The organism is Gordonia hongkongensis (genome assembly GCF_023078355.1).
In the GTDB taxonomy this organism is placed as follows: domain Bacteria; phylum Actinomycetota; class Actinomycetes; order Mycobacteriales; family Mycobacteriaceae; genus Gordonia; species Gordonia hongkongensis.
On sequence record NZ_CP095552.1, the window covers coordinates 4,658,856 to 4,716,526 of the forward strand.

A 57,671-nucleotide genomic window follows, 5' to 3' on the forward strand; every position below is an offset into this window, starting at 1 on the left:
GTCGAGCACATGACCAAGAAGTACGAAGCCGAACTGGGACGGGTGTGACATGGCGAGCATCGAAGTGACCAAGGACTTCCCGCTGTCCGCCGGGGACGTGTGGTCGTGGATCGGTGACACCGGCGCTGTGGCGGCGTGGATTCCGGCCATCGACGCATCGCGGATGGACGGCGACGTCCGTCACGTGGTCTTCACCGACGGCGCACCGGCGCGCGAGCGCATCGTCGCCTTCGACGAGGAGGCGCGCACGTACTCCTACGAGTACATCGACGGACCGCTTCCGCTCGAGCACTACCGCTAGACCATCTCGGTCACCGCAGTCGGCGACGACACCTGCTCAGTTCACTGGTCAGCGAAGTTCGGCGCCGAATCCGCAACGGTGGAAGCCGAACTCGCCACCGCGATCGAAGGTATCTACGCGGCCGCCCTCGACGAGTTGGCCACCAAGGCCGTCCCGGCCTGATCCCGGTTGCCCGGCGGGTGTGTGCGTCCTTGACCCCGCACCCGCCGCGGCCGCATCGGAAGGACTTCCATGAACACCAGTCACATCGCCGACGACGTCGCGTCCGTGTACGCCGACGACCAGGCGTCGGTCCGCGACCGGTTCCGTGAAGTGCTCGCGCACTTCGGTTCCGGCGTCGTGGTCATCACGTCGGCCGGCCCGGACGGTTCGCCCGTGGGCATGACCGTCGGCTCCTTCACCTCGATCTCGATGGAGCCGCCGCTGGTCGGCTTCTTCGCCGGCATCACCTCGACGACGCTGCCGTCGGTCGTGGCGAACGGCTCCTTCTGCGCGAACGTGCTGTCCGAGGATCAGCATGTCCTGGCGCGCACCTTCGCCCGGAGCGGCGCCGACAAGTTCGCGGGCGTGGAATGGACCCCGTCCGGCAACGGCTCCCTCGGCTGGCAGGTGCACATGCGTGGATCGAGTGCACCATCGACGAGCACCGCCCGATCGGCGATCACGAGCTCGTCGTGGGACGGGTCGACGCCCTCTCCGTTCCCGCCGCCAGCGAACCGTTGATCTTCCATCGCTCGCTGTTCCACGGACTGCGGGCACACCGATGAGCCACGAGGACCGTGTGCCCACGGACAGCACCGCCGCCGTCGAACGGTGTCTCGACCAGCTCCGCCTCGGGCGACCGGTGATCGTCGTCGACGACGCCGACCGCGAGAACGAGGCGGATCTCGTGATGCCGGCACAATTCGCCGACGTCGACGACATCGCCTTCTTCCTGGAGTTCACCTCCGGCTTCCTGTGCGTCGCGATCACCGCGGATCATGTTGCCGCACTGGAACTGCCCCCGATGGTCGACGACCCGACCGACCCCCTCGGCACCGCGTTCACCGTCAGCGTCGATGCCGCGGTCGGTGTCACGACCGGGATCAGCGCGGCCGACCGGGCCCGGACCATCCGCGCCCTTGCCGACCGCGAGGTGGGTCCGGCAGACCTCACCCGGCCGGGCCACGTGATGCCACTGCGCGCCAGGCCGGGCGGGGTCCTGGAGCGTCGCGGACACACCGAGGCAGCCGTGGACCTCTGCGCCGCAGCCGGTCTCGAACCTGCCGGTCTCATCTGCGAACTCGTCAGCCCCGACCGGCGCGCGATGCTCGGCGGGGCAGACGTCCGGGACTTCGCCGCGCGGCACGGACTCGAGATGGTCTCCATCGCCGATCTCGTGGCCCACCGCCGCGCAGGCTGCTCGGTGGAACGTGGCGCGACCTGCGCGCTGCCGACCGATCACGGGATCTTCGAGGCCACCGTGTACCGATCATTCAGTGGCGCAGAACATCTCGCACTCGTGTACGGCGAGCCCGCGCAGGGCGAACCGCTCGTGCGCATCCACAGCGAATGCCTCACCGGGGACACGCTCGGCTCGCGCCGATGCGACTGTGGCGCCCAGCTGCGAGCCGCACTCCAGCACGTCGCGGACGCCGGAGCCGGGGTCGTGGTGTACGTCGGCGGACACGAGAGACGCGGCATCGGTCTCGCAGCCAAGATCGCCGCCTACCGACTCCAGGACCTCGACGGCGTCGACACCGTCGACGCGAACCTGCGTCTCGGTCAGCCCGTCGACAGCCGGGACTATCGGGACGCGGTGGCGGTGCTGGCAGATCTCGGCGTCAGACGGGTCCGGTTGCTGACCAACAACCCGGCCAAGGTCGACGGGCTGGCCTCCAACGGCATCGAGGTCGTCGAGACGGTCGGACTCGAGATCGAGGCCACCGCGGACAACGCCGGATACCTCGCCACCAAGCGCGACCGGCTCGGCCACCGGCTGACGCCGTCCGTGGCAGCGACATCGACGGCGGTGGTCTGAATGTCCGACGACAAGAGCACGGAGAGAGCCGGATTCGGCTCACTGTTCGAGCGGGTGACGGTGATGCACGCGACCGACCGGTGGGCCGGCGTCGCCGGTGACGTCGAAGCCGTCATGGGATCACCCAGGTTCTCCGACGGGTCCGCCTGGGCGGCCTGGGATGCGCTGAGCGTCTCCGACGAGACGGACGGGCCGGCCTGGTCACTCCTCGCGCGGACTGCCGATCTGGCAGCCACGATCGACGTCGCGCGCTCACTGGGCTGGCATGTCGGCCAGAAGTCGGTGGGAGGCCACGAGACTCGCGTGCCCCTGCGTTCGCCTAGCGGGCTGACCGTCATCGCGTACACACCGACGCCTGCCCCGTGACCGCGCCGGGAGTCGTCTCGGGAGCAGCCCGTTCAGCGAGCGCGGCGGCGAGAACGCAGCACCGCGGTCGCGAGCTCGGCCCGGTTGCGCAGTCCCGCGGCGTCGAAGATGCGACTCACGTACTTCTTCACCGACAGCTCCGACAGCGACAGGCGCTGGGCGATCTCGGCGTTGCTCAGGCCGTCGCTGGCGAGCTCGGCGACCTCCAGCTGTCGCGGTGTGAGCGCGGCCAACGGGTCGACGGGCTCGTGCGCCGCGGACACCGTCGTGGATCGAGCCCGCAGCTGACGCGCGAGGATGCGCATCGCGAGCAGGTCGGATTCGTCCCACTTCCGGACGCGGTCGAACATGCCGACGAGGGCCTCACCGTCGGAGAGCGGCAGGTGCAGGGCCGACGCGGTCTCCATGTCGTTGGGGTGCAGATAGTCCACGACATAGGAGCGCTGCGGGACCGGCAGGCGCGACAGTTCTTCGAGGGTCGCGAATCCCTCGGCCGTGAGGACCCGCCGGGCACGCGGCAGCGCGAAGATGTCCTTGTCGCGCCATCGTTCGCGGTAGTCCCGCAGCAGCGGGGCCGCGGCGCCGGTCAGCAGCGGTGCCGGGTCGTCGAAGATCTCGCTGTAGGTGCGGCCGTGGAAGAACGTCACGTCACGAACCCCGAAGTATGTGGAGATGGCCTCGACCAGGCCCTCTTTGAAGTCCTGACCGCCGGCCGCGTGTTCGCACTGCTCGAGCACCGCCAGGACCCCGAGCATCTGCCGACGCGACAGCAGGTCCTGCCATCCACCGCGACACCTGCCTGACCTTCCGGGAGTTCGACGACGCGGTCGACCGGGTCGCCGCCGCGTTGCACGCCGCCGGCCTGCGGCAGGGGCAGACCCTCGGCATCCTGTCGCACAACTGCTGGCAATTTCCCGTGGTCATCTTCGCCGCCGCGCGAATCGGGGTCATCTCGGTCCCGATCAACTTCATGCTCACCGCGGCGGAGATCGCGTACATCCTCGACGATTGCGGCGCGTCCGGCCTGATCGTCGAAGACGCGCTCGTGCCCACCGCCGACGAGGCGATCGCCGCATCGACCGCACCGGTGACCGTGCGTCGGTCGATCCCGCTCGGTCCCGACAGTTTCGGTTCCCGATGGCCGTCCGTCGACGACTGGGTACGCGAACCGGCCGGGCCGCTGCCCGCTGTCCGCGTCGCCGACGACGACGTCATCCGCATCATGTACACCTCCGGCACCGAATCCCGACCGAAGGGCGCGATGCACACGAGCCGGACGCTCATGTGGCAGTACATGAGTTGCGTTGTCGCGGGCGGGATGAGCGACGACGACATCGAGGTGCACTCGCTTCCGCTCTACCACTGCGCGCAACTGGAAAACTTCCTCATCACCGACATCATGCTGGGCGCGACCAGCATCATCCTCGATCGCCCGGACGCCGCAACGCTTCTCCGCACTGTGGCGCAGGAGGGTGCGACCAAACTCTTCTGCCCGCCGACGGTGTGGATCTCGTTGCTGAGTTCCCCCGACTTCGACCCGGATGCGCTGTCGTCGCTGCGGAAGGGCTACTACGGGGCCTCCGCGCTCCCCGTCGAGGTGCTGGGCGAACTGACCGCAGCCCTCCCCGGCCTTCGTCTCCGGAACTTTTATGGCCAGACCGAGATGGGCTCGCTCGCCACGGTTCTGGCGCCCGACGACCAGGCCACGCGCGGCGGGTCCGCCGGCCGCCCCGCACTGAACGTCGAGACCAGGATCGTCGACTCCGACGGCCGGACCGTCCCTGCGGGCACCGTCGGCGAGATCGTGCATCGCAGCCCGCAGGTGACCGTCGGCTACCTCAACCTGCCCGAGAAGACGGCCGAGTCGTTCCGCGGGGGCTGGTTCCACAGCGGCGATCTCGGCTACTTCGACGGCGACGGATACCTGTGGGTGGTCGATCGGCAGAAGGACATGATCAAGACCGGCGGCGAGAACGTGTCGAGCCGTGAGGTCGAGGAAGTGTTGTTCGAACACCCTGCCGTGCAGGAAGCGGCGGTCATCGGCGTTCCGCATCCCTACTGGGTGGAAGCCGTTGCGGCGGTGGTGGTACCGGCCCCCGGTTACACGATCGACACGGGGTCGATCACACAGCACTGTCGAGACCGGCTCGCGCCGTACAAGATCCCGAAGATCGTGATCGCGAGCGAGTCCCTGCCCACGAACCCCAGCGGCAAGATCCTCAAGCGCGACCTCCGTGACCACTACGCCGACATCGCCTCGGGTGAAGGCTGAACCCGCTGGTTCTCAACCGGTTCAGCTCGCCTCGAGCCGTTCGACGATCCCGCGATCTCCATCGACCCGCACGCGGTCTCCCGTCCGCAACACCTGGGTGCCCACCAGGGTGTTCACGACGCACGGCAGTCCGTACTCGCGGGCGACCACCGCACCGTGCGAGACCGAACTGCCGATGTCGGTGACCAGTGCACCGATGACGGTGAAGTACGGCGTCCAGCCGACGTCGGTGACAGGTGCCACGAGGATCTCACCGCGCTGGACATCACGCGCCTCCACGATCGACTTCGCCACGCGCACCACGCCTTCGACGGTTCCCCGGCCCGCCGGTCGACCCACGATCCGGCCATCGCCGACATTCCGCTCAGGAGCCACGACGCGCGGGGACGGGCGGCCGACCGACACATCGTCGAACTCGAGCCGATCCTGGTACGACAACGCTTCTCGACGCTTCCGCGCACTCTCGACGAGGTCGGTGACGTCGCCGGCGCCGACGATCCGTTGCAGCTCCGCACGGTCGAAGAAGAAGACGAGATCGGCGTCGGGAAGCCGCCCGGTCTCGACCAACACCTCGCCGAGGTGCCGGTAACCGCGCTTGAGCCGATGGGCCATCAGCGCCATCCGCGACTTCGTCTCCTCGCGTCCCCGCGCACCGCCCTGCGCCAACCGGGCCAGGACTCGGATCGCCCGAGCGGGGTGCGGGTCGGCGGGCGCACGGTCAGGTCGCGCGACGGTCCGGGTCCCGACCGACCGCAGCATCACCTGCATCATCGCCCCCAGACCACCGGGGTCATCGGCCCAGGACGGGTCGCGCATGCACAGTTCGCGGTACCCGCGATGTCCGTGGCGCTCGAGGAATCTCCGCAGGGCCGAGCCGGCACTTCCGTCGGACGACTGCAACGTCGTGACCGCATCGTCGGGCGGTGCATCGAGGAACGCGTCGGCGACCGCGGGGTCCGTGGCGATGGCCCGAACCACCGCGTCGAGTTCGGCGAGCATCATGGCGCTCTCGACTTCCGACGCGCCGGCCATGAGCCGGGCGGCCTCGGCCTTGCCGTCGTCCTCGGTGCGGCCGTCCTTCTCCGCGCGCCGGACCAGCACGCTCTCGAGCACATTCGCCGCGACGGCAGCGCGTGAGGACGACCGCACATGGATGAGGGTGACGTCGCAGTACTGGGCGACCCCGGCTTCCAGCTCCTGCCATACGATCCGGGGGTCGCGGCTCGTCGGCACCGCGAACCCGGCGATCTCACCGGGCAGTCGACGGATGGCGGGACCGACCGACAGCGCATGCGAGGTCAGCCGGACGGTGTTCCCGAGCTTGCGCCGGAACGGTTGTGGCGGCTTGGGTTCGAGCTCGTCGATGACCCGCCCGCAGATCGAGGTCGAGAACTGTTCCAGCGAGTTCCCGAGGATGCCGGAACTCAGTGCCGTGCCCTCGGTCAGGTTCAGGAACATGTGCCCGTAGAAGTAACCCACCTGCAGCCAGGGTTTCTCGTATCGCTCCTGTGCCCGGGCGACCACCTGCACCATCTGCATCGCGTAGTCGATCGCGAACCCGGAGACCGATGCGGTCAGCGGGCAGAACGCGCCCGGCATCATCTCGCCGATGTTGCATCGTGTGTACACATGGTCGGCGCCGGCCACCGGCGAGTCCATCTCGTTCAGGTCACCGGGCAGCGTGGTGATCGGCCGAGCCTGCAACCACCAGAGCTCGCCAGACCTGTCGATCGCCCATTCGAGATCCATCGGCCGGCCCCACTCCTGCTCGGCCCGGCGGGCGCCGGACTGGATCGCCGCGATCTCGACCGGCGACAGAACCGGCGCCGCAACAGTTTCGTTGACCACCGCGGTTCCGTCGGCATCGAGCACGACGTGATCGGGAGCAACCGTCCCGTCAACGAGCGATTCGCCGAGTCCGGAAACGACGTCGATCACCGTCAGGTCCCGCCGACCTGAGACCGGGTCCGCGGTGAACACCACGCCCGCGGCGCGCGCATCGACCATCCGCTGGACCACCACATTCATGGTGGCCGAGGCATTCCCGCTGTACGACGACGCGCGGCGCGAGTGCACGGAGTCGGCACAGGCGCGAACCGCGTCGACGAAGCGGTCGACGGTGTCGACCCCCAGCACGGTGTCGTACTGACCGGCGAAGGACTGGTCGTCCCCGTCCTCCCCCACGGCCGAGGACCGGACCGCGACCGGTGTCCATCCGGCGGCGGCCATCTCGTCGAATCGTGCTGTCGCAGCGTCGGACACCCCCGACACGCCGGCAATCACATACCCGGGCGGCACCGGGAGACCCAGGCGCCGCAGACGTGCGAGTCCGGCCGCCTTGCCGCCGTACCGGTCGTCGGCGATCTCCTCGAATTCGACTGTCTTCGCGCTCATCTCGCGTCACCGGCGAGGGAGTCGACGATCTCGGCCAGCGGTTCCACACCGATGGGTCCCGGTTGATAGAGGCAGATGCGGTCGGACACACCGTCGACGCGGTCGCGGATGTGTGCGGCGATCTCGGCCGGAGTGCCGCAGGCGGCGATGGTGTGGAGGATCTCGTCGTCGATGAGTCCGGCCATCTCCTGCCAGCGGCCCTGCTTGGACATCGCGTTGAGTTCCGGCTGCAGGTCTCCCCATCCGTGCGCATCGAGCACGGGCCGGTATGCGGGAGTGGAACCGTAGAACGCCAACAGCATTCGCGTCGAGGCATGGTCGTCCGTCACATTCGGCCCGCTCGCTCCGCTCCCGGCGCCGGACGCGTCCGAACCGACCGAGACGATGATCTCGGGCACCACCTCGAAGTCGTCCTCGCTCCGACCGGCTGCCGCGAGACCGTCGCGGACCGCGGGCAGCGTCGTGCCGTGCAGGAACCGCTTCGATCCGAACGGCATCACCAGCAGGCCGTCCGCGACCTCCGCGGTGGCACGGGTCAGGCGGGGCCCCAGCGCGCCCAGGTAGATCGGTGGCGGCCCGTACGGGTTGGGGCCGGGCACGAAGGTCGGCGTCATCAGGGTGTGCCGGTGGTACTGACCCCGGAAGTCCAGACGCTCACCGTCGTTCCACGTCGCGAAGATCGCGCGCAGGGCGCCGACCATCTCCTTCATCCGCTCCACGGGTCGGTCGAACTCGGCGCCGTACCGCTTCTCGATCTGCGCGCGCACCTGGGTACCGAGTCCGAGAATGAACCTGCCCTCACTGAGCAACTGCAGGTCGTTCGCCTGATGAGCCAGTTGAATCGGGTTGCGCGGGAGCGCAATCGCCACATTCGACATGATGTCGAGCCCGTCCACCGCCGTCGCCAGCGCGAGCGGCGTGAACACGTCGTGCGGACCTTCGAAGGTGAACACACCGGACGCGCCAGCCTCCTGCAGCGCCCGCGCGCGATCGACCGCTCCGACCGGATCGAACAACGCCGTCATGATCTTCATGTCGATGTCCTAGCCGATCACATCGGTCCAGTCGGAGAATCCCGACGGGTGATGAGGACCGATGACGCCGTGCTCGAACAGACCGGCACCATGCCGGACGGTGCCGTCCGGTTCGGTACAGACGGCCGACCCGACGTGGTCGATCAGACTGAAGGGCGCCCGCGCCATCACCTCCGGGTCGGTGAGGTCGAAGCTGACGCGTTCGGCGAACGGTCCGTCTTTCCATGTGCCGTGTCCCCACGACGAGTCGCCGCCGTACCCCGATCCGAACGCGATGGGAGCGAACAGTTTTGATTCCACATCGAGGACCACCCGGTCACCGGCCCGGGTCAGGAACTCGACGTGCGCGCCCCGGGGAATCCGTGTGCCCGACGTGTAGTCGATGGCGACGCGCACACCGTCGAGTTGCTCGACGCGACCGTCCCGCCAGCGCCGCGTGCAGTCGTAGAGACTGCGATGACCGTCGGGATCCTCCTGCAGGATCAGGAACAACTGGAAGTCGTCGAAGGCCAACGGCAGGTACAGCCACCACATACCGCGGAAGGCGGTGTCGGGCCGGCCCGCGGGTTCGGACTCACCGACGGGGCGGATGCCCCACGACCGGTCACGACTCGCCACGCTGGTGTCGTGCTCGACCGTCAACCGCTCCCCGTCGACATCGATCCATCCCTGCCAGCTGCCCACTTGCGCAAACCGGCACGCCTGCAGGGTGACCCGCCGTTCGGTGAGCATGTCGTGCGGCTTCTCCAGCGCCGCGGGGAAGAGACCGCGCCAGGTCAGGTCGGCGGAGATCCCCTCGGTCTCGGCCAGCGTCAGATGTAGTTCTTGCAACGGCTCCAGCACATCCAGGCGGTAGCCGTTGACGTTCTGCCGCAGGCGGTCGTCGTCGATGGCGTCGCTCAGGTGCACCGCGGTCTGGGTGTCGCCGCGCCGGACGACGAAGTAGGCGTCCTTGACCCCGAGCCGCGGGTAGTAGCCGATGCCGGTCAGCGCCATGAACCGGCCCTCGCGGTCGAGGACGTTGAAGTACGAACGGTCGTAGAAGTTCCGGTCGGAGGTCGCCGGCCAGGTGATCGGCGCCGGGGCCTGATGGATCGGATATTCGTCGAGTGGACTGAGTTCCACGGACCCTCCCATAAATACGATGCACACCGTATTGCAACTATGCTGGGACTCATGACAGCAGATGGCCGAAGGGAACACAAGAGGTCGAACCCTGCGTCGCCCGGACGGCCCCGCGACGGGCGGATCGATTCCGCGATCATCGCGGCCACCCGCGAACTCATCCTCGAGACGGGCTACCCGGCGCTGTCCCTCTCGGCGATCGCGGCCCGCGCGGGCACCACCACCGCGGCCATCTACCGGCGCTGGTCCGGCAAGGCCCAACTCGTCCACGAAGCGGTGCTGGCAGCCGAAACCCTGGAACCGCCAACGGGTTCAGGTGACGCCCGACAGGACATCCGGGCCCTTGTCGAGATCGTGCGTGCCATGTTCAACCGACCCGAGGTGCGCGTGGCGCTTCCGGGTCTCATCGCCGACACCGTGGCCTCACCCGAGCTGCACAGTCAGATGATCGCCCGGCTCGCCGGCGACCTCACCGCCTTCGAATCCCGGTTCGGTCAGGAACGCCGGGGCGACGACCGGTTGCCCATGCTCGCGGAGGTCGTCGCCGGTACCGCGATCTTCCGCATCCTCATCCGCAGCGACGCCGCACTCGACGACGCGTGGGTCGAGGAGATGGTCGAGCTGATCACCGAGCGGTGGCCGGCGGGCTGATCGGCGCGCGCCCCAGGTCGACGATGACCTGGAACACCCGCGTCGGGTCTTCGGCGATGCGGTTGAGGACGTACAACCACCATTCCGAGCCGAAGATGCAGTATTCGCGCGTGGCGATCCCCTTCGCCGCCAAGCGGTCGAGGAGGTCGGTGCCGAGACCCATCAGCATCTCGACCTCGAGAGTGTCGGCGGCGCCGACCGAGTCGAGGACGCGGGTCAGGAGCACCTCGTCGTGGGTCGCGAGTGTGAGGGTGCCGCCGCCGTCGACGATGCGCCGCGCGAGCCGTTCGAAGCGCTCCGCCAGTGCCGGGTCCTCTCGCGACAGCGCGGTCGAATCCGATTCGTAGAACGCACCTTTGACGAGACGGATGCGGCCACCGATCGCGAGGAGGCGTTCGACGTCGTCCGCCGAGCGGTGGAGCCGTGCCTGAAGTGTGATGCCCACGTTGTCGAATCGCTGTGACAGCCAGTCGTAGACCTCGAGAACCTGGTCGGCCCGGTCCGACCCCTCGGCCGAGATCATGAAGACCGAGTTCACCGCGGCACACGCCTGCGCCAGGCGGGAAGCGTTGTCGCGCACCAGTTCCTCCGAGACGAGGAGGCCGATGTGCGACAGATCGCCGGAGACCGTCGACGGCAGTCCGGTCCGGCCGATGTGTTCGGCGACAGACACGAACACGTCCGTGGCCGCCGTCGCTTCGGCGGCATCGCGAACGCTCTCCCCCGTGTACTCGATGCTCACCCGGTGCCCGCGTTCCACGGCGCGCGCTCCGGCGCGGATCGCGGACTCGACATCTTCTCCCGCGGTGTAGCGGTCGGCGACTCGCCGCGCACAGTCGGCGAGCGCGGGGTCGGCCATGACCCGGGACTTCAGCTCTTCGTCAAGCGCCCATCGCCGGAGAGTGTCGGCCGCAGTTGTCGTCTCCAAGTCATCCCACCTCTGATCACGCCTGTGCCGACCCGCACACACTACGCGTGTGGCCCTCGAAAGTCGTTGTACCGTAATCCCATGGACCGACACGCCGCGGATCTGACGGGCCTCACGACGACCCTGCACGACGACTTCACCGGCGACGGTTTCGACCCCCGGACGTGGATCGCCGCGTATCTGCCGCACTGGTCGACACCCGAGAACTCCGCCGCCCGGTGGAGCACATCGGAGGGACGCTCACGGCTGTGCATCGACGACGACCAGCCCGCCTGGCGGCCGTCCGAGTCGGGGATGCGGGTCTCGAGCCTGCAGACCGGGCATCACGCCGGCCCGATCGGCAGCCCGGTCGGTCAGCACGCCCACCGCGACGGACTGACCGTCACCACCGATCGCGCCTCGGAGATCCGCTTCGCCCAAACCCACGGCCGGTTCGAGGTGACCATGCGCGCGATTCGCGATCCGGCCTCGATGGTGGCGTTCTGGCTTCTCGGCACCGAGGAGCGCCCCGACGAGTCCGGCGAGATCTGCGTCGCCGAGATCTTCGGCCCGCGGCCCGGCGAGCCCTGGACGGTCGGGGTGGGCGTCCATCCGCACCGTGACCCTCGGATCGTCGACGACTTCTCGGTCATCGAGATCCCGCACGATCTCGCCGACCTGCACGAGTACGCCGTCGACTGGGAACCTCACCGACTCGTGTTCAGCGTCGACGGGCACACGGTCAAGACGGTCGACCAGTCCATCGACTACCCGATGCAGTTGATGCTGAGCGTCTTCGACTTCCCGGACCGCGCCGTCCCCGACTCGACGGTCGGGTACCCGCGGATCTTCGACGTGGCCGCGGTGTAGGTCAGCAGACTCGACGGCACCTGAGGCCTGCGGCCGGAGCCTCAGAGCGAGTTCTCGGCCGCGGCGAGGATCTGACGCCGCAGGGTCGACGAGGTGTTGGGCAGCCACATCGCACGGACGGGCGCGAACGGCGGATCGGTGAACTCGACGATCCGGATGCGGTTGACGTAGATCCAGCCGGGTTCATTGGTGACGAAGGCGCACGCCTTCGGGTGCGCGATCACCGCCGTGTGCGGGGGCGTACCCAGCAGGGTCGACAGGATGATCTTCGGTTCGAACCCGGCACGCCGACACATGCCGACGAGGATGTCGGTGTACTCGTACTCGTGCTCGGGACCCCAGACGACGATCTCGTAGCCGGCGAGGTCGGCCATGTCGACCCGGTCGTGCGCGGCCAGCGGGTGATCGGCACGCACCGCCAGACGCAGTTCGTGTTGTGTCGCGATGGTGGTGGCCATGTCCGGCGGGGCCGCCACGCCTCGTCCGAGAGCCATGTCGATGGCTCCCGACAGCAACTCGTCGCGAATGAGTTCGGCGAAGACCGGTCGTACCGTGATCGGCACCGACGAGTCGGCGAGCACCACCGGTTCGATGATCCGGAAGACCTCGGAGGAGGCGAGGTCCGGGGCGTGACCGATCACGAACGGCGCAGGCGAGCCGGCGTCCACCCGTCGTACCTGCGTCGCGAGCTGTTCGCCACCGGCCAGCAACGGCACTGCACCACGGTAGAGCGCCTCACCGGCAGGCGTCGGCGTGAGGCTTCGGCGCGACCGCGAGAAGAGCTCCACACCGAGGTGTCGCTCGAGTTCGCGGATCGCCGAGGAGAGCGCTTGCTGGCTGATGAACAGGTCATCCGCGGCGACACGAAGGCTGGGCGCCTCCATCACCACGACGAACATCCGCAGCCGTCGGAGGTCGATATCGCGTAGTCCGGGCTCCCCAGGACCATTCATCAACCATCTCCTGTCAGTTATCCCGATTGATGTGATTGTAGGTTGACCATCGAGCCAATATGCTGAATTCCGCGAGGCCAGGTTCGCGTCGGCCACATCGCATTCGGACTACCTGCTGGGGTCCCTCCCGCGGAGGGGACGGGAGGACCCCAGCAGGAGGCGGCTGATCGGGCCCGATCGGCACGACCGTCTCAGCGCGCATCAGATCGACGGCGATTCTGCCGATTCTTACATCTTTCGCTCCGTTGGGTCATATCGCGGATTTCGAGAAGAAACGATCTTTAATCGTCCTCTAAACTCCGTAACGTGTGTTCGACGATTCGTCGTCGCGACATGCATGCGCGTCACGCGCATCACGAGTGAAAGAGGACGCGGCCATCGAGCACCGAAATCGCGGAGACCACGAGGAACGGCCCGCCGCACGTTTCCGGGCTCTTCGCCACGGGCCGGCCACCGGTGAGATATCCGGACACCCCCACCTTTTCTACGACAACGCCGATCACGTCCTCAAACAGGTCCGGATGCGCGAATGGCATGTCCGCGTCACCATCGCCGTACTGGTCGCGGTCTGCGGAGCGCTCGGCACGATCGCGCTCTTCACGCCGAGTGGCACACAGGGATCCGTCCCGCGCTCGATCGCCCTCGGCATCGTAGTCGCCACCACGATCCCGATGGCTTACGTGGTCAGCCGGGTCCACCTCGGCGTGATCTGGTGGACCAAGCAGTCGTCGATAAGAGGATTCAACACCCTGTTCGTCCTGTGGGCCGACGCTGTGCTGACCGTCGCGATACTCGCCATCTTCGACATCATCCTGGCCCAGTTCTGCGCCGTGATCTTCGCCGTCATCGGGTCATATGTGGCGCATTTCGTCCGGTCCCCGGTCGCGTACGCCCACATGATCTACTCGAGCATCGCGGTCTGCGCGATGGGCCTCGTGTCCTGGGCAGATGGCACTCCGGTGTTGAACGTCCTGTTCACCACCCTCGCATTGTTGGTCGTCACCAATGGCACCACGGCCCTTCATCGCAGTTACACATCCGATTTCCAGCGATCACTGAAACATCAGCTCATCATGGCGAATACCGATTCGCTCACCGGATTGCTGAATCGTCGCGGCTTCATCTGCGCGACGACGACAATGCTCTGTCGCAGCCCCGCCCACCCGTTCGCATTGGTCACCGCGGATGTCGACCGGTTCAAGGCCATCAACGACGAACACGGTCACGCGACTGGTGATGACGTCCTGGAGCGGGTCGCGGCGATTCTGCAGGGGGCCACCGACGAGCAGGCCATCGTCGCGCGACTCGGCGGTGACGAGTTCGCGATCGCGACGCTTGCCGACGAGACCTCGGTGCGCGCGCTCGCCGAACGCATCCGTGCGCGGCGCATCACGATCCCCGGTGGCGCGACCGCGACGATGAGCCTGGGGATCGCCGTGGGGGTCACACCGGGCGGCCACATGTCCGCCGACGACGCCGACGCCTTCATCCGGCACGAGTTCGATGTCGCCGATGACGCGCTCTTCGACGCCAAGGCCGCAGGCCGCGACGCCTATGTGGTGGCGGGGCGCACCGCGGCCTCCCGGTCCACCGGAGGACGCCCGGCTACAACAGCACGCCCGGGTTCAGCAGACCGTCGGGGTCGAGAGCCTGCTTGATCCGAGCCGTCAGTTCCATGACGTCGGGCCCCACCTGGTCGGGCAGCCAGCCCTTCTTCAGTCGCCCCACCCCGTGCTCGCCGGTGATGGTGCCGCCCAACTCGATCGCGAGGTCCATGATCTGACCGAAGGCGACCTGCGCGCGCTTCGCCTCGTCCACATCGGCGGGGTCGAAGACGATCAGCGGGTGCGTGTTGCCGTCGCCGGCGTGGGCGATCACCGAGATCATCACCCGGTTGCCGGCCGCGATCTCGGCGACACCGTCGATGAGGTCGGGCAACGAGGGCAGCGGTACGCCGACGTCCTCGAGCAGCAACGATCCCAGCTTCTCCACCGCCGGGATCGCCGCGCGGCGGGCCGCGGTGAACGCCTCGCCCTCGACGGGGTCGTCGGTCGCGAAGACCTCGCCGACGCCATTGGACTCGAACGCCTTCCGGATGAACTCGACCTCGGCCGCGCCGGCCGCACCCGGGGCGTCGGACTGGGCGACGAGCAGCGCCCCGGCCTCTCGGTCGAGGCCCATCCGCAACAGGTCCTCGACGGCGTTGATGGCCACCGAGTCCATGAACTCGAGCATCGCGGGACGCATTTCCCCGGTCACCGCCAGCACCGCTCGGCTGGCGTCGTGCACCGAACCGAACACACCGACGACGGTGCTCGCGGGGCCTTGCGGTGGCAACAGCCGCAGGGTGACCTCGGTGATGATCCCGAGCAGCCCCTCGCTGCCCACGAACAGCTTGGTCAGCGGCAGGCCCGCGGAGTCTTTGAGCTGCTTGCCGCCGACGCGTACCGCCCGGCCGTCGGCCAGCACCACCTCCAGGCCCAGGACGTAGTCCGTGGTGACGCCGTACTTGACGCAGCACAGTCCGCCCGCGTTGGTGGCGACATTCCCGCCGATCGAGCAGATCTCGAACGACGACGGGTCCGGCGGATACCACAGCCCCGACGCGGCGGCCGCGGCCTTCACCTCCGAGTTGAACAGTCCGGGTTGGACGACGGCGGTGCGCGTCGCCGGGTCGACGTCGATGTCCCGCATCTTCTCGGTGGACAGCATGATCGCGCCGTCGACCGCCGTCGACCCGCCCGACAGACTGGTACCCGCACCCCGCGTGATGACCGGGACACCGTTGGCGGCACACCAGCGAACGGTGTCCTGCACTTCGGCGGTGGTGGTCGGCCGAACCAGCGCGAGCGGGGTGCCGGCCGTCGGATCGGCGGCACGGTCCTGCCGGTAGCCGGCGAGGATGTCGGCGTCGGTGACCACCATGCCGTCGGGAAGGGAAGCGGCCAGCGAACTCGGGTCGGCACTCATCTGTTCAGAGTATTCGCAGACCGAACGACCACGGTTTCAGATTGATACATGGCCGGAAACGCCGGGCACCGCGACAATGAGCGACGTGAACGATTTCAACGCGACCGTCATCAACGAGTTCCGCTCCAACAACGGGCATGTGGACACCGCCGGCTTTGGCAAGAACCTGGTGCTCCTGCACACGCTGGGCGCCAAGTCCGGCGAGCCGCGGATCAGTCCCCTGTTCGCCCTGCCCGACGCCGACAGCTGGCTGGTGATCGGCTCGTACGCCGGTTCGCCGAAGGCCCCGGCGTGGGTGCACAACCTGCGGGCACATCCCGGATCGGTCGCCGTGGAGGCGCCGGCGGAGAACGGCGTCGAACGGCTCGACACCGCGGTGACCGAAGTCGAGGGTGACGACTGGGAACCCGCGTGGCAGAAGTTCATCTCGGCATCCGAGCAGTTCCTGAAGTACACCGAGACCGCGCAGGGCCGCCGGTTCCCGATCTTCCGGCTGACACCGGCTCGCTGACCCCGGCTCGCGGACAACGCGGTTACCGCCGTCGGCCCGCGAACGCCACTACCCTGGCAGGGTGTTCGAGGTTGGCGAGAGCGTGGCCGGCTTCACCATCGACGACTTCCTCGGTGGCGGGGCGAGCGCCGATGTGTTCCGGGTCCATCGCACCGGCGACGACGGGGACCCATCGTGCGATGGGCCGCTGGCCCTGAAGGTACTGCACCCGAACGCGTCCGACCACGCGCGGGTCCGGGAGCGCTTCGAGCGGGAATTCGGGATCGCGTCGCTGCTCGACCATCCGCACATCGTGCGCATGATCGAGCACGGCGAGATCGCCTCGCCGCGCGGGTCGCTCGGGCCGCGGCACCTGCCGTCGATGTGGCTGACCATGCAGTACATCGGCGGCCCCGCGGCGACCGCACTCGTCCCCGAGCGCGGCGACGAGCCGGACATGGACACCATCCTGCGGGTGGCGATGCAGATCGCCGATGCGCTGGATCATGCGCATTCGCAGGACATCCTGCATCGCGACGTCAAACCCGCGAACATCCTCCTCTCCCGCACCCCGCGATCTGTGGGTACACCCCTCGACGCCTACCTCTCGGACTTCGGGATCGCCCAGTTCCTCGACGACACCCGTCCACTCGCGCGCAACGGTCGTGTGCAGGGTTCCATCGGCTACGCCTCGCCCGAACTACTGCAGGCCCAGAAGCTCACCCCCGCAACCGATTTCTACGCATTCGCGTGCACGCTCGTCGAACTCATCACGGGCACACCGCCGTATCCGCGGAACACCGCTTTCGCGATCACCTATGCCCACCTCAACGACGACCCGCCGAAACTCACCCGACGCCGCCCCTGGCTGCCGTCGGCGATGAACTCGATCTTCGCCAAGGCGCTGGCGAAGTCACCGGAGGACCGGTATCCCTCGTGCACCGCCCTCGTCGAGATCCTGACCCGGCTCATGCGGGACGTGCCCGTGCCGGAGTCGCCGCAACGCTCGACCTGGTGGCCCCGCGGCCGGTGAGCGGTCAACCCGCCGCGTCATCGATCGTATAGACACGAACAGCGGTGTCGCGGAAGATCTTCCGCAGAGCCTCCGAACCCCACTGGGACACACAGTCGACGAGCGCGCCGACCAGCACGTCGACCGCGGCGTTGGGCCGGTCGATCGGATAGTTGGACCCGAACATGATGCGGTCCGACCCGAAATGGGTGACGATGTGCTCGACGAAGGGACCGATCATCTCGGCGAGCGTGGCCTGACCGCCGATGTTGCCCCACCGTTCGTGACCGTAACCCAGTATCGGCATCGCCAGACCCGACAGCTTGACGACGACGTTGCGGTGGTTCGCGAGGGTCGTCATCCGTTCTCGCCACAATCGCCAGATGTCCGCGCGCGCAGCGGCTGTCGCGCCGGTGCGGACACCGACGGGACCGAAGACCCCTGCCGGGATGCCGAAGTGGTCGAGGACGATCGTCGTGTCGGGGTACTCCCGGGCCAGCAGGATGACGTCGTAGAGCTGATGGGAGTACACCGACGCCTCGAAGACCAGATCGCGGCTCGCGAGTTCAGCGAACCCCTCGAGGAACGCCGTCGAGGACAGCAGGTTGTCGGTGTCCCCGCCGTCGCGGACTCGCGGATCAGGATGTCGGGACGCGACGATGCGGATGCCGCGGAACCGCGGGGAGGCCGCGAACTGTTCGTCGAGCATGGTCGCGAACGTGCGGGTCCGCGGATCGCCGTGCGAGATGACGGCGCCGAGGCGGGGGGTACCGGCCTGGCCGAACGGCAGGCTCTCGAGATATCGGGTCTCCTCGACGGCGGTGCTGTCCACCGGGGGCTCCGCGGCGTCGGCCACCTCGCGGCGCCAATGCGACTCGACGTGCACCACCGTGTCGATCGGTACCCCCACCACGGTCGGCACCAGCGCCGCATCGGTGGCGTACTGACGCGGCTCGTAGGCCCGGGCCACGGTGCGCGGGGTCAGGATGTACTCGCGGTCGGCGCGCGAGACGACGAGCGGAAACACCCGGTCGCCCAAGGTGGGGACGAACCCGTACAGCCGCGACGCCCGCGTGGCCGCCCACGGGGTACGCCGCGGGTTCCAGTGCTGCACATGGGCATCAACGATGCCCATGAGGACCCCTTCGAGGGACGTCATCCCCGTACCTTGCCACACCTCATCACTGTCCGACATGGGATGCCGGATCCTGAATTGTGACGTGTTGAAGGACTAGTGTGGGTCTCTTGAACCGGGTGGGGAGACGAGCCGCGACGGAGGTGTGATCTTTTCGAGATGGCGACACATACGCGCCACGCGCTGCATCAGCTGCGGACGGCTGTCAATCGACAGCCCGACCGGTTCGTCACCAACGTCTACACCCGGATGTTTGCGATCGATCCCGACCTGCGTGACCTGTTCGGGGTGTCGATGGCGGCCCAGCGAGTGGCCTTCCATCGGGTCATCGACCATGTGCTGGAAGCGATCCCGGCCGAGTCGGGTCACGCCGAACTCGTGGAGTTCCTCGCGCAGCTCGGACGCGACCATCGCAAGTTCGGGGTCGAGCCCGAGCATTACCACGTGATGTACGCCGCCCTGATGGGCGAGTTCGGCAGCCTCATGGCCGGTTACTGGGACGCCGAGACCGAACAGACCGTCTCGCAGGCGATGATGCTGGTCACCGGGGTCATGCGGGGCGCGGCCGAGAGCGCGACCCATCCTGCGCGCTGGACCGCCGAGGTCGTCGAGAAGTACCGGATCACCCGGGACCTCGCGGTCGTCCGACTCCTCGCCCACTCGCCGCTCACGTTCAACACGGGCCAGTACCTCGAGGTGCACACCCCGCAATGGCCCAAGCAGTGGCGCAATCTGTCCCCCGCCATCCCGCCCAACCCGGCCGGTGAACTGGAGTTCCACGTGCGTGCGATCCCCCGTGGAACGGTCAGCACCGCGATCGTGAGCGAGACCAGCATCGGCGATGTGTGGACCCTCGCCCAGGGGCACGGGACGCTTCACGTCGACCGCGACAGCAAGGTCCTCATGGTGGCGGGCGGGACCGGGCTCGCACCGCTGCGGGCGTTGTTGATCGAGATGTCCATGCGCGCGGATTCGCCGGAGACGCACATCTTCTACGGCATGCGCTACCCGGGCGAGCTCTACGACCTGACCGTCCTGCGCCGCATCGCGTCGACCAATCCCTGGCTGCGGGTCACCGCCGTGTCCCAGGAGGAGAGCGATCCGTGGTGGATCAACGCGGTGGCGACACCCGCCGAGCTCGGCATCGACCACGAGATCGGCACCCTCGCCGACGTCGTGGCCCGGTCCGGTGACTGGCAGGACCGTCAGGTGCTCATCGCGGGATCACCGCAGATGATCGAGAACACCCGACGCACGCTGATCATCGCGGGCGTCCGGGCCAGCCGCATCCAGCACGACCCGGTGTTCTGAGCCGGCACAGGAGTTGACTTCCCCGAACCGGTTGCAGCTCAGGGGACTTCGAGGCTCGGCTCGCTGCCGGCCGGAGCCGTGACCGTTTCGGTCTCGGTCACGGTGTACGTCTCGGGAGCCGACTCGGTCACCGTCTCCGTTCGAGTGACCGGACGCGGGGTGCTGGTGACCGTCGTCGTGCGGACGGAGGTCTCAGTCTCGGTCTCGGTGACCGTCGCCTCCTGGGTCGAGGTGACCGCTGCCGGTGTCTCGGTCACGGTGACGGGCGCGGGTTCGGCGACCGTCGACTCGGCGGTGACGATCAGCGTCATCCCGACGGCGGCCAGGAACACGGCCGCGCCGATGGCGGCGCCGACGAACCACCAGCGACGTCCCGTCGACGTCCGCGGGGCGACGGGGGGTGCTGCCGCGGCGACCACCGCGGCGTCGGCCGCACCGAGGGCCGAGGCCAGCGCCGGGTTGTCCGCGACGGTGACGGGGCGTTGCGCCGCGTACTCGAAGGCCGGCGCGATGCCGGGGAGTTGCGCGCCGGGGCCGACCACGATGACCGACGTGATGTCACGCCCGCGCGGCAGGCGGGTGACCGCCGTCGCGAGCCGGGTCGCCGCGTCGGGGTCGGTGACCGAGGCGATCTCGCCCGGCGCGAAGTCGGTCGTGCCGAGGACGGCGCCGGAAGACGTGTCGACAGTGGCGAGGGTCGTGCCGGCGGCCGGCGCGGCATCGCGATCCAGGTCGACGACGGCCACCACCCCACCGCGCGTCGCATGCGTGCATGCGATCTCGGCGAGTGCGGCGGCATAGCCGGTGACGACGACCTTCTCCGTCCACGACGGCCCGGTGCCGGCGCCCGGCGCGAAGGCCCGAGCCAGGTGGTCGCGGACGTCTGCGCGGGACGCCGAGATCCCGATGCGGTCGACCTCCACAGGGACGGAATCGACGAGTTCGAGGATCGCGGCCTCGGCACCGGCCGCCGACGCGTCCGGGAGGTCGACGAGATTGCTCGCCAGGACGTGGCCGTCGGCGTCGCGGACCACCGAGCTGATCTGGTCGTCGACGACGGAGATACCCAGGACCACGAACCCTGGCATCGGACCGTTTCCCGGTACCTCGGACATGGTTCACCTCCCGTCGCCGACCTTGCTGTGGCGTTCTGACCCGCAAGCCTAGCGGCTGACGCGAGGACCGGGGCATCCGGCTGTGTCCGGCGTCCGGCTCAGATCGACTCGGCAGCGTGCTGGGTGTACGCGGCGTCGCGCACCGCTTCGTCGGTTTCCAGGCCGGCGCCCAGGGCGCCGCCGACGGTCGCGAGTGAGCAGGTGAGCCACGCGACCTCCAGATAGTCGGTGAAGCCGACAGGGTGGTCGAGCGTCGCACCGATGACCTGCGGTACCACGAGGCAGAGCGCGCCGATCGCGGACAATACGAACAGCGCCGCGTAGAACGCGCCCACACCGAGAACGACTGTGATCATGGTGACGATGTTGAACAGCGCCACCTGTTCCCGCGTCTGTCGGGAGCCGCCGCGTTCCCACAGGTCGGCACCGATGATCAGCGTCGCGGTGATCGCGATGATCGAGCCGAGCGCCACCGCGGTCAGGCGAATCCCACCGAAAGTGTCTGCGAGAAGCCAGATGTCGGCGGTGACGAGCGCGAAGACCCCGGCCGCGATCGCCCCGGTGAGGGCGCGGGTGAGCCCAAGCGCGAGCCGCCACGGGCGGTTGGCGCGCACCATGCCGGTGAGCAGACGCAGGTTCCCGGTCAGGACACGCGCGGTGAACGCGGTGCCCGCCTCGTCGACGTCGGTCCCGAGTTGGCGGACGCGATGGCGCAGCGCCGACCGCGCCGGCGACTTCTGGTGACCGCGGAGATCGTCGGCGTCGGCACCGAGGAGTTGACCGACGAGTCCGGTGATGATGCCGCGGGCCCGCTGCCGCACTCCGGTGGCGCCGAGTGCCGGCACCGAGAGGACCGCGACGCCGTGCACTGCGTTGGCATGCGCGACGACCGGACGTTTGCCGACGTGCAGCGGCAGGTCGGTCAGGCAGAGCACCAGATCCCACTCGTGTTCGAGCAGAAGATCTCTCGTGGCGTCGACGATCTCGGCGTCGCCGGCCGGCGGCTGTACGACGCCGGCCTCCAGGAGATCCAGCTGCCAGCGCGCGCCGGGGAAGGTCGTCTGGATGTGGTCGGTGAGGTCGGCTTCGATGAGCTTGCGCGCCAGGCCGATCGCCTGGCCCGGCGCGGCGACGACACCGAGGACGACGACGGGTTCATCCGAGGCGTCGGACTCGGTCGACGTACCGGTGGCGGAGTCCATCGGCGGTCCGGCTCAGGCGAACCGGGCCGCGAGGGCCCGCAGGGTGCCCTCGATCCCCTTGCCGTTCTTCTTGTCGTAGCCGATGAGTTCCATGATCTTCGGTACCCGGAGCGTCGAGTAGTCGAAGGTCTCGGTGACCGCGGTCGTGGTCGGTGACGTCGACTCGAGTTCCCACCGCCAGCGGTGCCCCATCGGGTGCTGCCATTCGACGACCCGACCGGGTTCGAAGTCGGTGACGGTCGAGGTGATCTTGTACGGCACGCCGTACTGCTTCATCCCGACGCTGAAACGCGCCCCACGGGTCAGCGTCTCGGGCCCGTCCACAGGGGTGTCGCGGACCGTGCCGGAACCGTCGAGCTCCGGATGCCGATGCGGATTCGACACGAGCGCGAACACATCGGCGGCCGGGGCGTTCACGACGACCCGGCGCGAGACCTTGTGCGGGCCGGAGTCGACGGTGGTGACGGGTTCAGAAGCCATACGCTCAACGTTACGCACGTCCGTGGGCTCGCGTCGAAACCACGTCAGTCGGTGGTGCGTTTGCGTCGCGGCTGCCAGACGACCAGGGCGTTGGTGCGCGGCACCGGGACGAGTTCGCCGCCGCGGCGGGTCCGCGACGCTTGCACCTCGTCGGTCAGCTCGCGCACGCGGTGCTGGAGCGCCTCGACCTGATTGCTCAGGTCGATGATGCGTTTGATGCCCGCGAGGTTGACGCCTTCCTCCTGCGAGAGACGCTGGATCTCGCGCAGGAGTTCGACGTCGCGGGACGAGTAGCGGCGACCACCGCCACTCGTCCGTTGCGGGGTGACCAGACCCAGGCGGTCATAGGTCCGCAGGGTCTGGGCGTGCATGCCGGCGAGTTCGGCGGCCACCGAGATCAGGAAGGTCGCGCCATCACCGTCGAAGTTGCTCGCACCGGCCATCACTCATCGCCCCCAGTCCGCCCGCGGGTCGAAACCGCTTGCCCGCTCGGCCTGGTCGTAGGCGCGCATCGCCTCGACCGCGGCCTCGTCGAGCTTGTTCGGAACCGCGACCTTGACGGTGACGAGCAGGTCGCCCGCCCCGCCGGAGCGCTTGGGCACCCCACGACCGCGCACGCGCAGCGTGCGGCCGTCGGTGGTGTTCGGCGGGATCTTCACCCCGACCGAACCCTCCAGGGTCGGAACCGAGACCGTCGCTCCGAGAACGAGTTCGGAGATCCGCACCGGCAGCTGCACCCGAAGGTCGTTGCCGCTGCGGGTGAACTGCTTGTGCGGGGTCACGTTCACGACGACGTAGAGGTCACCCGACGGGGCGCCACGACGACCGGCCTCGCCCTGCCCGGCGAGCCGGATGCGCTGACCGTCCTCGACGCCGGCGGGGATCCGGACGTTGATGGTGCGCGCCCGGACCTTCACGCCGCTGCCGTCGCAATCGGTGCACGGGTCGTCGATCCGCGACCCGGTGCCCTGGCAGTCCTGGCAGGGCTCGCTGAATCCGAACGCGCCCTGGTTGCGGCTCACGAACCCGGAACCGTTGCAGTTCGCGCACACCCGCGGACTGGTCCCGGGCTTGGCGCCCGAGCCGTGGCAGGTGGTGCAGGGCGACGGACTCGTCACCCGCAGGGGGACGGTCGTGCCGAGCGCGGCGTCGGAGAACGAGAGCGTCGTCTCGGTCTCGAGGTCCTTGCCACGACGCGGCCGGCTCGCCGTCGAAGTACGTTGCGTTCCGCCGCCGCGGTTGAACAGGCCGTCGAAGATGTCGCCGAAACCGCCACCGCCGCCCCCGGTCTGTGCCCCGCCGAACAGGTCGCCGAGGTCGAAGTCGCCACCGCCGCCGGTGGTGTAGGTGGTTCCGCCGCCGGGGAAGCCACCCGGGAAGCCGTTGCCGCCGCCGCGGAATCGTCCGCCGGCGAACATGGCGCGTGTCTCGTCGTATTCCTTGCGCTTCTCGGCATCGCCGAGGACGCTGTGGGCTTCGGACACCCGCTTGAAGCGCTCTTCGGCCGCGCTGTCACCCGGATTCGCATCAGGATGCAGCTCGCGCGCGAGCTTGCGGTAGGCCTTCTTGATCTCTTCAGCCGAAGCGTCAGAAGCAACGCCCAGGTCCTTGTAGAAGTCGTGTTCTAACCACTCACGTTGTGGTGCCACCAGACGTCACCTCCTTGAGTTCTGTTGTCTGGATTGAAGTTTCAGTTGGGGCCACCTGCTCCCTGAGGTGCGAGCCGACCACCTGCTCCCCGAGGTGCGAGCCGACCATGTGCTCCCTGAGGTGCGAGCGAAGCGAGCCACGAAGGGTTCGTCGCCCTTCGTGGCTCGTCGCTTGCGCTCCTCGCACCTCAGGGATCAGTGGTGAGTTCGCCCACTCAGGATCAAGCGACGGTCGTTCTATTGTGCACCGGGCGCGTCGCCCGCGGGAGCGGGATCGGTGACCGTCACCATCGCGGTGCGGATCACCTTCTCGCCCAGGCGGTAGCCGCATCGGTACACCGATCCGATCACCGGGTTCGCGCCGGTGCCGTCGTGCTGCACGGCTTCGTGGAGTTCGGGATCGAACTCGTCACCCGCCGCACCGAAGGCCACGAGACCTTCGGCGGCCAGCACACCGGTCAGCTTGTCGGCGACCGCACGCAGCGGACCGCTGTCGAGGTCGCCGTGTTCACGGGCACGGTCGAGATCGTCGATGATCGGCAGCAGCTTGTCGATCAGGATCTGCTTGCCGTAGGCGACCGAACCCTGCTTCTCCTCGGCGGCACGCCGCCGGAAGTTGGCGAACTGGGCGCGTTCTCGCTGCAGGTCGGCCGTCAGCTCGGCGACGCGGGCATCCGGTTCGTCGGCTGCGGCGTCCGGCTGCTCCTCGGTGGCCTGTGACATGTCGGTCTGCTCGTCGACGACCGGTCCGGCATCGGCCGGGCCGGGTCCGGCGGCCGGCTCGTCGCGCACCTCACCCGTCTCCGGGTCGATACGACGACGGTCGGTCACCGTCACCGGCTCCTCGCCGGACCCATTCGACGAATGGGCTCCTGCGGTCACTTGTTCTCCTTCGAGTCGGCATCGTCGACGACCTCGGCGTCGACGACGTCGGGATCGCTGTCGGCCGCGGCGGACTCACCGTTGGGGGACTCGGCAGCGGCGCTGGCGTAGATCGCCTGGCCGAGGGCCTGCGACTCCTCCGACAGCTTCTCGATCGCGGACTTGATCGCCACGGTGTCGTTGCCCTTGAGCGCTTCCTGCGCCCCGGCGACGGCCGCCTCGACCTTCTCCTTCAGCTCCGCCGGGACCTTGTCCTCGTTCTCCTTGAGGAACTTCTCGGTCTGGTGGACCAGCGACTCCGCCTGGTTGCGGGTCTCGGCCTCCTCGCGGCGCTTGCGGTCCTCGTCGGCGTGCGCCTCCGCGTCCTTGATCATGCGGTCGATCTCGTCCTTGCTCAGGCCGGAACCGTCCTGGATGCGGATCGAGTTCTCCTTGCCGGTGCCCTTGTCCTTCGCGGTGACGTGCACGATGCCGTTGGCGTCGATGTCGAAGGTCACCTCGATCTGCGGGACACCCTGCGGGGCCGGAGCGATGCCGCCGAGCTCGAAGCTGCCGAGCAGCTTGTTGTGCGAGGCGATCTCGCGCTCACCCTGATAGACCTGGATCTGCACCGACGGCTGGTTGTCCTCAGCGGTCGTGTAGGTCTCCGACCGCTTGGTCGGGATGGTGGTGTTGCGCTCGATCAGCTTGTGCATCACGCCGCCCTTGGTCTCGATACCGAGGGAGAGCGGGGTGACGTCGAGCAGCAGCACGTCCTTGACCTCGCCGCGGAGCACACCGGCCTGGAGTGCGGCGCCGACGGCGACGACCTCGTCCGGGTTGACGCCCTTGTTCGGCTCACGGCCACCGGTCAGTTCCTTCACCAGGTCGGTGACGGCCGGCATACGGGTCGAACCACCGACGAGCACGACGTGGTCGATGTCGCCGACGGAGATGCCCGCATCCTTGATGACGGCCTGGAACGGTGCGCGGGTGCGCTCCAGCAGATCAGAGGTGATCTTCTGGAACTCGCTGCGCGAGAGCTGCTCGTCGAGGAACAGCGGGTTCTTGTCGGCGTCGACGGTGATGTAGGGCAGGTTGATCGAGGTGCTCTGCGAGCTCGAGAGTTCGATCTTGGCCTTCTCGGCGGCCTCGCGGAGACGCTGCAGGGCCATCTTGTCCTTGGTCAGGTCGATGCCCGAGGTGCTCTTGAACTTCTCGACGAGCCAGTCGACGACGCGCTGATCCCAGTCGTCACCACCGAGGTGGTTGTCACCGGAGGTCGCACGGACCTCGACCACGCCGTCGCCGATCTCGAGCAGCGAGACGTCGAAGGTACCGCCACCGAGGTCGAAGACCAGGATGGTCTGTTCCTTCTCACCCTTGTCGAGTCCGTAGGCCAGGGCGGCCGCGGTCGGCTCGTTGACGATCCGGAGCACGTTGAGGCCGGCGATCTGGCCGGCTTCCTTGGTGGCCTGACGCTGCGCGTCGTTGAAGTAGGCCGGGACGGTGATGACCGCGTCGGTCACGTCCTCACCCAGGTACGACTCGGCGTCGCGCTTGAGCTTCATGAGCGTGCGCGCGCTGATCTCCTGCGGGGTGTACTTCTTGTCGTCGATCTCGACGGTCCAGTCGCCTTCGCCCATGTGGCGCTTGACGGAGCGGATGGTGCGGTCGACGTTGGTGACCGCCTGGTTCTTGGCGGGCTGGCCGACCAGCACCTCGCCGTTACGCGCGAACGCGACCACCGACGGGGTGGTCCGTGCGCCTTCGGCGTTGGCGATGACGGCGGCTTCGCCGCCTTCGAGCACGGCCACCACCGAGTTGGTGGTACCGAGGTCGATTCCAACAGCACGAGACATGTTTGGCTTCCTCCTAGTTTGCGGGTGTGCACCCGAGTCCTTGTCCCGGGGTCTCGCGACCGCGGGGATGTCGTGGCGAAACTCTGCGGGACCGGACTTCAGTGCGTCCGACTCATGTCCTACTGAAAAAGTAGATCCGAGTCAAACCGACTTGAGTCTTCGCCGCTCAGGTTTCTCGAAGTGTGCAACGGGGGTGGCCGACGGATTGTTCCCGGATCGTCGAAAAAAGTTGAGCGGAGTTCGCTCAATGTCGGCCGGGGCCTCAAACGCGTATGACGTTGAGCCCGGTTTCCGGGCACAACGTCATACGGATGCGTGGCTTCTTCGACCTCGCCATCGCCGGGGCCCCGGGCCCGCAACTTCCACGGTGGTCAGTACGCCACCACCCCAACACGCTGCGCCTCCGTTAACCATCGGTCCCGGTCGCGTGGGGGCTACGGTCGATACATCCCCTCGACGCGGAGGTGGCGATGACCAAGACCACACCGAGCGATCCGCGATGGGTGCCGTGGCGGGTCGCGCCGACGTCGGGCTTCGAGGTCGACGACCCGACCGGGCGTGGCGAGGTCGAGATCGCGCAGATCGACGAGCGACAGTTTCTCGTGCGCAACGCCTTCCGGTTCTCCGATCCCGCGGTCGAGGAGTACCTGGTAACACAACTGGTCGAGCGAGGACAGACGGAAGCCGATGCGCGGGGCGCCGTCGACGCGGCCCGCGCGTTTGTGCCCGGCGACGACAACCCCACCGACCTCGCCTCGATCCCCCGATTCCTGCGCTGGTTCGAGAACCCTTACGGCAGAAACTCACTCGCGGCGCTCATCCACGACGAGCTCATCACGGGCACCGTCAACTCCGGCGCGCTCGGGAGTGACACCCTGTCCGACCGGTTCTTCCGCGAGATGATGCGGGCGTCCGGCGTCCCCTGGCTCAAGCGGTGGATCATGTGGTCGGCCGTGGCACTTCGCACGCGATGGGTCGCCGGCGGATGGCGACGTCTCAGTGTGGTCGGGTGGCTGGTGCTGAGCCTCGTCGGCATCTGCTCGGCGGTCGGTTCGAGCGGGGCGCTGCTGTTCGATTGGTCGTGGCCGACATCATCGCCGGCGGTCTCGCTCCTGCTCTCACTGCTGATGATCTTCGTCGCCGCGCCACTGTGGGGGCGCCAGTGGGCGGCGAGTCTCGTTGCGGCCGTGGCCGCCTTGTGGGTCCTGCCCGCCGCGATCGTGGCCTACTTCGCCTATGCGCTGTATCTGTTGTCAGAGAGGATCGCTCGCACCGTCGGGCTCACGTAGCGGCTCGGCCGAGCATTCTTGTCGGTGGTCGGGTCTACCTTGGATGTATCAGTTGGACCGGTCAACCAGGCCGGGTGGCAACGACTTCGGGGGGAGTCACTGTGGGGGCATGGACGGATCTGCCGGGCGAGTTCCTCGCCGGGGTCGATCCTGCTTGTCCGGCCGATGCCGACACCGCCACCCATATGCAGCGTCTGGGGTCGATCCGCGCGGGCGAGTCGTATCTGGCGTGGTGCCGCTATCAGACGATCCTGGTGTTGTGCGATCGGCTGTTGACCACGGTCGGCAACAGTTACGTCTCCGACGGTTTCGGTGACATCGTCGCCCGGGTCTCGCGCGAGGCCGGGATCACCCGCTACCGGGCGGGGATGCTGGTCGACGAGGCGTTGTGTCTGCGTGACCGGTTGCCGCGGGTGTTGGAGACGTTGCGCGACGGTGTCATCGGGCCGCACCAGATCCGCGAGATCATCGGACGCACGCACTTGGTGTCCGACGATCACCTTCTCGACCCCGGCGACCCCGCCAGCCGCCGGATCATCGAGGTGCTCGACGAATCGATCGCCGACCTGCTGCGCTCCCGGTCCGGGTCGTGGTCGACGTCAGGTCTGCGCGACATGATCGACCGCCTGGTCTTCGGCCACGACGCCGACGCCGTCCGCGAACGGCGCCGCGAAGCGCTCGACAAACGAGGCGTGTGGACCGAGAACCACGGTGACGGCACCGGTGAGATCACCGCGGTCATGGCCGCCGAGAACATCCGAGCTTCCGACGCCTCGGTACGGGAGCTCGCCGCCTCCGTCTGCGACCGGGATGGCCGCACCCTCGGGGAACGGAAGTCCGACGCCATGTACGCGTTGCTCACCCGAACAGCGTTCACCTGCGCGTGCGGTCAGTCCGACTGCACCGCAACATTGCCCGATCCTGCCGGCGCCACCGCGGGTACCGAGATCGTGATCCATGTCGTCACCGACGCCGACACCCTGGCCGGCGGGTCCGGACCCGGCTGGGTCGACGGGCATGGGGTGATCTCCGATGACCATGTGCGCGACCTCGCCGCCCGGCCCGACGCGACGATCAGGCCGGTCACCCCCATCCGCACACCACCCACGCAGGTCGTCGCCGGCGAGGGCGGATACGACGACGAGCCCAAGCGGACGGCGAACATCGCTGCGCCACAGCAGGCTACAGATGACACCGACGGCGCGGGTGACGCGTCGACACCCCCGACTTCGACCTCATCGTCGACGGAGCCGGTGTCGTCGGAGATGGTGGTGGTCTACCCGGCTGCCCTGCCTGGTGACCCGTACCGGCCGACGAGTGCGTGCGCGGAGTTCGTGCGGGTGCGCGACGGCTACTGCACCGAGCCGGGTTGCACGCGTTCGGCATTCACCGCCGATGTCGATCACGTCGCCGAGTACGACCACGCCCGACCCGCCCGCGGGGGTGCGACCTCGAGTGAGAACCTCAACGCCAAATGCCGTCCCGGTCATCTGCACAAGACCCACGGTGACTGGATCGATGTGCAGTACCGCGACGACGAGGGCCGCCTGGTCACCGAATACGTCACGCCCGAGGGCTTTGTGATCCCCGGCGAGGCCGAAACCCTCGAAGACCTCTTCCCCAACCTGCGTCGCATCCGATTCGAACAAGCCGCGAAAGCTCCACCCAGTCCGCGGATCATCGTGCCCGAACGGCAAGGCAGACAACAGCAAGGCCGACAACCGCGCACGATCACCGAACGCACCGCCGCCAAACACGCGAAGCGGCGAGAAGAACGTGCCCGCAACAAGAAACAACGCGAAGCGGATCGACTAGCCCGAGTCGAGGCAGCCAGCCATCAACCCGACACGCCCGACGACCCGCCACCCTTCTGACAGACGCCGACACCCCGGCGGAACGTGATCGTCCACGAACCACCGGGGCGTTGGGCTGGGCCTGGGCTACAGCGCGCGGGATCAGGCCGCGGTCACCTGCGCGTCGACGGCGACTTCCAGCGCCTGCGAGACGATCTCGGCGACGTCGGTCATCGGCCGCACGTCGAGGGCGTCGAGCACCTCGGCCGGCACGTCGTCGAGGTCGGGCTCGTTGCGCTGCGGGATGAAGATGGTCTTCAGCCCGTTGCGTTGTGCGGCAAGCAGTTTCTGCTTGACCCCACCGATCGGCAGGACCCGCCCGTTGAGCGTGACCTCGCCGGTCATCCCGACATCGCTGCGCACCTGACGTCCCGTCGCCATCGACACCAGCGCGGTGACCATGGTGACGCCGGCACTCGGACCGTCCTTCGGCACGGCTCCGGCCGGAACGTGCACGTGGATGGTCCTGTCGAGCGCCTTCGGGTCGACGCCGAGTTGTTCGGCGTGCGCCCGCACGTACGACAGTGCGATCTGCGCCGACTCCTTCATCACGTCGCCGAGTTGGCCGGTCAACTTCAGACCCGGCTCACCCTCGGTGGCGTTCACCTCGATGAACAGGACGTCGCCGCCCATGCCCGTGACCGCGAGACCTGTCGCGACACCGGGAACTGCGGTCCGCTCCGCCGATTCCGGTGTGAAGCGCGGACGCCCCAGGTAGTCGCGCAGATCGGGCTCGTCGATGGTGACGGGCGCCGTCGCGGTTCCCCCTTCGCCCGATTCGACCGCGAGGTTTGTCGCGGCCTTCCGAAGCGCCTTGGCCAGCAGCCGTTCGAACTGCCGCACACCGGGTTCGCGGGTGTAGTTGGCCGCGATCTCCCGCAGCGCCGCATCGGTGACGGTCACCTCGTCGGGTGTCAGCGCCGCCCGCTCGGCCTGCCGGGGCAGCAGGTAATCGCGGGCGATGGCGACCTTGTCGTCCTCGGTGTACCCGTCGAGCGTGACCAGCTCCATACGGTCGAGCAGGGCCGACGGGATGTTCTCGATGACGTTGGCGGTCGCGAGGAACAGCACATCGGACAAGTCGAGATCCAGATCGAGGTAGTGATCGCGGAAGGTGTGATTCTGCGCGGGGTCGAGGACCTCGAGCAGCGCGGCGGCCGGGTCGCCCCGGTAGTCCGAGCCCACCTTGTCGATCTCGTCCAGCAGCACAACGGGATTCATCGATCCCGCCTCACCGATCGCCCGCACGATCCGGCCGGGCAGCGCGCCGACGTAGGTACGCCGATGGCCGCGGATCTCCGACTCGTCGCGCACACCGCCGAGGGCGACGCGCACGAACTTGCGGCCCAGCGCCCGGGCGACGCTCTCACCGAGCGACGTCTTGCCGACCCCGGGAGGACCGGCGAGCACCATCACGGCGCCCGACCCGCGTCCGCCGACGACCTGCAGGCCGCGTTCGGCGCGACGGGCACGCACCGCGAGGTACTCGACGATGCGGTCCTTCACGTCGTCGAGGCCGTGGTGGTCGGCGTCGAGGATTTCGCGCGCGCCCTTGACGTCGGTCGAGTCCTCGGTCCGGGTGTTCCACGGCAGGTCGAGCACGGTGTCGAGCCAGGTGCGGATCCATCCGGTCTCCGGCGACTGGTCGCTGGCGCGTTCGAGCTTGCCCACCTCGCGGAGCGCGGCCTCGCGCACCTTCTCGGGCAGGTCGGCTTCCTCGACGCGGCCGCGGTAGTCGTCGGCGCCCTCGGGTTCGTCCTCGCCGAGCTCCTTGCGGATGGCGGCGAGCTGCTGGCGAAGCAGGAATTCCTTCTGCTGCTTGTCCATGCCCGCGCGGACGTCCTCGGCGATCTTCTCGGTCACCTCGGACTCGGCCAGATGATCGCCCGTCCACTCGATGAGCAGCCGCAACCGCTCCGCGGTCACCGGCGTCTCAAGCAGCTCACGCTTCTGTTCGTCGGACAGCCACGACGCGTAGCCCGAGGTGTCGGCGAGATCCGCCGGATCGGACATCTTGTTGACGGCGTCGATGAGCTGCCATGCCTCGCGGCGCTGCAGCATCGCCAGCACGAGCTTCTTGTACTCGCCGGCGAGTTCACGGTCCTCGTCGGTGACCTCGACGGCGTCGACCTCGGTCACCTCGACCCACAGCGCGGCACCGTGGCCCGGTGTCCCGGTGCCGATCTGTGCCCGCTGCTCACCCTTGACGACGGCTGCCATGCCGCCGCCCGGGATGCGGCCGACCTGCACGATCGACGCGATGACACCGTAGGTGGGATACCGATCGTCCAGACGTGGGGCGACCAGCAGTTTCCCGGTCTCGCTCGCCCGGGCGGCGTCGACCGTGGCCTGCGCGGCATCGTCGAGCGGGATGGGCACGACCATGCCGGGCAGCACGACGACGTCGGGAACGAAGAGAACCGGCAGTGAATATGTCTGCGACATGAAACCTCCAGAGTTAAGTCTGACCGACCCAACCCAGGTGGCAGGAATCTTGTTCCCGGGCGATTTATGCCAGGAGCGAACGGGGTGCGGCGGCCCAGGTGAAGCCGTCCGGTCGGGACGGTGGGCGTGAGCGTCAGCCGGGCGAACCTCAGGTGAGGTCGACCGCGGCGCGGGTGGCGAGGACGACGATCTGGGCGATCACCAGAACCGCGACCGCGACGAAGAACGCCGCGGTGGTCACGACGACACCGGCCGCCCCGCGCAGCGCACTCGGCACCGCATGCAGCCAGGACACGGAGAGTCGGTGTGCGGGTGCGACATCGGGGGTCATGGGCGGTCCTCTGCATACGACGAGCGACCACACCGTTGTGGTCGCAATCACAACACTCAATCACAAGTAAGTACTTCTGTGCCACAAATAGTCATCAAGACTCATCCCGACCCGAACCCTCCGGCGCTGACCGTCCGAAACCCCGCCCGCCACGAAGTGCGGTAGAACCGAACCGACACCCACCCGAGGAGCCCACATGTCGATCGTCACGCCGACCACCACTCGTCAGCCGCTGGGCCGGGCCATCGCCCGGATCGCCCTGGGAGCGGTGCTGGTGATTGCCGGCGTCGGCCACCTCACCGCCCAGCGCGAGGAGTTCCAGGCACAGGTCCCCGACTGGGTGCCGTTCAGCAAGGACTTCGTGGTGCTGGCCTCCGGCGGCGTCGAGATCGCCCTGGGCGCCGCGTTGATCGCGCTGCCCCGCCACCGCAAGGTGGTGTCGTGGATCGTGGCCGCGTTCTTCGTGGTCATCTTCCCCGGCAACATCAACCAGTATGTCGAGCACATCGACGCCTTCGGCCTCGACACCGACGAGAAGCGCCTGACGCGACTGTTCTTCCAGCCCGTCCTGGTGCTCTGGGCCATCGCGGCCGGCACGGGCGAACGCCGGGCCTAACCTGCCCGGGTAGCCGCATCCTGGCAGGCGGTGTCCACACCCGCCCGGACCTGCGGTCGCACGTCGGTGCTCGAGCGGATCGTGCACGCCGCCACCAGCCCGCCGACCGCGCAGCATGCCGCGCAGATGTACATGGCCGTCCGGAAGCCGTCGCCGAGCGGATCGCCGGGGCCCGCATCGATCCCTGCCACGGCGGGCAGCACCGCCACCGCGAGCAAACCCGCGAGCCGCGCCACCGCGTTGTTCACGCCCGACGCGGTGCCGGCGAGCGCGTCGTCGACGGCGGCGAGCGCCGCTGAGGTGAGCGGCGCGACCGTCACCGTCATGCCGAGGCCGAACAGCAGCACCCCGGGCAGCACGGAGTCGACGTAGCCCGAGCCCGGCTCGACCCGGGACATCAGCGCGAAACCACCGGCGGCGATGAGCGGGCCGACCGTCATCGGCAGCCGTGGCCCGGTGCGCTGCGCCAGCTTGCCGACCAAGGGCGACCCGAACAGCATGATGAACGTGCTCGGGAACATCGCCGCGCCGGCCTCGAACGCCGAGTAACCGAGGCTCTGCTGCAACTGCAGGGCCAGCAGGAACAGCGCACCGCCCAGCGCCGCATAGACCAGCAGCGTCGTCAGATTGGCGCCGGTGAACTGCGACGACCGGAACAGCCCCAGCGGTAGCAGCGGCGCCGGCACCCGCGACTCGATCACCACGAAACCCGCGAGCGACACCACACCGACGATCCCGGCGGCGACCGTCTCGCCGCTCCACCCAGTCGACGGCCCCTCGATGAGTGCGTAGATCACGCCCGCGAGCCCGACGGTCATCGCCAGCGCACCCGCCACGTCCAGCCGGGCGTTCGACGGCGTGCCTCGCGATTCAGGTACGTGCCGAATCGCGATCCACAAAGCGCCCAGCGCGAGCGGCACACTGAGCAGGAATGTCCACCGCCACGACGCCGCGTCGACGAGCCAGCCACCGAGGAACGGGCCCAGAGCCGTGGTCGCGCCGGACATCCCGGCCCACAGACCGACCGCCGCACCGCGGTCCGACGGACGGATCTCGGCGTTGATCAACGCCAGGCTGCCCGGCACGACCGCGGCGGCGGCGATCCCCTGCACGATCCGTGCGGCGACGAGGAGTTCGACGGTCGGCGCCAGCCCGCACGCGACCGTGGCCACCGCGAACACGGCGAGACCTCCGGCGAAGACGAGCCGACGCCCATACCGGTCGCCGGCGACACCACCGATCAACAACAACGCGCTCAGCGTGAGCAGATACCCGTCGAGTACCCACTGCTGACCGCGTAGACCGGTATCGAGGTCGCGCGCGATGGCCGGCAGTGCGACGTTGACGACGGTGCCGTCGATGAAGGCGACACCCGAACCGAGGACCGCGGCGACGATCAGCCACCGCCCCGCCGCCGACGCGGCCGGCACTCCACGGGCGTCGGTGTCGGCCGCGCTGTTCTCGCTCATCGGTTCTCGGCGGTGATGAGCTCGTCGGCGAGGACGTCGGCGAGCCCGTCGAACTGGTGACCGCCCACCGGATGACGATGCAGCGGCGCCGACGGAAGGAACGCCGCGTTCAGGTCCAGGTGCTCGACGGGCACCACGTCGTCGTCGACGCAGTGGTGGACCGAAGGGAGCAGAGTGCCGGTGCCGGGGAACACGTACTGCGGAACATCCCAGCCGTCCGGTCCCCAGTTCGGCATCGCAAGCAGCACAGCACTTCTCGAGACGACATCGGCGTCGGCGAAGACATGCATCAGCACCGTCGCCCCGAACGAGTGCGCGACGACGTGATCGTCGGCGTCCAGCCCCACGAGACGCTCGCGGATCGGCCGGGCCCACGCCTCGATCGACATGTCATCGTCGGAGAACCGAGGCATGTCCAGCGTCGCGTCGAGAGCCGCGGCCAGCGCCTCGGCGAGCGGGCCGTCGTCGGCGTATCCGCCCGCGCCGTGGATGAAGAACAGCCGACGGTGCGTCATGGGGTCTCCTCGAAATCGCGTTCCGTTCTCGAAGGCTGACTGCGACGTATGACGGATCTCATCGCCCCGCACCCTCCTCTCGTGCCGAAGATGCACCGGAGCCGACCAGCAGCAGACCGACCATCGCCCTGGCGTCGGCGTCGGTGTACCCGGGTCCGATGATGCACAGGTTGCCGATCGCCCGTAGGAAGGTCAGCGCGCAGATGTCCCGGCTGACCTCTCCCGTGGCCTGCGCCGGTTCGAGTAGCGAGGCGAACGCCGGCACGAGGGTGTCGAAGATGAGCGCGTGCAGATCGACGAGGCTCGGGTCGTCCGAGCTGAGCGCGTCACTCAAGCCGTGTTTGGTGACGAGGAAGTCGGTGAACGCCGACGTCCACCGGCACAGCGCGGCACGCGGCGGGACCTGTTCGGCGAGAAGCTGTTCCGCCAGTGCCGCACATTCGTCGACCTGGTGCCGGTACACCGCGGTGACCAGTTCCGCCCGGGTCGGGAAATGCCGGTACACCGTGCCGACGCCGACACCGGCACGCGTGGCGATGTCGCGCACCGGGGCCTGCACGCCCGCATCGACGAAGGCCGCGGCCGCCGCCTCGAGAAGTGCCGTACGGCTCCGTTCGGCCTGCATCTGACGTGCTGTTTTTCCTGCGGACACCCTCCACCCCTTGCTCGCGGAACACTGTTCCGCTAGTTTGGCGGAACATCGTTCCGTCCAGGTTATCGCGCACCGGCCCCGCCCCGAAGGGAACTCCCATGTCCACGAAAGTGCTCGCTCGTCAGATCGTCTCCGTCAAGCCCATCGTCGTCCCCACCTCGGACCGTCCGTTCCCGTTGACGGTGAGGGTCACCGCACCGGCCACCGGGGATCGGCTCCCGGTCCTCGTGTTCTCCCACGGCAACGCCTGGTCGATGGACGGTTACGCACCACTCGTCGATCGTTGGGCCGCATCAGGTTTCGCCGTCATACAGCCGACGCATCTCGATTCCCGGCGCCACGGGATCGGATTCGACGACCCGCGATTCTCGTCCATCTGGCGCACGCGGGTGCAGGACGCGCACGCGGTGATCGACCATCTCGACGAGATCCTGATCGCGGCCGGCGGGGACCTGCGCCCGCGCGTCGACATCGACCTGCTCGCCGCGGCCGGCCACTCATGGGGCGGTCAGACCGTCGGCACCCTCCTCGGCGCGCGTGTGATCGGGCCGGACGGGGTCGTCGGCCCGGATCTCGCACACCCCGCCGTGCGAGCGGGCGCGCTGATGGCGACGGCCGGGACCGGCGACAGCCTGAGCGAGTACGCGCGCGAACACCTGCCGTTCATGCGGCCGGACTTCTCGACGATGTCCACCCCGGCGCTCGTCGTCGCCGGCGGCAAGGACGACTCGGCACTGTCGACACGTGGCCCGGAGTGGCTGACCGATGCCTTCCACCTCTCGCCCGGCGCGACGGACCTGATGTGGATTCCGGACGGCGAACACACTCTCGGCGGTATCGCCGGTGAGGCGGTCCGGGAGACCACCGATGAGAACCCGGCCCGGGTCGCGCTGGTGGCCGACGCCGTCGCGGCCTATCTACTCGACGCGCTCGGCGTCAGCTCGGCCGCGTGGGAAGCTCTGCGGCACGCGGACTCCGCGGAGTTCACGGTGCAACGGAAGTGACAACGTCCGGGTCTACCCGGTTCGACACTAGGCCGAGTAATCCGCCTCCAGCAACGATTTCAGTTGTGCGAGATCCTTTTCCACCATCTGGGTGTCGCGGTCGAACTCGTCGTCGGACATGGCCAGCTGCCGGATCGTGAAGACGACTTCGGCACCTTCTGGATGTGCCAGCACCCGAAGCGGATTGAGCACGGTGTCCCCGGTGGGGAGCACCACCTCGTGGTCGACGACGCCGTGTCCGTTCCGCGGGACGAACCGGACGGCCACGGTGCCCATCGGCGACTCCACGAGCAACTCGTCACCCCGCCGGACCACCTCCGACTTCGCCAGCCCCGCGGCCCAGCGCGGCAGATTGTCGGGCTCGGCCGCGAAGTCGTAGACCTTCGCGGGTTCGGCGTTGATGACCACACTCACGTGCCGGCTGCGCATGTGGCCAACGTAGTCGTGACAGCATGCTGCCGCCTACCGATCCCGACGCCGATCCGCCCGGTCAGGAGAGAGACTCCGCGCTCCCGTCGGTGGGCTCGGCCAGTTCCCTCTCGATGAGCTGTTCGGCGACCTTGGCCAGCGGCGTGTTGGTGTCTTGGGACAAACGTCGGAGCAGAGCGAAGGCGGCGACCGCATCGATGCGGAAGCGGTACATGATCATGCCCTTGGCCTGACCGATGATGTCCCGGCTGGCCAACGCACTGCGGAAGTGTTGTTGCTGCCGCGCGGCACGCAACGCCAGGGCGGCGTGGGTCGCGAACAACAGGCCGACTTCCAGGGACTCGTCGCCGAAGGCGTCGGGCGTATCGGCGAACATGTTGAGCGCGCCGATGGTCCCCTTGTCGGTGAACAGCTTGAACGACAGGCTGGACCGCAGCGGACTCTCGTCGAGGATGCGAGCGGAGAAGGCGGGAAAACGCTCGTCGCGGGCGATGTCGTTCACGAGCACGGTGTGGTGGTCCCAGGCCGCCTGCAGGCACGGGCCCTCGCCCGTTTCCTTTTGAATCCGGTCCGCCAGATTCATCAGCGGGTCGGGTCGGTGGGCGCGAGCGTGTCGAAATTGTTCTTCTGATCGACCACGAGAACGCCGGCGTACTGCGCACCGGGGACGTACTCGACGGCGCCGGCGGTGACCGAGGGCAGCACCTCGGCCGACGTGTCCTCAGTGGACTCGGGAATGGCATGCATCTGCCGCGCCAGCTCGGCGATCTTGAAATGGACGTCTGTTGCCACCGGCACTCAACCTCGATTCGATGCGCCGGCTCAGCCCGGCGAACCCCGTGATTCTACAAATCGCGCATGCGCTCAACCCGGTTGTTCGTGCCGAACCGTCTCTCGGATGGCCCTGAATCGGCTCAATCTTTGGGACGATCAGGCCCTTATCCCCGGGCGACGTGATCTCTACCATTGGCCTGGTGATCAAACGGTTGAGTGTCTCCGTCCTTTGTGTCATCGCGGCGATCACGGGGGCGGTGGCCGTCGGCACGCCCGCGGCGCAGGCCGCACCGTCGTGCTCCGACGTCGAGGTCGTGTTCGCGCGCGGAACCGTGGAGACCTCTCCGCCGCTGGGCCTGACCGGGATCTCCTTCGTCGAGGCCGTTCGCTCGCAGCTGCCGGGCAGGTCCGTCAGCGCCTACGGCGTCAAGTACCCGGCCAGCGACCAGTTCAACAACCGGCTGAAGTTCGCGCGCACGGTGGCCGACGGCGTCCGCACCACCCAGAACCGCATCAAATACCTGGCCGCGAAGTGCCCGGACACCAAGGTCGTCCTCGGCGGCTACTCCCAGGGCGCCGTCGTCGCCGGCTACGCCGTCCATGCCGGGCTGGACCTGCCCGCCCGGTACGCCGCGTACGACCGGTTCGTGCCGCCGCCGCTGCCGGCGAACATGGCGCGCAACGTCGCCGCGATCGTGCTCTACGGCGCGCCGTCGGATCGCTTCATCGACGACATCGGCGCTCCCCCGGTCAAGGTGGCCGCACCGTACCGTAGCCGCACCGTTCGCTACTGCATCCCCGGCGACACCATCTGCGACGGTGCGCCGGTTGGCGGCCCGAATGCCCTGCACGTGCTCTACTCGGTCAACGGCATGACGCTCGAGGGCGCCCGGTACGCAGCCCGGCGGGTCTGACCCGGGCGCTCCTCGGGGAGCGACTCGGCGCTCGGCTCAGAAGTCCGGCGCAGGCACGACTTTCGCGAAGGTCCTGCTGGCGTCGGACTTCTCCGCTTCGTAGACGAGAGCCAGTTCGGCGCGCTCGAAGTTCTGGAACCACTCGTCCCAGGTGATGTGCTCGAGGTCGCCGTCGACCGCACCGTCGAAGTCGATGCGGAGCATTCCTGTTCCGCCGACGCTCCGGATGTCGCGAACGCGGGCGGGCACACCCCGGTGGGTGGTCGCCCACTCTCGGATCTCGTCGTGATCGCGCGTCGTCCTGCAGTGAGACCCCATCGGTCGTCTCCTATCGTGCCGCACCGAAACCCACCATTGGGCATCGCGGTCCGTGGACCGCCCTGTCCTTGTCTCGGCGTCCGGGCGTCCGACGTCAACCGCTGATCGGTGCGCTGTTCATACCCAGGACAGGCTCTCGTCAACCCTGCGTGACCCGGGATGTCAGGGCGCGGCTCGGAGCGAGACGGTGAGATCGAAATGGTCGAAGGCGCGTGGCATCTCGACGTCGCCGCCGCGCACACGTGGCGCGAGCACGTTGTCGTCGGTAGCGTCGGCCTCTCGACGGCCGCCCGCGTCCGCCAGGCCGCCTCGTGGAATAGCCCGCGGGACAGCGAGCGAAACCGGCACCGGTCATGCGCAATCCACTGGTCGGCGATGCCCCCCCGAGCGCGGAGTTTGACCCGTCGGGGCGGTTCCTCAGCCCGCGAGCAGCGCGACGATGGCCTTCGCCAGGCCACGTCGGGCCAGCTGCTGGTCCTGGAAGGTGCCGAGTTGCTTCTCCGACACCAGGCCTCGCATGGCCCCGGGCAGGAACGCCGCGACCTCGCGCACCCGCTCCGGATCGACGTCGAGGTCGGCGAATGCACGCTGGCACGAATCGATCCACGACGGCCCCCACGACGCGAACTCGGCGGCGGTCTTGGGAAACATCCGACGCAACTCGTCCGGATCGCGCGGCAGGGCCGCCCGCAGGGTCTCGATCGCGCGGGATTCGGGCGCGGTCAGTCCGTCGTACATGAGGTCGACGATGGCCGCAACCCGCTCTGCCAGTGGCGCATCGGGTTTCACACTCATCGGGAGGTCGCCACGATGTTCCGCGGTCCGATGAAGCACCGCCGCCCACAGGCCGTCGATGTCGTCGAACTGGTACTTGACCGCGCCCCACGTCGCGCCGATGTCCTTGGCGATCCGGTTGCCCGACACGGAGGCGGGGTCGCCGGTGGCCAACGAGGCGAGCGCGGCGTCGAGCATCGCCTCGCGCGTCGCCTGGCCGCGCCTGTTCACCCTCCGGGTGACGCTGCCCGTAGCACCGTTGGGGGACCCGTCGTCCGCGGCGCGGACGTCGGAGGCGCGGGATTCGCCGGGAACCATGGCTGCCGATCGTAGCCGCTGCCGACCGCGGTCACGACGTCGCGGCGATGCGCTGACCGGCGCGATGTTTGGCGATCGTTCGCTCGGCTACCCGTCCGTCGGGTCGATCGCGACGAAGTGCGGACGACCATCGTCCGACCAGGCAGCCGGCCCGTTCGGACACAACCCGACATTTGGCACAAACCGTTACCCGAAGCGGTAGATACAGACAGTACGAGTTTGTATCATTGTGCAGCCGATGTGACACACGTCACCGGCGGTCCGAGGGGGACGACATGAATGCAGCGACCGGCATCGGAGCCGCCCGCCACGCCCTGTCCGGCCTGCTGCCGGCCGAGGCGCGTCGCCGACTCCGCAACCGCGTCTACGTGGACACGCTGTTCAACAGCCGCGAACCCGAACGGACCTCATGGGCGGTGACCGACGACGGCGCGCGGTTGCGCGTCGTCCACCACGGACCGGCGGACGCTCCCGTACTCGTTCTCGTGCATGGTTGGTCGTGCTGTGTCGAGTACTGGAATCCACAGATCAATGCGCTGGCCGAGCGTTACCACGTCGTCGCCTACGACCAGCGCGGCCACGGCGAGAGCTCCTGGGGCCGTCGCGCGTTCGACACCGACGTCTTGGCGGATGACCTGTACACCGTTGTCTCCCAGACACTCCCCGAAGCAGCCACAGCCGTGTTCGTCGGGCACAGCATGGGCGGCATCACCCTGCAGGCCTGGGCCCACCGGCATCGTGATCAGGCCGAGTCGCGAGCCACCGCAATGATTCTCGCCAACACCACCTGGGGCGGGGTCGCCACCGAGAGCCGGGTGCTGCCACTCGTCAACGGCCCGATCAAGGCGCCGCTGTGGCTGCTCCAGATGGCGCTGTCCATACCGGTTCCTTTCCCGGGAGATCGGTTCACGCGGAGCGTCATCCGGCATCGCATCCTGAACGGCCGATCGGCGACCGTCGATCACGCCGCTTTCGTTCTCGCGATGACCCGCTCGTGCTCGCCCAGCTCCCGCGCGAAGTCCGCCGTGGCCCTTCTCCAGTTGGCGATGGGACCCGCCGGCGCCGACGCCATCACCGTGCCGACCACGGTCATCGGCGGTCGGCACGACCTCCTTCTCCCGCACGCGATGACCCAGCGCATCGCGCATGCCCTGTCGATTCGCGGCTACCTCGATCGCCTGGTCGTCCTCGACACCGGTCACGCGTCGAACATCGAGGCCGCCGAGGACTTCACGGCCGAGATCCATCGGGTCATGCAATCCGCGTCACCGAGTCCGGAGCTCGCCGCAACCGCCAGCTGACCAGGCACGGCCTTTTTCATAGACCCCTCTTGCATTCTCGTCGCGCGGGACCTACGGTTGCCGCATGGCGAGAACGCCGCTGTCGATGACACCCACCGGTTGGTTCCAGGTCGCCTGGTGCTCGGAGATCCCGGTCGGGGCGGTCCACACGATGAAGTACTTCGGGCGCGAGATGGTCGCCTGGCGGTCGCGGTCGGGCCGGGTCTCGGTGTTCGACGCCTATTGCGAACATCTCGGCGCCCACCTCGGCCACGGCGGCCATGTCGAGGGCGAGAACTTGGTCTGCCCGTTCCACGGCTGGGAGTGGAATCGCGAGGGGCGCAACGTCTGCATCCCGTACGAGAAACATCCCAATCGTGGGCGACGAATCCGCAGCTATCCGGTCGTCGAGCGCAACGAGGCCGTCTGGATCTGGCACGACATCGAGGGTCGTCCACCGCATTTCGACGTTCCCGACATCTTCGGCGACTTCGACGACGATCGCACCGCCGCCGACTACTACCCGCCGGTGCCCGCGGCCACCCTCTTCCGGCCGGGACTCGAGATCCACCCGCAGTACATCATGGAGAACGGCGTCGACTTCGCCCACTTCAAGTTCGTCCACAAGACACCGTTCATGCCCGAGTTCACCCGGCACGACTTCGACGGGCCGGTGTCGCATGTCGACTTCACCATCGCCTTCGAGGAGGGCGCAACACTCGAGAACGCCACCAGCGGAGTCGAATCCATCAACGCCGGGCTGGGTTGTTCGGTCACCAAGAGCTGGGGCATGGTCGACAACCGCACGATGCCGGCGGTCACCCCGGTCGACGAGCACACCTCCGACGTCCGGTTCACCGTGTGGATCGGCCGCAAGCCGGGCGAGGAAACCGGCGAGATCACCCGCTACGGGACCGTGATGGCCGACCTCGTCATCGAGCAGTTCGCCGCCGACATCGACATCTGGGCACACCAGCGCTACTCCGATCCACCCGCACTGTCCCGCAGAGAGTTCGAGGGCTTCACCGCACTTCGCAAGTGGGCGCGGCAGTTCTACCCCGACGGCGGACCCGACGATGCCGATCCGTCGTCGTCGAGTGGAGCGGTGCTGCCACAAGGCGATGACTTCGTCCGCATCCGCCGTTCCGAGCTCGAGGCGCTACGCGCCGCCACGCAGTCCTGACATACGTTCAGCCCGAGAGGATCTGTCATGACCACCACCGAACGAATCCGGGTCTTCCAGGTCGCCACCGGCAATCTGGGCACCGAGATGATCGGGCGCATCCAGTCGCATCCCGACCTCGAACTGGTTGGGCTGCATTGTTATACGCCCGACAAGATCGGTCGCGACGCCGGTGAGATCGTCGGCCTCGATCCGATCGGGGTGACGGCCACCGGCACGGTCGAGGAGATCATCGCCGCCCGTCCGGATGCCCTCACCTTCCACGGCGTCTTCCCCGACGAGGACCTCTACGTCCAGGTTCTCGAGGCCGGGATCAACGTCGTGACCACCGCAGACTGGATCACCGGATTCCATCGCGACACCAATCACCCGCACCACTCCGGACGCAAGGTCAGCGAGGTGATCGCCGAGGCCTGCGAGCGCGGCGGCGCAACCTTCTACGGCACCGGTATGAACCCCGGTCTGGCGCAGATCCTCGGCATCGTGCACACCGCCGATGTGGCCGACATCGAGAACGTGACGGTCATCGAGTCCGTCGACGTCTCCTGCCACCACTCCGTGGACACCTGGAAGGCGGTGGGTTACGGCCTGCCCGTGGACGATCCGAGCATACCCGACTCGCTGTACAAGTACACCGCGGTGTTCGCTGACTCCGTCTATCTGATGGCCGACGCCTTTGACCTCGAGCTCGACGAGGTGGCGTTCTCCTACGAACTGGGCGCCTGCACCAAGGACGTCGACCTCGGCTGGTATCAGCTCCCGGAGGGTTCGCTGGGCGGCAGCTACATCAAGTACCAGGGCATGGTCGACGGTGTGGCGCGCGTCGAATCCCACCTCGAATGGCAGATGACACCGCACACCGATCCGTCGTGGAACATCCAGGCCTGCTACATCACCCAGGTCACCGGCGACCCGAACATCTACTCCAAGCACATGATCTTCCCGCGCAAGGGCTTCGACCTCAGCAAGCCGGAGAACTTCGCATCCATCGGCATGACCGTCACCGGACTGCCGGCCCTCAACTCGATCACGTCGGTCGTCGCGGCCGCGCCGGGCATCGTGACGAGCGCCGACCTCCCGCTGCGGTCGTTCGCCGGGCGGTTCGCGATCTGACGAGAGGTCAGCCGAGGTCGATGGTGACCCCGGTGAGTTCGGCCCCGACGTCCCACAGCCGCGCGGCCACGCCGCGGTCCTTCGCCTTGTCCGACGGCTCGACCAGCACGGGCGGACCAACGAGCCCGAGACTGCCGACCGGACCGTAGTAGTCGCCGCCCTGAGCCTTCGGATCGGTGGCGGCACGAAGAACGGGCAGGGCACCGTCGGGCGGGTCCATGATGAACCGGTCGGTGAGCCAGCGCAGCGACGGTGCGTGGTAGGCCCACTGCAGGAACCGGCTCTGCTCACGCATCACCCCGGTCCGGGTGCCTCCGGGGTGGGCCGCCAGCGAGATCGCCGACACCTCAGCACTTCTCATCCGGCGGTCGAGTTCCATTGCGAACAGCATCTGGGCGAGCTTCGCACGCGAATACGCTGCGGCGGTACTGAAACTGCGGTCCATCGGCAGATCGGCGAAGTCGATCGAGCCCGCCCGGTGGACATGGCTGCCCACGGTGACCACGCGTGCCGAATCGGCTGCCAGCAGGCGGTCTGCCAGTAGACCGGTCAGCGCGTAGTGACCCAGATAGTTTGTCCCGAAATCCATCTCGAAGCCGTCGGGCGTCAGTTCGCGACGCGCCCGCATGACCCCGGCGTTGTTGACCAGCATGTCGATCCGTGGATGCCGCCGCCGGATCTCGGCGGCGGCATCACGCACGGAATCCAGACTCGCCAGATCGAGATCGACGATCTCCACCTCGGCGCCCGGAACCTTCGCGACGATGTCGTCGCGGGCCTCCGCAGACGTTTGAGGATTGCGGCACGCCAGCACGACGCGAGCGCCCAGAGTCGCCAGCCCGAGCGCGATCTCGCGCCCGATCCCCGAGTTCGCCCCGGTCACCACCGCGACCCGTCCGGTTTGCGGAGGCGCGTCGGCCAACGTCCACCCCGACTTCACATCTGCCCCCTCCGGCGCCGGCTCGAACGACGATGTTGTTCGTATCACACGACGCCGGAGGGGGCGAGAGTCAGGCGCTCACGGCCTCCGGGGCGGCGCTGCTGAACTGTCCGGCGGGCGCGAAGCGGGCGAGGACCTCGTCGTGCGGCTCTCCGGCCACCGCGGCGATGAAGCCCTCCACGTCCTCGCGGGTCCGCAGACCGAGCAGTGGATTCGGTTCGGAGAGGAGACCGAACAGGGCCGACGCGATGGCGGGACTGACGGCGGCAGCCGGAAACGACAACTCCAGGTGGGTCGCGTAGTCGGGGTCGCCCAGGTAGAGGCGGGTGACCTCGACGGCAGCCCGTCCGCGTCGCTCCCAATGCTTCTCGAATTCCGCCGACAGCCATTCGGCGGTGAACTCGCCCTCGTGGCCGCGAGCGGCCTTCAGTAGTTCGGCGACCTGGATCAGCGAGTTCTGCGCACCCTGCCCCGCCACCGGGTCGACGGCGATCGCGGTGTCACCGATCGCCGCGACCGGATGTCCGCCCGCGGTGGTGGCGACGGCCTGCCGCACGGTCGGGGTGACCGCACCCTTGAGCCACGACACCGGATCGGACTCGATGACCTGCAACCGGTCGATGACCGGCGCATCCTCCGGGAAGTATTCGGCGAAGATGCCGGAGATGGTCTGCCGGGCCGAGACCGCGTCGTGGACGTCGTCGATCCGGGCGGCCCACGCCCCGTCGGGCTTGGCGAAGACGATGAACGACCACGTCGGGCCGGCGTCCTTGTGCAGGAACGGTCCGACGAAGATCTCACCGTTCTGCGCATCCAGGTTGAACAGCGAGTGGTCGCCGCCCGCGCTGCTGCGGTAGGCGAAGGACTCGGGGCCGTGGTCGACACCGGTCAGGGTGACCTGCAGCAGACGACGCTGCGGTTCCCGGTAATGCGTGCGCGACTCGTCGACCGGGAACAGCGTCGACAGTCCGCCCTTGCCGGTGGCGACGAGGGTGATGTCGGCGTCGGCGGCGATCGCGTCGAGACGGTCGAGGCCGACCTGTCCGACCTCGAATCGGCCGCCGCGGTCCAAGAACCGGGCGAGCCGGTCGTCGGCGCGGAGGCGGAGGTCGACGGCCTGGGCGACGTAGCCGTAGTCCGGGTTGAACTCGAGGACCGCGGCGCGCTCGTCACCGCTGCCGGAGTACAACCGGGCGCTGATGCCGGTGGTGTTGCTGACCTCGTACAGGTCCTCGATGATCTCGGCATCCCACTCGCGGGACTTGCCGAACAGGACACCGACACCGGTCGGCGGCACCTTGTCGCGCAACGACTCGCGGTCCCGGTCGCTGTAGAGCGTGACGTCGAACCCGGCGTCGAGGAAGCCGAGGGCGGCGCTGGTCCCGGCCAGCCCGGCCCCGATGATCGCGACCGATCGTCGTGCTGTCATGAATGGATCTCCCCTGGTTGTCGGCGTGGAAATGACTGCTCGACAGGGTGCCGGGGCGATCGGTGCGGCTGAAGGGTTAGACGCACCGAGAACGAATCGGCGCGTCGGTGCCGCTCGGGTGGGGAACGCGCTAGGCGTCGTCGCGAACCCGGCGGTACCGCTCGTAGATCACCTGTCCTCCGTAGGTCCGGGTCTCGGCGAGCGACAGCCGGATCGTGTCGGCGACCGGCGGCAGCAACGGGGTACCGCCACCGACCGGTGAGCTCGTCGGCCAGCGATCCCTGCGCCAACCGCGCGTTGCCCTCAACCGACGTGAGGGTGCGGCTGAAGACCACCTTGGGCAGCGCCGACCAGAGGTCGGCGAACGCGGCATCCGCGTCGTTCTCACGCATCCGCGGGTCGGTCTCCCAGACCAGCATCGTCTCGTAGAGCCGGCGGCCGCACACGAACGCGCCGAGCTCGCCGACCCGTTCGGTGTGGAACGCGAACAGATCGTCAGAGGGGACCGACCAGTTGAAGTTGCCGTCGCGGTCGGAGATGAAGCCGTCCACCGAGACGCCCATCGACAGAAGCAGCATGTGGGGATGTTACGACGCCTCGCCGCCACAGTCGCGGACTCCGACGCAGCAGGTGAACCCATGAGTCTGCTGTGAGGTCCGACGACACCCCGCTCGTGCCAGGCTTCCCTCAGGTGCGGGCAAGTACCATCGCCCTCTGTGCGTACGCCCCTGACCGATGCGACACCCGTTGCAACCCCGAACGAGGACGCCGCGACCGGCAACACGTCCGGGTACCGGTTGGACCTCGACGGGCTGCGCGGCATCGCGATCGCGCTGGTCGCGATCTTCCACGTCTGGTTCGGCCGGGTGTCCGGGGGCGTCGACGTCTTCCTGACCCTGTCCGGCTACTTTTTCGTCGCTTCTCTGCTCAAGCACGTCCTGGCGACCCAGCCCGCGACGAGTTCCTGGGGCGCGGCGATCAATCCGTGGCCGCGGTTCTCCCGGCTCCTGCGCCGGTTGCTGCCCGCTCTGCTGCTGGTGCTCGCGGTCACCGCCGGACTGATCGCGCTGATCATGCCGACGACGCGTTGGGGACCGCTCGGGGCCGAACTGCAGGCCAGTGCGCTGTACTACCAGAACTGGCACCTCGCGTTCGAGTCGCAGGACTACGCGGCCGCCGACTCCGCGAACAGCCCGATGCAGCATCTCTGGTCGATGTCGATGCAGGGCCAGTTCTTCGTCCTCACCCTCGTCTGCGCGCTGGCACTGGGCGCGGTGCTGCGTGCCCTCGGCCGGCGATCCGCATTCTTCGCCGACCCCAAGGTGGTCCGTGGAGTCGTCGGGATCGCGCTCGGCGTCGTCGCACTGGGCTCCTTCGCGTGGGCCAACTACCGCCACGGGATCAACCAGCCCTTCACCTACTACGACACCGTGGCCCGTCTGTGGGAACCGCTCGTGGGCGGACTCCTCGCGGTGTGGATGCCGCGGATCGCGCTGTCGCAGCGGGTGCGTGACCTACTGGGACTCGTGGCCCTGGGCCTCATCGTGACGTGTGGCTGGTGGATCGCCGGCGTCCAGGAATACCCCGCGGCGTGGGCGCTCGTCCCCGTGGGAGCGACGCTGATCCTCATCTGGGTCGGCTCGTCCCAGACCGCCCCCATCGATCAGGCCCCCGTCGATCAGAAGACGGCGTCCGGCCAGACCTCGATCCGATCCGGGGTGAGCCGCGGTCTCGCCCATCCCCGGCTGGTGTGGCTGGGCTCGATCGCCTACGCGCTGTATCTGTGGCACTGGCCGCTGCTCATCTTCTACCTGGCGTGGCGCTATCAGGACGATGTCTCGTGGTTCGAGGGCACCGCCATCCTGGCCGTGTCCGTGCTGCTCGCCTGGCTGACCACGAAGTACGTCGAGGCGCCGCTGCGTGCCGGGTCGGCGAAGCGGAAGCAGTCCCCGGTGCCGCCCGATGCCGATGGCGTGGTCGCGCGGCCGCCGTTCGAGAAGACCAGAGGCTACCGGCGCGCCCTCGTCGCGGTACTGGTCGTCATCAGCGTCGCAGCCGGCGCCGCCGCGGTGACCTGGCAGCGCGACGCCGCCAACGCCACCCTCGACACCCAGAACCTCGACCCACGGCTGTACCCGGGGGCGCGGGCCTTCCTCGACGGCGCTCCGGTACCGAACGTGACCGCACAACCGAGTCCCGACGTCGTCGACATGGACTGGCCGATCACCTCCTACGACTCGATCATCAGCGGCTGGAAGGACCCGTCCATCAAGGTCGGGTACTACGGGGACGTGAACGCCACCCGAACCATCGCGCTGGTCGGCGGTTCGCATGCGGAACAGTGGATCACCGCGCTCGACGCCATCGGCAAGCGCCACGACTTCCGCGTGACCACCTACCTCAAGGTCGGGTGCGCCCTCACGACCGAGCACGTGTTCACGTGGTTCGGCCAGAAGTACTACCAGTGCAACGACTGGTCGCGTCGCGTCATGGAGCGGCTCGCCGTCGACAAGCCGGATGTCGTGTTCACCAACAGCACCCGGCCCGTCGAGTCGGGCGACGGCGACTACGTCCCGAAGGACTACGAAGAGATCTTCGCCGAGTTCCGCGACCGCGGGCAGCGGGTCGTCGCGGTCCGCGACAACCCCTGGGCGACCGGACAACTCAAGCCGCCGGAGTGTCTCGCCAGCGGTCGCAAACCCGAGGTGTGCGGCGTGCCCCGAGCACAGGCGATGGCGCCGGCCGATCCCGCCGCCGCACTCGCCGGCGAGTTCCCCAACATGAGCTTCCTCGACTACACCGACGCCATGTGCGACGACGAGTACTGCCCCGCGGTCGTCGGGAACATCCTGGTGTGGCACGACTTCCACCACCTCTCGGCGACCTTCGTCCGCAGCCTCATCCCCGCCGTCGAAGCCGATCTCCAGCGGTCGCTGGGCTGGTGGTGACCCTTCGTGACGCTCGCAAGCTCGCTCCTCAGGGAGCGGAACGGGGGTCGCTGGGCTGGTGGTGAGCCGACCCTTCTGCTCCCTGAGGTGCGAGGAGCGATAGCGACGAGCCACGAAGGGTCACCCGACCGCCGTCAGCACCGCCCGCGGCCCGGCGAACACCGTCTCGCGGATGTGATTCCGGGCGAGAGTCCAGACGGGACAGTCACATCGGGCCGCGACACCGCGCGCGTCGACGCCCTGGTCGCGGCACAACGCGATGGCGCGGCGCAGGTGGAAACCCTGCGTCACGATGACCACCTCGTCGACGCCGAACACCTCGCGGGCGCGTCGGCAGCTCGCCGCGGTGTCGAGGCCGGCCGGGTCGTCGACGATCGCGCGCGGGTGGACACCACGTTCCTCGAGATAGCTTCGCATCACCGCGGGTTCGTTTCCCGCCTCCTCGGAACCGTTGCCCGAGTTGATGATCCGGTCCACTCCCCGGACCGGTACAGCTCCAGCGCCGTGTCGAGCCGGCCTCGCACGTAGTCGCCGGGTGAGCCGTCCTCGTAGACGAGGGAACCCAACACCAGCAGCGCGGGCCGGCGGGCGGGCGCCGTCGCGTCGTCGATCCTGCCGACCGACGAGAAGTACATCCACGTGACGGCCAGGGTGATCCACAGTTCGACCAGCACCAGCAGCACCGGTACGACGAGACGAGCACCTGACCTCACCCCTACAACGTAGGGGGACCGACTCCCAACATGCCCATTCGAGCCCCGACCCGGCAGTCGCCCCGTGATACTGAGGAGACCTCGGTCGCGCTCAGCCTGTGCGCGCATCCATTTCGTGGTGTGAAAGTGATGGTGCGATGCCGTACATGCCGGTCACCTCGTCGATGTTCCTCCTCGCCGAGACGCGGGAGCAGCCCATGCACGTGGGCGGACTCCAACTGTTCGTACCGCGCGAGGGCCAGTCGTCGAGCGAACTCGCCGAAGAGATCATCGAGGCGTTCTGCGGCTGCACCGAAGTCCATCCGACCTTCCGCAAACGGCCGGCGGTCCCGGTGACCCTGCTGGGCAACGTGGCGTGGTCCTTCGACGACGAGATCGACTTCGACTACCACGTCCGGCGGACCGTGCTCCCCCGCCCCGGCCGCGTCCGCGAGCTGCTGCGATACGTCTCCCTCAACCATGGGGCCCTGATGGACCGGTTCCGACCGATGTGGGAGATCCACGTCATCGAGGGTCTCGACGACGGCCGGGTCGCGCTCTACAGCAAGATCCACCACTCCGTCGTCGACGGCGTCTCCGCGTTGCGCCTACTCCAGCGGACCTTGTCCGACGACCCCGACGACCGGTCGGGTACCGCACCGTGGGACCCGGCGCTGGTCGAGCGTCGACCCCCGCGCCCCTCGCCGAGTCTGCGCAGCCGGGTGTCCAGCCTGGCGAACGTGGCCGGCCAGGTCGCCGGCCTCGGGCCCGCGGCCGCGAAGGTCGCGGTGGCCGGCCTCCGCGACCCGGAGTTCGTCGCCCCACTGGGACGGGCCCCGCGCACGATTCTCGACGTCGCGATCGGGAGCGCCCGCCGATTCGCCTCGCAGCAGTGGGAGATCGACCGTCTTCGGGCAGTGGCCGATGCCCGGAACATCACCCTCAACGACGTGATCGTCGCGATGTGTTCAGGAGCCCTGCGGTCGTACCTCATCGACCAAGACGCCCTGCCCGACGCCCCGCTCATCGCGGCGGTGCCGGTGTCGATGCACACCGACGGCGATGACGACGGCAACGCGGTGACCGCCATCCTGGTGAGTCTCGCGACCGATGAGCCGGATCCCGAACGCCGCCTGGACAAACTCGTCGAGTCGGCGCGCCATAGCAAGTCGGTGGTCCGGGGCCTTCGTCCGCTGCAGGCCCTCGCGCTGGGCGCGGCGAATTTCGCGCCGCTCGCCTTCGCGACCGTGCCCGGCTTCGTCCAGTACGTTCCCCCGCAGTTCAACATCATCATCAGCAACGTCCCCGGGCCGTCGAAGCACCTGTACTGGAACGGCGCCCGCCTCGACGGCGTGTACCCGGTCTCCATCCCGACGCAGGGCCTCGCGCTCAACATCACCGTGACCAGCACTGCCGAGCACATCAACTTCGGGCTGATCGGCGCCCGGGCCCAGCTCCCGAGCCTGCAACGCCTGCTCACGCACCTCGACACGGCGCTGGAAGAACTCGAGAAGGTCGCGCGAACCCGGTGACGTCTCCGGGCGCCCGCGGCCCGGACGTGGCCTCGGACACCCTGACTCGACAGTAAGTTACTCGCGAGTATCATCTGATATGAGGTAGACCAGCGTAATTAGGCCAGCCTTGGCAGCGCGCCGGTGGCGCAACGAATTACGGTTACCTGTAGTACACCGCCCCGTGGTACCCAGCCTCGCGTTCCGCGACCGGGGGCGGACGACCTAGACGAAAGGCCGGTACGCGCCCGTGACTACCACGACGATTGCCATCGGCACGACAGCCGCGGTGATCAGCCTCCTCTGCTGGTACCTGTTCCTCGGTGGCGTGGTGCGGATCTTCCGCACCATCAAGCTCGGGCACAAGGTCGACAGCTCCCGCTTCTGGCCCATCCTCCCGCGCTTCCTGACGATGATGAAGGAATTCATCGTCCACACGCGCATGGTGAAGTTCCGCACCGTCGGCTGGGCGCACTGGCTCGTGATGGTCGGCTTCCTCGGCGGATTCCTGCTGTGGTTCGAGGCCTACGGACAGTCCATCAACCCGGAGTTCCACTGGCCCGTCTTCGGTGACACCTTCGCGTGGCACCTCTGGGACGAACTCCTCGGCATCGCCACCGTCGTCGGCATCATCGTGCTGATCGTGATCCGCCAGCTCAACCACCCGCGCGTCCCCGAGCGGTTGTCGCGATTCGGCGGTTCGCGCTTCGGACCGGCCTACTTCGTCGAGGTCATCGTGCTGCTCGAGGGCCTGGGCATGATCCTGGTCAAGGCGTCGAAGATCGCGACCTACGGCCACGCCAACGCCTACTCCGACTTCTTCACCATGCAGGTCGCGAAGATCCTCCCGGCCTCGCCGACGCTGGTGTCGATCTTCGCCGTGATCAAGCTGATGAGCGGCATGGTCTGGCTGGCGATGGTCGGCATGAACATCAGCTGGGGCGTTGCCTGGCACCGTTTCTCGGCCTTCTTCAACATCTACTTCAAGCGCGAGCAGGACGGCGGCGTCGCCCTCGGTGCCGCGAAGCCGATGATGAGCCAGGGCAAGGTCCTCGACATGGAGACCGCCGATCCCGATGTCGACGCGTTCGGCGCCGGCAAGATCGAGGACTTCTCGTGGAAGGGCTGGCTCGACTTCACCACGTGTACCGAGTGTGGTCGCTGCCAGTCGCAGTGTCCGGCGTGGAACACCGGCAAGCCGCTGAGCCCGAAGCTGCTGATCATGTCGCTGCGCGACCACGGCAATGCCAAGGCCCCGTACCTGCTCGCCGGTGGCCGCAAGGACATGGGCGGCGACGAGGTAGGCCTCGTCGACGCCGACGGAAACGTCCTCGAGGACAAACTCAACGCGATCCCCGAGTCGGCGCGCGCCGAGGCGGCCCGCAAGCTCGTCGGTGAATCGAAGGGCGATCTCGGCGGCGGTCAGGTCGTCGAAGCCGTGGAGGGTGAGTTCGATCCCGAGGCGCTCGGTGCCGTCATCGACACCGAGACCCTGTGGAGCTGCACCACCTGCGGTGCCTGCGTCGAGCAGTGCCCGGTCGACATCGAGCACGTCGACCACATCCTCGACATGCGCCGCTACCAGGTCCTGATCGAGTCGGACTTCCCGACCGAGCTGGCCGGCATGTTCAAGAACCTCGAGAACAAGGGCAACCCGTGGGGCCAGAACGCCTCCGCGCGCACCGCCTGGATCGACGAGATGGACATCGAGATCCCGGTCTTCGGCAAGGACGTCGAGTCGTTCGAGGGCTTCGAGTACCTGTTCTGGGTCGGCTGTGCCGGTGCCTACGAAGACCGCGCGAAGAAGACCACCAAAGCCGTCGCCGAGCTCCTCGACATGGCCGCGGTGAACTTCATGGTCCTCGGCGAGGGCGAGACCTGTACCGGTGACTCCGCACGACGTGCCGGCAACGAGTTCCTCTTCCAGATGCTCGCGCAGCAGAACATCGAGATGCTCGGCGAGGTCTTCGCGACCGCGCCCGAGCAGCGCAAGAAGGTCGTCGTCACCTGTGCGCACTGCTTCAACGCACTGGGCAACGAGTACCCGCAGCTGGGCGCGAAGTACGAGGTCGTCCACCACACGCAGCTGCTGAACCGTCTCGTGCGCGAGAAGCGACTCGTTCCGGTCGCACCGCTCGGCGAGGGTGTCACCTACCACGACCCGTGCTACCTGGGCCGCCACAACAAGGTCTACGACGCCCCGCGTGAGTTGATGGGTGCGGCCGGTTCGACGCTGACCGAGATGCCGCGCCACGGCGAACGGTCCATGTGCTGTGGTGCCGGCGGCGCCCGCATGTGGATGGAAGAGCAGATCGGCAAGCGGATCAACATCGACCGGGTCGACGAGGCGCTCGATACTCTCGGCGATACCACCGGCGATCAGGTCAAGAAGGTCGCGACCGGCTGTCCGTTCTGCCGCGTCATGCTCACCGACGGTGTGACCGCCCGGACGAGCGGTACCGAGTCCGAGGGCAAGGTCGAGGTCGTCGACGTCGCGCAGTTGCTGCTCGAGTCGGTGAAGCGCGACCGGACAGAGGTCAAGCTCGGCGGCCGGTTCCTCGGACCGCGTCCCACCCTCGCCGAGCCGGAGCCGGAACCCGAGCCCGAGAAGGTGCCCGCGGCGGCGACTGCGTCGGCCGCGACCACCGAGGCCGCGCCGAAGCCGAAGGTTGGCCTGGGCATGAAGGGCGGCAAGAAGCCGGGCGCGGCGGCCAAGACCGCGGCACCGGAAGCACCCGCCGAGAAGGCACCCGCCGAGAAGAAGCCGGCATCGAAGGGCTTCGGCATGAAGGGCGGCAAGAAGCCCGGTGCCGCAGCGGCGTCGGCCGCCCCGGAGCCGGCAGCCGCCGACACCGCAGCCGAGGCACCCGCCGAGAAGAAGCCGGCAGCCAAGGGCTTCGGCATGAAGGGCGGCGCCAAGCGTCCCGGTGCCGCGAGCAAGCCCGCCGGTGGTACCGCCGAGCCGGTGCCGGCCGAGACCGAGTCGTCCGAGGCGGTCAAGGAGGAGGTCGCCGAGGCCACCACCGAGACGCCGCAGGCCGAGAAGAAGCCCGCATCCAAGGGCTTCGGCATGGGCAAGGCCAAGCGCCCGGGTCAGAAGACCACCAACGCGGCGGCCCCCGCCGCCGGGGTGACCGCGCCCGCCGAGAGCAAGGTCGACGAAAGCGAGTCGGCCCCGGACGCCGCCCCGACCGTGGACACGGAATCGGCTTCGGCGACAGCGGGAACGACGACAGCGGAGTCGGCTACCGCGGGATCGGCGACGGAATCACCTGTTGCTACCGCAACGGAGGAGAAGCCCGGCAAGGCCAAGGGCTTCGGGATGTCCGCGGGCAAGAAGCGGCCCGGCGGTATCGGCAAGGCCGCGGCCAAGCCGGCCGCGGCGCCTGCCGAGGCTGCGGACGCCCCCGCTCCCGAGACGGACGTCGCACCTGCCGAGACCGCCGAGGCACCCGCTGCCGAGGCTCCGGCTGCTGAGACTCCAGCCGCCGAGGCACCGCAGGGCGGCTCGGCCGCCGTGCTGACCGAGGAGAAGCCGGCCAAGGCCAAGGGCTTCGGCATGGCCGCGGGCAAGAAGCGACCGGGCGGCGCGAGCAAGGCCGCACCGGCAGCTGCTCCGGCTCCGGAAGCGGCCCCTGAGCCGGAACCGACGCCAGAACCCGATGCCCCGCAGGCCGAGGAGGCACCAGCCGAGGCCGCAGCGACCGAAGCGCCCGGCGACGAGGCCCCGGCCACCGAGGCTTCGGTAACAGAGGCCGACGACGCGGGGACGGCCGAGGTCGAGACCGCGAGCGACGCAGACGACGCCGATACAGAGGCGGCGCCTGCGGCGTCGAGCAACGGTTCGTCCGCTGCTCGCACGGTCGCCGAGACCGGCGCGTCGAAGGCCAAGGGCTTCGGCATCGCGGCCGGCAAGAAGCGGCCCGGCCACAAGTAGTCGCTCAATAGGGCATACAGATGTCGCCTTTCGTTGCGAATACCGCAACGAAAGGCGACATCTGTCTTTTCAGCTGGCCTCACCCGCACTGGCAGAAACGCATTTGCCACCGGCTGCGACAATGTACCCGTGAGTAGGCCCCATGTTTCGCACCTCAACCAGAACCTCAAGCCGCTCGAGCAGTCGCTCAAGCTGCAGAACGTGTGCTACGAGATCCGCGGTCCCGTACACGCGCACGCGCAGCGGCTCGAGGCGGAGGGCCATCGAATCCTCAAGCTGAACATCGGCAACCCGGCGCTGTTCGGTTTCGAGGCCCCCGACGTGATCATGCGCGACATGATCCACGCCCTCCCCTACGCGCAGGGCTACTCCGAGTCGGCCGGTGTCCTGTCCGCGCGTCGTGCCGTGGTGACCCGCTACGAGCTCATCCCCGACTTCCCGTACTTCGACGTCGACGACGTCATCCTGGGCAACGGCGTCTCCGAGCTCATCACGATGACGATGCAGGCGCTGCTGAACGACGGCGACGAGGTCTTGATCCCGGCGCCCGACTACCCGCTGTGGACCGCGATGACCTCGCTGTCCGGCGGGCAGCCCGTGCACTACCGCTGCGACGAGGAGAACGGGTGGAACCCCGACGTCGCCGACATCGCCGCGAAGATCACCGACCGCACCAAGGCGATCGTCATCATCAACCCGAACAATCCGACCGGCGCGGTCTACTCACGGGAGGTCCTCGAGCAGCTCGTCGAACTCGCCCGTGAGCATTCGCTGTTGATCCTCGCCGACGAGATCTACGACAAGATCATCTACGACGACGCCGAGCATGTGAACGTGGCGTCGCTGGCGCCGGATCTGTTGTGCCTCACCTTCAACGGTCTGTCGAAGGCGTACCGCGTCTGCGGTTACCGCGCCGGGTGGGTCGTGATGACCGGACCGAAGGACCACGCGCGCGGGTTCATCGAGGGCATGGGCATTCTGGCGTCGACGCGCCTGTGCGCCAACGTGCCGGGCCAGCACGCGATCCAGGTGGCCCTCGGCGGTTACCAGTCCATCGAGGCCCTCGTCTCCCCTGGCGGCCGGTTGTACGAACAGCGGAACGTGACCTGGGAGAAGCTGAACGAGATCCCCGGGGTCAGCTGCGTCAAGCCCAAGGGCGCGCTGTACGCCTTCCCCCGCCTCGATCCCGAGATCTACGAGATCCACAACGACGAACTGTTCGTCCAGGACCTGCTGCTGCAGGAGAAGATCCTGGTGGTGCAGGGCACCGGGTTCAACCTCGACGACCACAACCACTTCCGCATCGTCACGCTGCCGTGGTCGCGCGATCTGAAAGAGGCTGTCGAGCGTATCGGAAACTTCTTGTCCTCGTACCGGCAGTGATCTCGGAGAATTCTGCGCAAACTCCCTGATGAGGGCCCGGTCTTCGGACCGGGCCCTCACTGCTTTTCCAGGGTCTGGACATTTGTGTAACCGTTGGTAACGTGTACCTCCATCGGCGCGGCACACACAACGAGGTGACACACATGTCCGAGAAGGCAGTTCAGCAACCGGACTGGCGGCGGGGAACCGTCACCAGCAACGGGATCCGATTGGCCACCTACGAGCTGGGCGATTCGTCGAAACCCACGGTGCTGCTGGTGCACGGCTGGCCCGACAGCCACCACCTGTGGACCCACGTCGCACCTCAACTCGCGCAGGACCACCACGTTGTGGCCTACGACTGCCGCGGCTTCGGCGACAGTGACCACCCCGACGGAGACGATGCCTACCGACTCAGCGAGCTGGCTGACGACCTGTTCGCGGTCGTCGACGCGATCAGCCCGGGCCGACCGGTGCACGTCGTCGCGCACGACTGGGGGTCGGTGACCGGGTGGGAAGCCGTCGCGCGTCCGGATGCCACCGCGCGCATCGCCTCGTTCGTGTCGATTTCCGGACCCAACCTCGATCAGCTCGG

General features: G+C 68.1%; 51 protein-coding genes and 4 pseudogenes (2 of these 55 cut by a window edge). 26 read left to right on the forward strand and 29 right to left on the reverse strand.

All coding sequences use genetic code 11. From position 1 onward, the window contains the following. From MVF96_RS21040 to MVF96_RS21060, 6 genes and pseudogenes are all read left to right on the forward strand, one after another. Positions 1-48, forward strand: partial view of an LLM class flavin-dependent oxidoreductase gene (locus MVF96_RS21040; protein ID WP_058249683.1) — the final stretch only. The gene continues 1,122 nt to the left of window position 1, outside the view; 48 of the gene's 1,170 nt are visible here — the last part of the coding sequence; the start codon falls outside the window, past its left edge; it ends in the stop codon at positions 46-48. Position 49: 1 nt separating this feature from the next. After that, the gene (locus tag MVF96_RS21045; RefSeq protein ID WP_247450308.1) at positions 50-301 is read left to right on the forward strand and encodes an SRPBCC family protein; all 252 of its coding nucleotides are present in this window, start codon (positions 50-52) and stop codon (positions 299-301) included. Between the two features lie 231 nt (positions 302-532). After that, positions 533-805, forward strand: a pseudogene (locus MVF96_RS24720) (flavin reductase family protein); the annotation flags it as partial. A 68-nt stretch (positions 806-873) separates the two neighbouring features. Further along, on the forward strand, positions 874-1,068 hold the full coding sequence (locus tag MVF96_RS24725; RefSeq protein ID WP_418930406.1) for a flavin reductase family protein: 195 nt from the start codon (positions 874-876) through the stop codon (positions 1,066-1,068). Continuing rightward, positions 1,065-2,321, forward strand: coding sequence for a 3,4-dihydroxy-2-butanone-4-phosphate synthase (gene ribB / locus MVF96_RS21055; protein WP_247450310.1), 1,257 nt, complete (start codon positions 1,065-1,067; stop codon positions 2,319-2,321). The genes MVF96_RS24725 and ribB overlap by 4 nt, the downstream gene beginning before the upstream one ends. Further along, entirely contained in the window at positions 2,322-2,687 is a 366-nt protein-coding gene (locus MVF96_RS21060; protein ID WP_065632466.1) for a hypothetical protein, read from the forward strand. 32 nt (positions 2,688-2,719) lie between these two features. Here MVF96_RS21060 and MVF96_RS21065 read toward each other — a convergent pair whose 3' ends face one another. Continuing rightward, on the reverse strand, positions 2,720-3,442 hold the full coding sequence (locus MVF96_RS21065; RefSeq protein WP_247450312.1) for a helix-turn-helix transcriptional regulator: 723 nt from the start codon (positions 3,440-3,442) through the stop codon (positions 2,720-2,722). A 44-nt stretch (positions 3,443-3,486) separates the two neighbouring features. On the opposite strand from MVF96_RS21065, the gene MVF96_RS21070 reads away from it, so the two are divergent. Continuing rightward, positions 3,487-4,959, forward strand: coding sequence for a fatty acyl-CoA synthetase (locus MVF96_RS21070; RefSeq protein WP_418930451.1), 1,473 nt, complete (start codon positions 3,487-3,489; stop codon positions 4,957-4,959). 21 nt (positions 4,960-4,980) lie between these two features. Here the strand turns inward: MVF96_RS21070 and MVF96_RS21075 are convergent, their stop codons facing one another. From MVF96_RS21075 to MVF96_RS21085, 3 genes are read right to left on the reverse strand one after another with little or no spacing between them, the layout of a single operon-like run. Further along, positions 4,981-7,353 carry a PEP/pyruvate-binding domain-containing protein gene (locus MVF96_RS21075; protein ID WP_247450314.1) on the reverse strand — a complete coding sequence of 791 codons (2,373 nt, stop codon included), beginning with the start codon at positions 7,351-7,353 and terminating at the stop codon, positions 4,981-4,983. Further along, positions 7,350-8,387: a TIGR03617 family F420-dependent LLM class oxidoreductase gene (locus tag MVF96_RS21080; protein WP_247450315.1), complete on the reverse strand. Its 1,038-nt coding sequence runs from the start codon at positions 8,385-8,387 to the stop codon at positions 7,350-7,352. The genes MVF96_RS21075 and MVF96_RS21080 overlap by 4 nt, the downstream gene beginning before the upstream one ends. Before the next feature lie 9 nt (positions 8,388-8,396). Then, entirely contained in the window at positions 8,397-9,512 is a 1,116-nt protein-coding gene (locus tag MVF96_RS21085) for an Rv3169 family protein (RefSeq protein WP_247450317.1), read from the reverse strand. 51 nt (positions 9,513-9,563) lie between these two features. On the opposite strand from MVF96_RS21085, the gene MVF96_RS21090 reads away from it, so the two are divergent. Then, on the forward strand, positions 9,564-10,163 hold the full coding sequence (locus tag MVF96_RS21090; protein ID WP_247450319.1) for a TetR-like C-terminal domain-containing protein: 600 nt from the start codon (positions 9,564-9,566) through the stop codon (positions 10,161-10,163). Here the strand turns inward: MVF96_RS21090 and MVF96_RS21095 are convergent. Further along, on the reverse strand, positions 10,138-11,091 hold the full coding sequence (locus MVF96_RS21095; RefSeq protein WP_247450321.1) for a proline dehydrogenase family protein: 954 nt from the start codon (positions 11,089-11,091) through the stop codon (positions 10,138-10,140). The two genes, MVF96_RS21090 and MVF96_RS21095, sit on opposite strands and share 26 nt — an antisense overlap. A gap of 81 nt (positions 11,092-11,172) precedes the next feature. Here MVF96_RS21095 and MVF96_RS21100 point away from each other — a divergent pair, with 81 nt between their 5' ends. Next, positions 11,173-11,940 (forward strand): glycoside hydrolase family 16 protein, encoded by a 768-nt coding sequence (locus MVF96_RS21100; RefSeq protein WP_247450322.1) that lies wholly within the window; start codon positions 11,173-11,175, stop codon positions 11,938-11,940. Positions 11,941-11,981: 41 nt separating this feature from the next. Here the strand turns inward: MVF96_RS21100 and MVF96_RS21105 are convergent, their stop codons facing one another. Then, complete coding sequence (locus MVF96_RS21105) at positions 11,982-12,893, reverse strand: LysR family transcriptional regulator (protein ID WP_058249674.1); 912 nt, start codon at positions 12,891-12,893, stop codon at positions 11,982-11,984. Positions 12,894-13,252: 359 nt separating this feature from the next. Here MVF96_RS21105 and MVF96_RS21110 point away from each other — a divergent pair, with 359 nt between their 5' ends. Beyond that, positions 13,253-14,551, forward strand: a complete 1,299-nt coding sequence (locus MVF96_RS21110) for a GGDEF domain-containing protein (RefSeq protein WP_247450324.1) — start codon at positions 13,253-13,255, stop codon at positions 14,549-14,551. Here MVF96_RS21110 and MVF96_RS21115 read toward each other — a convergent pair. Beyond that, positions 14,499-15,863, reverse strand: a complete 1,365-nt coding sequence (locus MVF96_RS21115; RefSeq protein ID WP_078113730.1) for an FAD-binding oxidoreductase — start codon at positions 15,861-15,863, stop codon at positions 14,499-14,501. The genes MVF96_RS21110 and MVF96_RS21115 overlap by 53 nt on opposite strands. An 85-nt stretch (positions 15,864-15,948) precedes the next feature. Between MVF96_RS21115 and MVF96_RS21120 the strand changes: the two genes are divergently transcribed. Next, complete coding sequence (locus tag MVF96_RS21120; protein ID WP_078113789.1) at positions 15,949-16,374, forward strand: nitroreductase/quinone reductase family protein; 426 nt, start codon at positions 15,949-15,951, stop codon at positions 16,372-16,374. A gap of 61 nt (positions 16,375-16,435) precedes the next feature. Then, on the forward strand, positions 16,436-17,386 hold the full coding sequence (locus tag MVF96_RS21125; protein WP_205333355.1) for a serine/threonine-protein kinase: 951 nt from the start codon (positions 16,436-16,438) through the stop codon (positions 17,384-17,386). Between the two features lie 4 nt (positions 17,387-17,390). On the opposite strand, the gene MVF96_RS21130 is transcribed toward MVF96_RS21125, so the two are convergent. Further along, a complete protein-coding gene (locus MVF96_RS21130; RefSeq protein ID WP_247450325.1) occupies positions 17,391-18,524 on the reverse strand; it encodes an amidohydrolase family protein in 1,134 nt (377 codons plus the stop codon). 123 nt (positions 18,525-18,647) lie between these two features. On the opposite strand from MVF96_RS21130, the pseudogene MVF96_RS21135 reads away from it, so the two are divergent. Then, positions 18,648-19,811, forward strand: a pseudogene (locus tag MVF96_RS21135) (FAD-binding oxidoreductase); the annotation flags it as partial. Positions 19,812-19,849: 38 nt separating this feature from the next. On the opposite strand, the gene MVF96_RS21140 reads toward MVF96_RS21135, so the two are convergent. The 7 genes from MVF96_RS21140 to dnaK all read right to left on the reverse strand — a co-directional run bounded on the left by MVF96_RS21140 (position 19,850) and on the right by dnaK (position 26,980). Next, positions 19,850-20,926, reverse strand: a complete 1,077-nt coding sequence (locus tag MVF96_RS21140; RefSeq protein ID WP_247450327.1) for a hypothetical protein — start codon at positions 20,924-20,926, stop codon at positions 19,850-19,852. 98 nt (positions 20,927-21,024) lie between these two features. Further along, positions 21,025-22,128 carry a hypothetical protein gene (locus tag MVF96_RS21145; protein ID WP_247450328.1) on the reverse strand — a complete coding sequence of 368 codons (1,104 nt, stop codon included), beginning with the start codon at positions 22,126-22,128 and terminating at the stop codon, positions 21,025-21,027. 12 nt (positions 22,129-22,140) lie between these two features. After that, entirely contained in the window at positions 22,141-22,608 is a 468-nt protein-coding gene (locus tag MVF96_RS21150; protein WP_058249667.1) for an SRPBCC family protein, read from the reverse strand. 44 nt (positions 22,609-22,652) lie between these two features. Next, positions 22,653-23,051 carry a heat shock protein transcriptional repressor HspR gene (locus MVF96_RS21155; RefSeq protein ID WP_058249934.1) on the reverse strand — a complete coding sequence of 133 codons (399 nt, stop codon included), beginning with the start codon at positions 23,049-23,051 and terminating at the stop codon, positions 22,653-22,655. Positions 23,052-23,054: 3 nt separating this feature from the next. After that, on the reverse strand, positions 23,055-24,257 hold the full coding sequence (dnaJ, locus tag MVF96_RS21160) for a molecular chaperone DnaJ (RefSeq protein ID WP_247450330.1): 1,203 nt from the start codon (positions 24,255-24,257) through the stop codon (positions 23,055-23,057). A 237-nt stretch (positions 24,258-24,494) separates the two neighbouring features. Continuing rightward, entirely contained in the window at positions 24,495-25,139 is a 645-nt protein-coding gene (grpE, locus tag MVF96_RS21165) for a nucleotide exchange factor GrpE (protein WP_068970965.1), read from the reverse strand. After that, positions 25,136-26,980, reverse strand: a complete 1,845-nt coding sequence (gene dnaK / locus MVF96_RS21170) for a molecular chaperone DnaK (protein WP_247450332.1) — start codon at positions 26,978-26,980, stop codon at positions 25,136-25,138. The genes grpE and dnaK overlap by 4 nt, the downstream gene beginning before the upstream one ends. Before the next feature lie 470 nt (positions 26,981-27,450). On the opposite strand from dnaK, the gene MVF96_RS21175 reads away from it, so the two are divergent. Together MVF96_RS21175 and MVF96_RS21180 are read left to right on the forward strand one after the other, a co-directional pair. Then, complete coding sequence (locus MVF96_RS21175; protein WP_247450334.1) at positions 27,451-28,269, forward strand: DUF1353 domain-containing protein; 819 nt, start codon at positions 27,451-27,453, stop codon at positions 28,267-28,269. A gap of 101 nt (positions 28,270-28,370) precedes the next feature. Beyond that, the gene (locus MVF96_RS21180) at positions 28,371-30,143 is read left to right on the forward strand and encodes an HNH endonuclease signature motif containing protein (RefSeq protein WP_247450335.1); all 1,773 of its coding nucleotides are present in this window, start codon (positions 28,371-28,373) and stop codon (positions 30,141-30,143) included. 81 nt (positions 30,144-30,224) lie between these two features. On the opposite strand, the gene lon is transcribed toward MVF96_RS21180, so the two are convergent. Continuing rightward, positions 30,225-32,567, reverse strand: coding sequence for an endopeptidase La (gene lon, locus MVF96_RS21185; RefSeq protein WP_247450336.1), 2,343 nt, complete (start codon positions 32,565-32,567; stop codon positions 30,225-30,227). 148 nt (positions 32,568-32,715) lie between these two features. Continuing rightward, positions 32,716-32,898 carry a hypothetical protein gene (locus MVF96_RS21190; protein ID WP_058249659.1) on the reverse strand — a complete coding sequence of 61 codons (183 nt, stop codon included), beginning with the start codon at positions 32,896-32,898 and terminating at the stop codon, positions 32,716-32,718. 196 nt (positions 32,899-33,094) lie between these two features. Between MVF96_RS21190 and MVF96_RS21195 the strand changes: the two genes are divergently transcribed. Beyond that, positions 33,095-33,514: a DoxX family protein gene (locus tag MVF96_RS21195; RefSeq protein WP_058249658.1), complete on the forward strand. Its 420-nt coding sequence runs from the start codon at positions 33,095-33,097 to the stop codon at positions 33,512-33,514. On the opposite strand, the gene MVF96_RS21200 is transcribed toward MVF96_RS21195, so the two are convergent. From MVF96_RS21200 to MVF96_RS21210, 3 genes are read right to left on the reverse strand one after another with little or no spacing between them, the layout of a single operon-like run. Beyond that, positions 33,511-34,983: a DHA2 family efflux MFS transporter permease subunit gene (locus tag MVF96_RS21200; protein ID WP_247450337.1), complete on the reverse strand. Its 1,473-nt coding sequence runs from the start codon at positions 34,981-34,983 to the stop codon at positions 33,511-33,513. The genes MVF96_RS21195 and MVF96_RS21200 overlap by 4 nt on opposite strands. Further along, entirely contained in the window at positions 34,980-35,498 is a 519-nt protein-coding gene (locus MVF96_RS21205; RefSeq protein WP_247450338.1) for an alpha/beta hydrolase, read from the reverse strand. The genes MVF96_RS21200 and MVF96_RS21205 overlap by 4 nt, the downstream gene beginning before the upstream one ends. A 58-nt stretch (positions 35,499-35,556) precedes the next feature. Next, positions 35,557-36,150 carry a TetR/AcrR family transcriptional regulator gene (locus MVF96_RS21210; RefSeq protein ID WP_242697036.1) on the reverse strand — a complete coding sequence of 198 codons (594 nt, stop codon included), beginning with the start codon at positions 36,148-36,150 and terminating at the stop codon, positions 35,557-35,559. Positions 36,151-36,248: 98 nt separating this feature from the next. Here MVF96_RS21210 and MVF96_RS21215 point away from each other — a divergent pair, with 98 nt between their 5' ends. Beyond that, positions 36,249-37,154, forward strand: a complete 906-nt coding sequence (locus MVF96_RS21215) for an alpha/beta hydrolase family protein (RefSeq protein WP_247450339.1) — start codon at positions 36,249-36,251, stop codon at positions 37,152-37,154. A gap of 27 nt (positions 37,155-37,181) precedes the next feature. Here the strand turns inward: MVF96_RS21215 and MVF96_RS21220 are convergent, their stop codons facing one another. The 3 genes from MVF96_RS21220 to MVF96_RS21230 form a co-directional block, all read right to left on the reverse strand. Then, the gene (locus MVF96_RS21220) at positions 37,182-37,583 is read right to left on the reverse strand and encodes an SRPBCC family protein (RefSeq protein ID WP_247450340.1); all 402 of its coding nucleotides are present in this window, start codon (positions 37,581-37,583) and stop codon (positions 37,182-37,184) included. A 61-nt stretch (positions 37,584-37,644) separates the two neighbouring features. Beyond that, entirely contained in the window at positions 37,645-38,166 is a 522-nt protein-coding gene (locus MVF96_RS21225) for a GAF and ANTAR domain-containing protein (protein ID WP_247450341.1), read from the reverse strand. After that, the gene (locus MVF96_RS21230) at positions 38,166-38,375 is read right to left on the reverse strand and encodes a hypothetical protein (RefSeq protein ID WP_247450342.1); all 210 of its coding nucleotides are present in this window, start codon (positions 38,373-38,375) and stop codon (positions 38,166-38,168) included. The genes MVF96_RS21225 and MVF96_RS21230 overlap by 1 nt, the downstream gene beginning before the upstream one ends. Positions 38,376-38,548: 173 nt before the next feature. On the opposite strand from MVF96_RS21230, the gene MVF96_RS21235 reads away from it, so the two are divergent. Further along, complete coding sequence (locus MVF96_RS21235) at positions 38,549-39,271, forward strand: cutinase family protein (protein WP_247452151.1); 723 nt, start codon at positions 38,549-38,551, stop codon at positions 39,269-39,271. Positions 39,272-39,307: 36 nt separating this feature from the next. Here MVF96_RS21235 and MVF96_RS21240 read toward each other — a convergent pair whose 3' ends face one another. Together MVF96_RS21240 and MVF96_RS21245 are read right to left on the reverse strand one after the other, a co-directional pair. Continuing rightward, positions 39,308-39,589 carry a nucleoside/nucleotide kinase family protein gene (locus MVF96_RS21240; protein WP_065632445.1) on the reverse strand — a complete coding sequence of 94 codons (282 nt, stop codon included), beginning with the start codon at positions 39,587-39,589 and terminating at the stop codon, positions 39,308-39,310. A gap of 417 nt (positions 39,590-40,006) precedes the next feature. Continuing rightward, the gene (locus MVF96_RS21245) at positions 40,007-40,681 is read right to left on the reverse strand and encodes a TetR/AcrR family transcriptional regulator (RefSeq protein WP_374193943.1); all 675 of its coding nucleotides are present in this window, start codon (positions 40,679-40,681) and stop codon (positions 40,007-40,009) included. 275 nt (positions 40,682-40,956) lie between these two features. Here MVF96_RS21245 and MVF96_RS21250 point away from each other — a divergent pair, with 275 nt between their 5' ends. From MVF96_RS21250 to MVF96_RS21260, 3 genes are all read left to right on the forward strand, one after another. Next, positions 40,957-41,982 carry an alpha/beta fold hydrolase gene (locus tag MVF96_RS21250; protein ID WP_247450343.1) on the forward strand — a complete coding sequence of 342 codons (1,026 nt, stop codon included), beginning with the start codon at positions 40,957-40,959 and terminating at the stop codon, positions 41,980-41,982. 64 nt (positions 41,983-42,046) lie between these two features. Beyond that, positions 42,047-43,144 (forward strand): Rieske 2Fe-2S domain-containing protein, encoded by a 1,098-nt coding sequence (locus MVF96_RS21255; protein ID WP_247450344.1) that lies wholly within the window; start codon positions 42,047-42,049, stop codon positions 43,142-43,144. Between the two features lie 27 nt (positions 43,145-43,171). Further along, positions 43,172-44,257, forward strand: coding sequence for an NAD(P)H-dependent amine dehydrogenase family protein (locus MVF96_RS21260; RefSeq protein ID WP_247450345.1), 1,086 nt, complete (start codon positions 43,172-43,174; stop codon positions 44,255-44,257). Between the two features lie 7 nt (positions 44,258-44,264). Here the strand turns inward: MVF96_RS21260 and MVF96_RS21265 are convergent, their stop codons facing one another. From MVF96_RS21265 to MVF96_RS21275, 3 genes and pseudogenes are all read right to left on the reverse strand, one after another. Then, on the reverse strand, positions 44,265-45,197 hold the full coding sequence (locus tag MVF96_RS21265; protein WP_247450346.1) for an oxidoreductase: 933 nt from the start codon (positions 45,195-45,197) through the stop codon (positions 44,265-44,267). A 70-nt stretch (positions 45,198-45,267) separates the two neighbouring features. Further along, positions 45,268-46,626, reverse strand: coding sequence for a styrene monooxygenase/indole monooxygenase family protein (locus MVF96_RS21270; protein WP_247450348.1), 1,359 nt, complete (start codon positions 46,624-46,626; stop codon positions 45,268-45,270). A gap of 130 nt (positions 46,627-46,756) precedes the next feature. Continuing rightward, positions 46,757-47,204 (reverse strand): annotated as a pseudogene (locus MVF96_RS21275) (dihydrofolate reductase family protein). 138 nt (positions 47,205-47,342) lie between these two features. On the opposite strand from MVF96_RS21275, the gene MVF96_RS21280 reads away from it, so the two are divergent. Continuing rightward, positions 47,343-49,574: an acyltransferase family protein gene (locus MVF96_RS21280; protein WP_165629513.1), complete on the forward strand. Its 2,232-nt coding sequence runs from the start codon at positions 47,343-47,345 to the stop codon at positions 49,572-49,574. A 120-nt stretch (positions 49,575-49,694) separates the two neighbouring features. On the opposite strand, the pseudogene MVF96_RS21285 reads toward MVF96_RS21280, so the two are convergent. Then, a pseudogene (locus tag MVF96_RS21285) lies at positions 49,695-50,209 on the reverse strand (SanA/YdcF family protein). A gap of 215 nt (positions 50,210-50,424) precedes the next feature. On the opposite strand from MVF96_RS21285, the gene MVF96_RS21290 reads away from it, so the two are divergent. The 4 genes from MVF96_RS21290 to MVF96_RS21305 form a co-directional block, all read left to right on the forward strand. Then, positions 50,425-51,798, forward strand: coding sequence for a WS/DGAT/MGAT family O-acyltransferase (locus MVF96_RS21290; RefSeq protein WP_159371547.1), 1,374 nt, complete (start codon positions 50,425-50,427; stop codon positions 51,796-51,798). Between the two features lie 229 nt (positions 51,799-52,027). Then, entirely contained in the window at positions 52,028-55,714 is a 3,687-nt protein-coding gene (locus MVF96_RS21295; protein WP_247450350.1) for a (Fe-S)-binding protein, read from the forward strand. Positions 55,715-55,843: 129 nt separating this feature from the next. Continuing rightward, a complete protein-coding gene (locus tag MVF96_RS21300; protein ID WP_058249640.1) occupies positions 55,844-57,097 on the forward strand; it encodes a pyridoxal phosphate-dependent aminotransferase in 1,254 nt (417 codons plus the stop codon). Between the two features lie 143 nt (positions 57,098-57,240). Beyond that, on the forward strand, positions 57,241-57,671 hold the beginning of the coding sequence (locus MVF96_RS21305) for an SDR family oxidoreductase (RefSeq protein ID WP_247450352.1). Its footprint extends 1,357 nt past the window's final position; only the first 431 of its 1,788 coding nucleotides appear in the window; its start codon is at positions 57,241-57,243; the stop codon falls past the right edge of the window.

Excerpts from the sequence above, each read along its gene's own strand:
- MVF96_RS21140 (WP_247450327.1), bottom strand. The coding sequence starts at position 20,926 with ATGTCCGAGGTACCGGGAAACGGTCCGATGCCAGGGTTCGTGGTCCTG.
- MVF96_RS21190 (WP_058249659.1), bottom strand. The coding sequence starts at position 32,898 with ATGACCCCCGATGTCGCACCCGCACACCGACTCTCCGTGTCCTGGCTG.
- MVF96_RS21270 (WP_247450348.1), bottom strand. The coding sequence starts at position 46,626 with ATGACAGCACGACGATCGGTCGCGATCATCGGGGCCGGGCTGGCCGGG.
- MVF96_RS21090 (WP_247450319.1), top strand. The coding sequence starts at position 9,564 with ATGACAGCAGATGGCCGAAGGGAACACAAGAGGTCGAACCCTGCGTCG.
- MVF96_RS21250 (WP_247450343.1), top strand. The coding sequence starts at position 40,957 with ATGAATGCAGCGACCGGCATCGGAGCCGCCCGCCACGCCCTGTCCGGC.
- MVF96_RS21150 (WP_058249667.1), bottom strand. The coding sequence starts at position 22,608 with ATGGCTTCTGAACCCGTCACCACCGTCGACTCCGGCCCGCACAAGGTC.
- MVF96_RS21175 (WP_247450334.1), top strand. The coding sequence starts at position 27,451 with ATGACCAAGACCACACCGAGCGATCCGCGATGGGTGCCGTGGCGGGTC.
- MVF96_RS21260 (WP_247450345.1), top strand. The coding sequence starts at position 43,172 with ATGACCACCACCGAACGAATCCGGGTCTTCCAGGTCGCCACCGGCAAT.
- lon (WP_247450336.1), bottom strand. The coding sequence starts at position 32,567 with ATGTCGCAGACATATTCACTGCCGGTTCTCTTCGTTCCCGACGTCGTC.
- MVF96_RS21245 (WP_374193943.1), bottom strand. The coding sequence starts at position 40,681 with ATGGTTCCCGGCGAATCCCGCGCCTCCGACGTCCGCGCCGCGGACGAC.
- MVF96_RS21215 (WP_247450339.1), top strand. The coding sequence starts at position 36,249 with ATGTCCACGAAAGTGCTCGCTCGTCAGATCGTCTCCGTCAAGCCCATC.
- MVF96_RS21105 (WP_058249674.1), bottom strand. The coding sequence starts at position 12,893 with ATGAATGGTCCTGGGGAGCCCGGACTACGCGATATCGACCTCCGACGG.
- MVF96_RS21255 (WP_247450344.1), top strand. The coding sequence starts at position 42,047 with ATGGCGAGAACGCCGCTGTCGATGACACCCACCGGTTGGTTCCAGGTC.
- MVF96_RS21080 (WP_247450315.1), bottom strand. The coding sequence starts at position 8,387 with ATGAAGATCATGACGGCGTTGTTCGATCCGGTCGGAGCGGTCGATCGC.
- MVF96_RS21100 (WP_247450322.1), top strand. The coding sequence starts at position 11,173 with ATGGACCGACACGCCGCGGATCTGACGGGCCTCACGACGACCCTGCAC.
- dnaK (WP_247450332.1), bottom strand. The coding sequence starts at position 26,980 with ATGTCTCGTGCTGTTGGAATCGACCTCGGTACCACCAACTCGGTGGTG.
- MVF96_RS21065 (WP_247450312.1), bottom strand. The coding sequence starts at position 3,442 with ATGCTCGGGGTCCTGGCGGTGCTCGAGCAGTGCGAACACGCGGCCGGC.
- MVF96_RS21195 (WP_058249658.1), top strand. The coding sequence starts at position 33,095 with ATGTCGATCGTCACGCCGACCACCACTCGTCAGCCGCTGGGCCGGGCC.
- ribB (WP_247450310.1), top strand. The coding sequence starts at position 1,065 with ATGAGCCACGAGGACCGTGTGCCCACGGACAGCACCGCCGCCGTCGAA.
- MVF96_RS21225 (WP_247450341.1), bottom strand. The coding sequence starts at position 38,166 with ATGAATCTGGCGGACCGGATTCAAAAGGAAACGGGCGAGGGCCCGTGC.
- MVF96_RS21115 (WP_078113730.1), bottom strand. The coding sequence starts at position 15,863 with ATGAGTGCCGACCCGAGTTCGCTGGCCGCTTCCCTTCCCGACGGCATG.
- MVF96_RS21205 (WP_247450338.1), bottom strand. The coding sequence starts at position 35,498 with ATGACGCACCGTCGGCTGTTCTTCATCCACGGCGCGGGCGGATACGCC.
- MVF96_RS21075 (WP_247450314.1), bottom strand. The coding sequence starts at position 7,353 with ATGAGCGCGAAGACAGTCGAATTCGAGGAGATCGCCGACGACCGGTAC.
- MVF96_RS21200 (WP_247450337.1), bottom strand. The coding sequence starts at position 34,983 with ATGAGCGAGAACAGCGCGGCCGACACCGACGCCCGTGGAGTGCCGGCC.
- MVF96_RS21045 (WP_247450308.1), top strand. The coding sequence starts at position 50 with ATGGCGAGCATCGAAGTGACCAAGGACTTCCCGCTGTCCGCCGGGGAC.
- MVF96_RS21060 (WP_065632466.1), top strand. The coding sequence starts at position 2,322 with ATGTCCGACGACAAGAGCACGGAGAGAGCCGGATTCGGCTCACTGTTC.
- MVF96_RS21145 (WP_247450328.1), bottom strand. The coding sequence starts at position 22,128 with ATGGACTCCGCCACCGGTACGTCGACCGAGTCCGACGCCTCGGATGAA.
- MVF96_RS21130 (WP_247450325.1), bottom strand. The coding sequence starts at position 18,524 with ATGACGTCCCTCGAAGGGGTCCTCATGGGCATCGTTGATGCCCATGTG.
- MVF96_RS21290 (WP_159371547.1), top strand. The coding sequence starts at position 50,425 with ATGCCGTACATGCCGGTCACCTCGTCGATGTTCCTCCTCGCCGAGACG.
- MVF96_RS21155 (WP_058249934.1), bottom strand. The coding sequence starts at position 23,051 with ATGGCCGGTGCGAGCAACTTCGACGGTGATGGCGCGACCTTCCTGATC.
- MVF96_RS21240 (WP_065632445.1), bottom strand. The coding sequence starts at position 39,589 with ATGGGGTCTCACTGCAGGACGACGCGCGATCACGACGAGATCCGAGAG.
- MVF96_RS24725 (WP_418930406.1), top strand. The coding sequence starts at position 874 with ATGGACCCCGTCCGGCAACGGCTCCCTCGGCTGGCAGGTGCACATGCG.
- MVF96_RS21220 (WP_247450340.1), bottom strand. The coding sequence starts at position 37,583 with ATGCGCAGCCGGCACGTGAGTGTGGTCATCAACGCCGAACCCGCGAAG.